The organism is Thermoplasmataceae archaeon (genome assembly GCA_038729425.1).
Taxonomy (GTDB): Archaea; Thermoplasmatota; Thermoplasmata; order Thermoplasmatales; family Thermoplasmataceae; genus B-DKE.
This window is the reverse complement of the sequence record JAVYSB010000005.1, coordinates 57,672-115,342: the sequence shown is the minus strand read 5'-3', so window position 1 is coordinate 115,342 and position 57,671 is coordinate 57,672. Positions and strand designations below refer to the sequence as shown.

50 protein-coding genes, 4 tRNA genes and 1 pseudogene (2 of these 55 cut by a window edge) are annotated in these 57,671 nt (G+C 44.3%); 31 read left to right on the top strand and 24 right to left on the bottom strand.

The window, feature by feature from the left end:
* Both QW597_05960 and QW597_05955 read right to left on the bottom strand, forming a co-directional pair.
* Positions 1-229: the 5' end (the start) of a pyridoxal-phosphate dependent enzyme gene (locus tag QW597_05960; GenBank protein ID MEM0156124.1), read on the bottom strand. 791 nt of this gene lie to the left of the window's left edge; the window shows 229 of its 1,020 coding nt (coding positions 1-229); it begins with the start codon at positions 227-229; the stop codon falls past the left edge of the window.
* A 14-nt stretch (positions 230-243) separates the two neighbouring features.
* Complete coding sequence (locus QW597_05955; protein ID MEM0156123.1) at positions 244-489, bottom strand: hypothetical protein; 246 nt, start codon at positions 487-489, stop codon at positions 244-246.
* Positions 490-589: 100 nt separating this feature from the next.
* Between QW597_05955 and QW597_05950 the strand changes: the two genes are divergently transcribed.
* Genes QW597_05950 through QW597_05940 form a run of 3 tightly spaced genes read left to right on the top strand, consistent with a single transcriptional unit; the run spans position 590 to position 3,423 of the window.
* Positions 590-772 carry a DUF1059 domain-containing protein gene (locus QW597_05950; protein MEM0156122.1) on the top strand — a complete coding sequence of 61 codons (183 nt, stop codon included), beginning with the start codon at positions 590-592 and terminating at the stop codon, positions 770-772.
* 37 nt (positions 773-809) lie between these two features.
* Positions 810-1,781, top strand: coding sequence for an NOG1 family protein (locus QW597_05945; GenBank protein ID MEM0156121.1), 972 nt, complete (start codon positions 810-812; stop codon positions 1,779-1,781).
* Complete coding sequence (locus QW597_05940) at positions 1,768-3,423, top strand: glutamate--tRNA ligase (protein MEM0156120.1); 1,656 nt, start codon at positions 1,768-1,770, stop codon at positions 3,421-3,423. The genes QW597_05945 and QW597_05940 overlap by 14 nt, the downstream gene beginning before the upstream one ends.
* Here the strand turns inward: QW597_05940 and QW597_05935 are convergent, their stop codons facing one another.
* From QW597_05935 to QW597_05925, 3 genes are read right to left on the bottom strand one after another with little or no spacing between them, the layout of a single operon-like run.
* Positions 3,424-3,681 (bottom strand): PRC-barrel domain-containing protein, encoded by a 258-nt coding sequence (locus QW597_05935; GenBank protein ID MEM0156119.1) that lies wholly within the window; start codon positions 3,679-3,681, stop codon positions 3,424-3,426. It abuts the gene before it with no gap.
* A gap of 46 nt (positions 3,682-3,727) precedes the next feature.
* Complete coding sequence (locus QW597_05930) at positions 3,728-4,300, bottom strand: GMP synthase subunit A (protein ID MEM0156118.1); 573 nt, start codon at positions 4,298-4,300, stop codon at positions 3,728-3,730.
* Positions 4,301-4,308: 8 nt separating this feature from the next.
* Positions 4,309-5,238 (bottom strand): transcription initiation factor IIB, encoded by a 930-nt coding sequence (locus QW597_05925; protein ID MEM0156117.1) that lies wholly within the window; start codon positions 5,236-5,238, stop codon positions 4,309-4,311.
* A 279-nt stretch (positions 5,239-5,517) separates the two neighbouring features.
* On the opposite strand from QW597_05925, the gene QW597_05920 reads away from it, so the two are divergent.
* Both QW597_05920 and QW597_05915 read left to right on the top strand, forming a co-directional pair.
* Positions 5,518-5,775, top strand: coding sequence for a hypothetical protein (locus QW597_05920; protein MEM0156116.1), 258 nt, complete (start codon positions 5,518-5,520; stop codon positions 5,773-5,775).
* Complete coding sequence (locus QW597_05915) at positions 5,741-6,682, top strand: transcription initiation factor IIB (GenBank protein MEM0156115.1); 942 nt, start codon at positions 5,741-5,743, stop codon at positions 6,680-6,682. The genes QW597_05920 and QW597_05915 overlap by 35 nt, the downstream gene beginning before the upstream one ends.
* On the opposite strand, the gene QW597_05910 is transcribed toward QW597_05915, so the two are convergent.
* The gene (locus QW597_05910; protein ID MEM0156114.1) at positions 6,683-6,898 is read right to left on the bottom strand and encodes a KEOPS complex subunit Pcc1; all 216 of its coding nucleotides are present in this window, start codon (positions 6,896-6,898) and stop codon (positions 6,683-6,685) included.
* 81 nt (positions 6,899-6,979) lie between these two features.
* Between QW597_05910 and QW597_05905 the strand changes: the two genes are divergently transcribed.
* The 3 genes from QW597_05905 (at position 6,980) to QW597_05895 (ending at position 11,492) form a co-directional block, all read left to right on the top strand.
* Positions 6,980-7,064: transfer RNA gene (locus QW597_05905), tRNA-Leu, on the top strand.
* Between the two features lie 116 nt (positions 7,065-7,180).
* Complete coding sequence (locus tag QW597_05900) at positions 7,181-9,034, top strand: aldehyde ferredoxin oxidoreductase family protein (protein MEM0156113.1); 1,854 nt, start codon at positions 7,181-7,183, stop codon at positions 9,032-9,034.
* A gap of 643 nt (positions 9,035-9,677) precedes the next feature.
* Positions 9,678-11,492: an aldehyde ferredoxin oxidoreductase family protein gene (locus QW597_05895; GenBank protein ID MEM0156112.1), complete on the top strand. Its 1,815-nt coding sequence runs from the start codon at positions 9,678-9,680 to the stop codon at positions 11,490-11,492.
* Here QW597_05895 and QW597_05890 read toward each other — a convergent pair whose 3' ends face one another.
* The 4 genes from QW597_05890 to QW597_05875 form a co-directional block, all read right to left on the bottom strand.
* A complete protein-coding gene (locus QW597_05890; GenBank protein MEM0156111.1) occupies positions 11,493-11,768 on the bottom strand; it encodes a ubiquitin-like small modifier protein 1 in 276 nt (91 codons plus the stop codon).
* A 238-nt stretch (positions 11,769-12,006) separates the two neighbouring features.
* Positions 12,007-13,902 carry a molybdopterin biosynthesis protein gene (locus QW597_05885; GenBank protein ID MEM0156110.1) on the bottom strand — a complete coding sequence of 632 codons (1,896 nt, stop codon included), beginning with the start codon at positions 13,900-13,902 and terminating at the stop codon, positions 12,007-12,009.
* A complete protein-coding gene (locus QW597_05880) occupies positions 13,902-15,140 on the bottom strand; it encodes a molybdopterin molybdotransferase MoeA (protein ID MEM0156109.1) in 1,239 nt (412 codons plus the stop codon). The genes QW597_05885 and QW597_05880 overlap by 1 nt, the downstream gene beginning before the upstream one ends.
* Entirely contained in the window at positions 15,095-15,460 is a 366-nt protein-coding gene (locus QW597_05875; GenBank protein MEM0156108.1) for a hypothetical protein, read from the bottom strand. Before QW597_05875 ends, QW597_05880 begins: the two co-directional genes overlap by 46 nt.
* A gap of 206 nt (positions 15,461-15,666) precedes the next feature.
* Between QW597_05875 and carA the strand changes: the two genes are divergently transcribed.
* The 5 genes from carA to QW597_05850 all read left to right on the top strand — a co-directional run bounded on the left by carA (position 15,667) and on the right by QW597_05850 (position 22,118).
* The gene (gene carA, locus QW597_05870; protein ID MEM0156107.1) at positions 15,667-16,731 is read left to right on the top strand and encodes a glutamine-hydrolyzing carbamoyl-phosphate synthase small subunit; all 1,065 of its coding nucleotides are present in this window, start codon (positions 15,667-15,669) and stop codon (positions 16,729-16,731) included.
* A complete protein-coding gene (gene carB / locus QW597_05865; GenBank protein MEM0156106.1) occupies positions 16,718-19,894 on the top strand; it encodes a carbamoyl-phosphate synthase (glutamine-hydrolyzing) large subunit in 3,177 nt (1,058 codons plus the stop codon). The genes carA and carB overlap by 14 nt, the downstream gene beginning before the upstream one ends.
* Positions 19,895-19,998: 104 nt before the next feature.
* Positions 19,999-21,249: a Glu/Leu/Phe/Val dehydrogenase gene (locus QW597_05860; protein ID MEM0156105.1), complete on the top strand. Its 1,251-nt coding sequence runs from the start codon at positions 19,999-20,001 to the stop codon at positions 21,247-21,249.
* A gap of 469 nt (positions 21,250-21,718) precedes the next feature.
* Positions 21,719-21,790, top strand: a tRNA-Gly gene (locus QW597_05855).
* 142 nt (positions 21,791-21,932) lie between these two features.
* Positions 21,933-22,118, top strand: coding sequence for a DUF1059 domain-containing protein (locus tag QW597_05850; protein ID MEM0156104.1), 186 nt, complete (start codon positions 21,933-21,935; stop codon positions 22,116-22,118).
* A gap of 20 nt (positions 22,119-22,138) precedes the next feature.
* On the opposite strand, the gene QW597_05845 is transcribed toward QW597_05850, so the two are convergent.
* The 5 genes from QW597_05845 to gyrB form a co-directional block, all read right to left on the bottom strand.
* Positions 22,139-23,092: an MBL fold metallo-hydrolase gene (locus tag QW597_05845; protein MEM0156103.1), complete on the bottom strand. Its 954-nt coding sequence runs from the start codon at positions 23,090-23,092 to the stop codon at positions 22,139-22,141.
* Positions 23,089-23,733, bottom strand: coding sequence for an isochorismatase family cysteine hydrolase (locus QW597_05840; protein ID MEM0156102.1), 645 nt, complete (start codon positions 23,731-23,733; stop codon positions 23,089-23,091). The genes QW597_05845 and QW597_05840 overlap by 4 nt, the downstream gene beginning before the upstream one ends.
* A 63-nt stretch (positions 23,734-23,796) precedes the next feature.
* On the bottom strand, positions 23,797-24,819 hold the full coding sequence (locus tag QW597_05835; GenBank protein MEM0156101.1) for a homoserine dehydrogenase: 1,023 nt from the start codon (positions 24,817-24,819) through the stop codon (positions 23,797-23,799).
* The gene (gene gyrA, locus QW597_05830; GenBank protein ID MEM0156100.1) at positions 24,809-27,208 is read right to left on the bottom strand and encodes a DNA gyrase subunit A; all 2,400 of its coding nucleotides are present in this window, start codon (positions 27,206-27,208) and stop codon (positions 24,809-24,811) included. Before gyrA ends, QW597_05835 begins: the two co-directional genes overlap by 11 nt.
* Before the next feature lie 9 nt (positions 27,209-27,217).
* Positions 27,218-29,158, bottom strand: a complete 1,941-nt coding sequence (gene gyrB, locus QW597_05825) for a DNA topoisomerase (ATP-hydrolyzing) subunit B (protein MEM0156099.1) — start codon at positions 29,156-29,158, stop codon at positions 27,218-27,220.
* A 202-nt stretch (positions 29,159-29,360) separates the two neighbouring features.
* Here gyrB and QW597_05820 point away from each other — a divergent pair.
* From QW597_05820 to QW597_05800, 5 genes and pseudogenes are all read left to right on the top strand, one after another.
* A tRNA-Cys gene (locus QW597_05820) sits at positions 29,361-29,432 on the top strand.
* Positions 29,433-29,912: 480 nt separating this feature from the next.
* Positions 29,913-30,203, top strand: a complete 291-nt coding sequence (locus tag QW597_05815) for a MarR family winged helix-turn-helix transcriptional regulator (GenBank protein MEM0156098.1) — start codon at positions 29,913-29,915, stop codon at positions 30,201-30,203.
* A 3-nt stretch (positions 30,204-30,206) separates the two neighbouring features.
* Positions 30,207-30,440 (top strand): hypothetical protein, encoded by a 234-nt coding sequence (locus tag QW597_05810; protein MEM0156097.1) that lies wholly within the window; start codon positions 30,207-30,209, stop codon positions 30,438-30,440.
* Between the two features lie 12 nt (positions 30,441-30,452).
* Positions 30,453-31,109, top strand: a pseudogene (locus tag QW597_05805) (MFS transporter).
* A gap of 48 nt (positions 31,110-31,157) precedes the next feature.
* A complete protein-coding gene (locus tag QW597_05800) occupies positions 31,158-31,583 on the top strand; it encodes a hypothetical protein (GenBank protein MEM0156096.1) in 426 nt (141 codons plus the stop codon).
* A gap of 311 nt (positions 31,584-31,894) precedes the next feature.
* Here QW597_05800 and QW597_05795 read toward each other — a convergent pair whose 3' ends face one another.
* Positions 31,895-32,119, bottom strand: a complete 225-nt coding sequence (locus QW597_05795; protein MEM0156095.1) for an antitoxin VapB family protein — start codon at positions 32,117-32,119, stop codon at positions 31,895-31,897.
* Positions 32,120-32,983: 864 nt separating this feature from the next.
* Here QW597_05795 and QW597_05790 point away from each other — a divergent pair.
* The 3 genes from QW597_05790 to QW597_05780 all read left to right on the top strand — a co-directional run bounded on the left by QW597_05790 (position 32,984) and on the right by QW597_05780 (position 37,119).
* Positions 32,984-34,246: a hydroxymethylglutaryl-CoA reductase, degradative gene (locus QW597_05790; GenBank protein ID MEM0156094.1), complete on the top strand. Its 1,263-nt coding sequence runs from the start codon at positions 32,984-32,986 to the stop codon at positions 34,244-34,246.
* 178 nt (positions 34,247-34,424) lie between these two features.
* A complete protein-coding gene (locus QW597_05785) occupies positions 34,425-35,579 on the top strand; it encodes an amidohydrolase (GenBank protein MEM0156093.1) in 1,155 nt (384 codons plus the stop codon).
* Positions 35,580-35,811: 232 nt separating this feature from the next.
* Entirely contained in the window at positions 35,812-37,119 is a 1,308-nt protein-coding gene (locus QW597_05780; protein MEM0156092.1) for an ammonium transporter, read from the top strand.
* Between the two features lie 29 nt (positions 37,120-37,148).
* Here QW597_05780 and QW597_05775 read toward each other — a convergent pair whose 3' ends face one another.
* Together QW597_05775 and QW597_05770 are read right to left on the bottom strand one after the other, a co-directional pair.
* Entirely contained in the window at positions 37,149-38,012 is an 864-nt protein-coding gene (locus QW597_05775; GenBank protein MEM0156091.1) for an aminotransferase class IV, read from the bottom strand.
* Positions 38,002-40,089: a chorismate-binding protein gene (locus QW597_05770; protein MEM0156090.1), complete on the bottom strand. Its 2,088-nt coding sequence runs from the start codon at positions 40,087-40,089 to the stop codon at positions 38,002-38,004. The genes QW597_05775 and QW597_05770 overlap by 11 nt, the downstream gene beginning before the upstream one ends.
* A gap of 452 nt (positions 40,090-40,541) precedes the next feature.
* Here QW597_05770 and QW597_05765 point away from each other — a divergent pair, with 452 nt between their 5' ends.
* From QW597_05765 to QW597_05755, 3 genes are all read left to right on the top strand, one after another.
* Complete coding sequence (locus QW597_05765; GenBank protein MEM0156089.1) at positions 40,542-42,296, top strand: S9 family peptidase; 1,755 nt, start codon at positions 40,542-40,544, stop codon at positions 42,294-42,296.
* 142 nt (positions 42,297-42,438) lie between these two features.
* Positions 42,439-45,057 (top strand): MMPL family transporter, encoded by a 2,619-nt coding sequence (locus tag QW597_05760; protein ID MEM0156088.1) that lies wholly within the window; start codon positions 42,439-42,441, stop codon positions 45,055-45,057.
* A gap of 34 nt (positions 45,058-45,091) precedes the next feature.
* A complete protein-coding gene (locus QW597_05755) occupies positions 45,092-45,865 on the top strand; it encodes a winged helix-turn-helix transcriptional regulator (GenBank protein MEM0156087.1) in 774 nt (257 codons plus the stop codon).
* 9 nt (positions 45,866-45,874) lie between these two features.
* On the opposite strand, the gene QW597_05750 is transcribed toward QW597_05755, so the two are convergent.
* Together QW597_05750 and QW597_05745 are read right to left on the bottom strand one after the other, a co-directional pair.
* On the bottom strand, positions 45,875-47,020 hold the full coding sequence (locus QW597_05750) for an acyl-CoA dehydrogenase family protein (protein ID MEM0156086.1): 1,146 nt from the start codon (positions 47,018-47,020) through the stop codon (positions 45,875-45,877).
* 6 nt (positions 47,021-47,026) lie between these two features.
* Positions 47,027-48,994, bottom strand: a complete 1,968-nt coding sequence (locus QW597_05745) for a 3-hydroxyacyl-CoA dehydrogenase/enoyl-CoA hydratase family protein (protein ID MEM0156085.1) — start codon at positions 48,992-48,994, stop codon at positions 47,027-47,029.
* A 232-nt stretch (positions 48,995-49,226) separates the two neighbouring features.
* Between QW597_05745 and QW597_05740 the strand changes: the two genes are divergently transcribed.
* Positions 49,227-51,173 (top strand): 4Fe-4S dicluster domain-containing protein, encoded by a 1,947-nt coding sequence (locus QW597_05740; GenBank protein ID MEM0156084.1) that lies wholly within the window; start codon positions 49,227-49,229, stop codon positions 51,171-51,173.
* Here the strand turns inward: QW597_05740 and QW597_05735 are convergent.
* A complete protein-coding gene (locus tag QW597_05735; protein ID MEM0156083.1) occupies positions 51,148-51,933 on the bottom strand; it encodes a hypothetical protein in 786 nt (261 codons plus the stop codon). The genes QW597_05740 and QW597_05735 overlap by 26 nt on opposite strands.
* Positions 51,934-52,164: 231 nt before the next feature.
* Positions 52,165-52,827: a GNAT family protein gene (locus QW597_05730; protein MEM0156082.1), complete on the bottom strand. Its 663-nt coding sequence runs from the start codon at positions 52,825-52,827 to the stop codon at positions 52,165-52,167.
* A gap of 118 nt (positions 52,828-52,945) precedes the next feature.
* On the opposite strand from QW597_05730, the gene QW597_05725 reads away from it, so the two are divergent.
* On the top strand, positions 52,946-53,506 hold the full coding sequence (locus QW597_05725; GenBank protein ID MEM0156081.1) for a cysteine hydrolase family protein: 561 nt from the start codon (positions 52,946-52,948) through the stop codon (positions 53,504-53,506).
* A gap of 3 nt (positions 53,507-53,509) precedes the next feature.
* Here the strand turns inward: QW597_05725 and QW597_05720 are convergent, their stop codons facing one another.
* Entirely contained in the window at positions 53,510-54,100 is a 591-nt protein-coding gene (locus tag QW597_05720) for a cob(I)yrinic acid a,c-diamide adenosyltransferase (GenBank protein ID MEM0156080.1), read from the bottom strand.
* Between the two features lie 136 nt (positions 54,101-54,236).
* Here QW597_05720 and QW597_05715 point away from each other — a divergent pair, with 136 nt between their 5' ends.
* From QW597_05715 to QW597_05705, 3 genes are all read left to right on the top strand, one after another.
* The gene (locus QW597_05715) at positions 54,237-54,599 is read left to right on the top strand and encodes a rhodanese-like domain-containing protein (protein MEM0156079.1); all 363 of its coding nucleotides are present in this window, start codon (positions 54,237-54,239) and stop codon (positions 54,597-54,599) included.
* A 139-nt stretch (positions 54,600-54,738) separates the two neighbouring features.
* Entirely contained in the window at positions 54,739-56,037 is a 1,299-nt protein-coding gene (locus QW597_05710) for a DUF4147 domain-containing protein (GenBank protein ID MEM0156078.1), read from the top strand.
* Between the two features lie 32 nt (positions 56,038-56,069).
* On the top strand, positions 56,070-56,825 hold the full coding sequence (locus QW597_05705; protein MEM0156077.1) for a hypothetical protein: 756 nt from the start codon (positions 56,070-56,072) through the stop codon (positions 56,823-56,825).
* 28 nt (positions 56,826-56,853) lie between these two features.
* On the opposite strand, the gene QW597_05700 is transcribed toward QW597_05705, so the two are convergent.
* A tRNA-Tyr gene (locus QW597_05700) sits at positions 56,854-56,953 on the bottom strand.
* 185 nt (positions 56,954-57,138) lie between these two features.
* Between QW597_05700 and QW597_05695 the strand changes: the two genes are divergently transcribed.
* Positions 57,139-57,453, top strand: a complete 315-nt coding sequence (locus QW597_05695) for an Lrp/AsnC ligand binding domain-containing protein (GenBank protein ID MEM0156076.1) — start codon at positions 57,139-57,141, stop codon at positions 57,451-57,453.
* Between the two features lie 5 nt (positions 57,454-57,458).
* Positions 57,459-57,671: the 5' portion of a UPF0147 family protein gene (locus tag QW597_05690; protein ID MEM0156075.1), read on the top strand. The gene runs 45 nt beyond the window's last position; the window shows 213 of its 258 coding nt (coding positions 1-213); it begins with the start codon at positions 57,459-57,461; its stop codon lies off the right edge, out of view.

Below are 57,671 nucleotides of genomic sequence, written 5' to 3'. Positions count from 1 at the left end.
TGTAAGAAAACGTGGGAGAGAAATATTCAAGTTTAACGGAAAACTCGTTATAATCAACGATAGGAGTCACAACCTCACCAAGGGTAACGAAGCGTTTGACGTAAGGGTAATTGGATTTCACATCCCGATACTTGAAATCTGGAACCATAGTGAATGGTCCATTACACTCTGAGCAGCGGAGTTCGTATGCTTTCCTCTTAGCTCCACATTTAAGGCAAGTTATTAGCATATTATCAGTTTCACTTAAGAATCCCTGTGGAGCCGAAGTTCTAATTCTCCATTCTCTTCCTTCATTCCAACCAGTTTCAGGCGCAGGTTTCTGGACAAATTCTCAAAAATGTCCCTGTTGTACGGAAATTTCTCCTTCATTACGAGTACGGTGGCATCTTCCCCGGGCGCAAGGTCAAAATATAAGCCCTTTAGAACGCTCTTCAGGTAGTTGAAAGGGTCACCCCCGCAGGAAATGTTTCTGTGATCTTCCGTGTGCATGATTTATAATGCACTTCAGTCTAATAGTTTTTCTTGGACATTCCACCGGATTGAACTCCTGAAAAGGTAGGTGTTTTATATCTCATGGATATACAAACCCATGGCTACCTTTCAGTACAAGTGCAGGGATATAGGATACGACTGCGGCTTTGAATTCACCGCGCATTCTCGCGAGGATCTGATGCCCAGGATCAGGATTCACTCGAGATATGCCCATAATATTTATGAAATGTCAGAAGAAATGAAAAAGAAGATTGAGGATACCATTAAACAGATCGATTGAGTGCACCAGCTAAAGTACATCTAAGTGAAGAAAGAAAATGTTCAATAAAATTCCGACAGTACTGAAAAGCCAGGAAATAATTAACAAGGCCTTTTCGAAGGCGGCGAAGATTGAGGAACCTTACCACCCGGACATCGCTGACAAGATCAGGAAGGAGCTTATCGACAAGATATCGACCATTGAAGGCGTGGCCTGCTCTCATTTTGACCGCCTTGTGAAGAAATTTCCTTCCACTGAGAAACTTCATCCTTTCTATTACGGTCTGCTTGATCTGATGTTCGACGTGGACAAATACAAACTATCGCTGGGGAAAATCCAGTGGACGTCAGAGAGAATCACTATCCTGAGTACCGATTACATCAGACGCCTTAAAAATCAGCGGGACAGGTCTTTAATGAATCCGATAATGAAAGAATACTACGGCCGTTTTTCATCCCTTATAAAGAATATATCCGGTGACCTTGAATTTCTGTCCCAGTGCAGAGATTACATGAGAAAGGTGCCCGAGATAGAAACGGATCTCGACACTTTTATTATTGCAGGTATGCCGAATGTGGGAAAAAGCTCACTTCTCGGTGTTCTTACAACATCCAAACCTACCGTCGCCCCTTACCCCTTCACCACGCAGTCCATTCATATAGGCTACACTGATATTGGATACTACAGGGTGCAGATAATAGATACCCCGGGAATCTTGGACAGGCAGATGTCAGAACGGAACGAGATGGAAAGAAAGGCCATTCTGGCTCTGCAGAAGATAGACAGTTGCATCATATTCCTCATAGATTATTCCGGTAGTTCTGGATATTCTGTCGAACAGCAGGAAAACCTTTACGGGGAGATCGCCAGGATGTTCCGTAAGAAAATAATAAGGGTACAAAGCAAGGTTGATATTTCACAGGAAAGAAGAGAAAATATCTGCATATCCATCGATGATAGATCGGGAATAAAGGATCTGTTATCGGAGATGGAAATCGTACTGAGGGATTCAGTTAATGTCGCTCGATGACGAAATAAGGAAACAGATAATTAGAAATGCCTTTCAGCATGATGGAAAGGCCGATCCGAAATCAATAATCGGAAAAATTATGGGTATGTTTCCGGAAGCAAGATCGGATGTTGCTGGACTCACTGCAAAGATCAAGGATCAGGTTGAAGCTGTAAACTCAATCTCAAAGGACTCCCTTAACGAGATTGTCTCAAGGGAATTCCCAGAATTTCTTGTAAGGGAGAAGAAGGTTCAGGAACACAGGCTTGTTGATCTGGAAAACGTCAATGGAACAGTTGTCATGCGTATGGCGCCATCTGCGTCTGGTCCCCTCCACATTGGACATTCAAGGATGGCCATACTCAACGATGAGTATGTGAAGAGATATGGCGGAAAACTGATACTCAGAATTGAGGATACGAATCCTAACAACATTGATCCATTTGCGTACACTCAAATTCCCAAGGATCTGGAGTGGCTTGGCGTCAATGTTACCGATACCTTAATTCAATCAGATAGGTTTGAAATTTATTATGAAGAGGCGCGTAAACTGATACTGGGTGGTCATGCATATGTATGCCACTGCAAACAGAACGACTTCAAGCAACTGAAACTGAGTGGATCTGCCTGCCAACACAGATCTAATACAGTTGCTAACAACCTTGCAGAATTTGAAGGAATGATCAGGGGTGACTATGAACCCGGAACGGCGACGCTGGTGATAAAGACAGACCTTAAACACCCAAATCCCTCAATCCGGGACTGGATAGCTTTCAGGGTTGTTGATGGCGATCATGCTCGGTTTGGAAAGCAATATCATGCTTATCCGATGATGAATTTTTCAGTGGCCATAGACGATCATCTCCTGGGCCTCACACATGTAATAAGGGGAAAAGACCACCTTAACAACACGGAAAAGCAGAAATACATCTACATTTACAATAATTGGAAAATACCGGTATATTACCACTATGGACTCATAACCATCCCCAACACCATATTGAAGACGTCAACTATAAAGAAGGGAATCAAGAATGGGGAATTCTCCGGCTGGGACGATATCAGACTTGGAACTCTTTTAACAATGAAGAAAAGGGGATATTCTCCGGCCGCGATAAGGCGATACTGGATTGAATCCGGGCTAAGAGAGATAGACGCAGACTTTTCATGGGAAATATTCAATGCAATGAACAAGGACATCATTGATCCTATCGCGAAAAGATTCTGGTTCGTCAAAGACCCCGTTGAGATAAAGGTTCATTCACACAAACCGCTGGAGAGCAGGGCTCCTTATCATCCCGGACACACGGAAATGGGATACAGATCATACAGCCTTGGAACGGAATTCACTATATTCGTACAGCGGATTGACTGGGAAACTGTGAAGGACGGTGACGACGTAAGGCTGAAAGACCTTTGCGCCGTAACAAAGCATGGCAGTAAGTCAGAATCTCACGACAGACCAGTATCCAAGGAGAATCCGTTGAAGATAATACACTGGTGTCCCTCTGATTCAGAACGCTTTAATGTCCTGCTTCCTAATGGGGACGTGGACAAAGGTCTTCTCGAACCACTTGCCCTGGATTATGAAGGAATATCTCAGTTTGAAAGATACGGCTACGTAAATAAGGTAGGAGATGAAGGTTTCTTCTTGTACAAATGATTATTCCTTCTCATCCGGTTGTTTTACAAAGGCAGGGAATCTTTTCAGAAGGATGATCTCGCCAACAGCCTTTATCCATCTGTAGGGAATAGAAATTGGCGCTCCGTTTTCTACCAGCTGTGAGTTAGGGCTCTCGATATACAGGCCATGAATACACTGCCTGTCGAGATCAACGATGACATCATCAACTGGTCCAATGTATTTTCCCTTGTCGGAGTATACCTTCATCCCTGTAAGTTCACTGATCTCGGTTAGCATCCATGACTAAATGGGCAATAGCATTAAATAAGTTTGTCTGGCAGACTCAGTTCTTGATTGCACAGACATTCATGAATGCTTTGAAAATATCTTCCCCGTGTTCTGTATTATCGACTTCCGGATGGAACTGTACCCCAAAAATTGGTCTGGAAGTATGATAAAATGCCTGGATCTTACAACCCTCAGAGGAGGCACATACAACGAAATCACTGCTAAGAGACTTCACTTCATCATTATGGTTTTCCCATACTATCATATGATCGGGGAGATTTGAAAAAATTGAACCTTTGTTGAAGAGATCCAACTCAGTTTTTCCATATTCTGGATGCACCGCAGGTCCAACTTTGCCGCCAGAATATAGTGCAATGAACTGGGCGCCAACACAGATTCCGAGGACAGGGACGTCATATTCAGAGAGGTATTCCTTTACGAAACCAAGCTTGTCAAGCTCCGAAACAATGCTTGGCGCCCCCCCAGAAAGGACTATGCCATCGGCATCAGCCAGCTTATTTGATGGAGTATCATTGGGAACAATAGAAGCGTCAGCTCCAAGGTTCCGCAACACCCTCCACTCCCTATGAGTCCATTGTCCGCCGTTATCTACGACGTATATCTTCATTTAAATTATCAATCCAGTCCAACGATTCCAAGTGATTTGCTGATTTCCTTATATCTGTTTCTTATTGTAACCTCAGTTACGCCAGACACCCTTGCGATCTCCTTCTGAGTTCTGGGCTTCCCGAGCATTACTGAGGCGATGTAAATTGAGGCGGCGGCAACGCCGGTGGGACCCTTTCCAGATGAAATTCCAAGTTCAATAGATTTCCTTACTATCTCCTCACTTTTCACGATGGCCTGCTTATCCAGTTCAAGTTTGCTGCAGAACTGTGCTACATAAGAATATGGAGTTGTCGGCTTAAGATTAAGGCTGAGTTCTTTAGCAAGGTGCCTGTATGCCTTTCCAATTTTCTTCTTGTTAACTTCTGAAGCTTTTGATACCTCGTCCAAGGTTCTGGGCAGGTTTACCATTCTGCATGCAGCATAGATTGAAGCGCAAACAATGCTTTCAATGCTTCTGCCTCTGATCAGGTTTCTCTCCACCGCTTTCCTGTAAATCAATGCAGCGGTTTCCTTTATATCCTTCGGTATTCCGAGTTTGGCGCCATTGTCATTCAGCATCTGAAGAGCAAGAGATAGATTTCTTTCTGCAGCGTTACTTACTCTGATTCTCTGGTGCCATTTTCTGACTCTATATATCTGGGCCCTATTCTTATGTGGTATTCTTTTTCCGTAATAGTCCTTATTGGACCAGGAAATTTCGGTTGCGAGCCCCTTGTCATGGCTAAGGAAAGTCATGGGGGACCCCGTCCTTGCCCTTCTGTCATCCTGCTCGGAATCAAAAGCGCGCCACTCAGGTCCTTGGTCGATCAATGAGTCCTCAATTACCATTCCACAGTCGTTGCACACCAGTTCTCCTCTTTCATAGTCCCTAATCAGATGCTCCGAATGGCACTCGGGACACCGTTTCATAACTTCTTCACTATTTTTTGTAGCCATGTAAACACCAATATAAAGCGATATTTCAACTACATAAGTGGCACTATTAAACCTTTTCGGTTATGAGGTCAGCATCTAGACCGTTAAAATATTAGTTCTGCAAGAAAGAATGTTTTTTTCACTTTTGTCGCTACATAAAATTAATTTTCCGTCAAAAACTTGAATAGATGTACGTTTTCCTATATACAATTCGGTGTAATAATCCTTTAATAACATTCAAAAATCTATTAATAATTTTACGAATAGTTTAAATACTGAGATTTCATATAGTAATTGATAATGGATTTAAGATGTGAAATCCTCAATGTGAGAGGGAAAGAGGTAACTATCCGCCTCAATGATTGCGTTAAAATGAATTCAAAAGTATACGATAGCGAGGGCAAGGCGGTGGGAAAGATAATACGGGTATTTGGCCCCGTTTTATCGGCATACGGTCTCGTCAGCGTTTCTCCCTCCTCTAATGAGGTAAAAGAGCTGTTCGTAAAGTGCGTGGGTGATTTAAATGGTAGAAGAAAAGCAAGAGAAGAGAAAAATTGACGAAATAACGAAGTGCCCGGAATGCGGATCAACTCAGCTTGTGAGGGATTACGAGCGTGGTGAGCTGGTATGCAATAATTGTGGTATCGTCATTGATGACAGCTATATTGACCAGGGTCCGGAATGGAGGGCATTTGACTCAGAACAGAATGATTCCAGGTCTAGATCTGGATCGCCGATGACATTCACCATACACGATAAGGGACTTTCAACTGATATCTCATGGAAAAACAAAGATTCCTATGGAAAATCTATCCCGACGAGAAACAGGGCGCAGCTTTATAGGCTGAGAAAGTGGCAGAAGAGGATTAAAGTTTCAAACGCTGCCGAGAGGAATTTGTCTCAGGCGCTCCAGGAGCTCGAGAGGATGGCATCCAACCTCAGCATACCGAACGATGTTAGAGAGACAGCAGCTGTTATCTACAGGAAGGCTGTGAAGCAGAACATGATCAGGGGAAGGAGCATAGAGGGAGTTGTTGCCGGATCCATTTATGCGGCCTGCAGGATAACAAATGTACCAAGGACACTCGAGGAGATAGCAGCGGTTACGAGAGTCAAGAAGAAGGAGATAGGCAGAACATACAGGATAATGAGCAGGTACCTGAAGCTCAACATTATGCCTTCTAAGCCGGACGACTATATCAACAGGTTCTGCAGTAGGCTTAAACTTTCTATGGATGCCAGAAAAAAAGCAACAGAGATACTAAAGATGGCAAGAGACAATGATCTAACCTCAGGCAAGGGACCGACTGGTGTGGCAGCTGCTGCGATATACATTGCTTCTCTAATGACAGCTGAAAGAAGAACTCAGCGGGCTGTGGCTGAAGTTGCAGGCGTTACTGAAGTTACCATCAGGAACAGGTACAAAGAGCTAACAGAAAAGCTCTCTATTGCCGTCGAACAGTGATTAAATATCACTTTCAACTTTTTTTACAACTTCTAAATCTCTAATAAGGTCGTCAATCACATTATAAAGTGAGGAGACCTTGATCCTCGATATATTTATTGTAGCATGACTGCCACTTACTGATATTTTGAACGCATTGTCATTATCTGGTGAAATGGCAGGCAAGATTCTTTGCATGTCCGGATCATCGAATTCGATTTCAACAGAAACTTCCACAATAGCACAAATCGAGCAGGGTAATAATTCCTTCCCTGAAAGGAAAATATGATAAAGTGACGGAGTATTGTGGTGAGAAAAGCGGAGGTTGCCGAGCCAGGTCAAAGGCGACAGACTCAAGATCTGTTTCCGCAGGGGTTCGCCGGTTCGAATCCGGCCCTCCGCACATCCCCAATGTGTAAGCTTCCCGTTTTGTACCCAAAAGGGAATTAACCATTTGTTTTTACGTTATATATTACCAAAGCAGGAAACAGCCTTATACTTTGGACATATTGTTGAACCATGTTAGGAGTAAATGGAAAAATTCTGCGCGTTGATCTTACAAAATCGCGTATTTACGAAGAGAAAATACCTGAAAGCATCTTCAGGAAGTATCTCACAGGATATGGCCTCGGCTCTTACATTCTTAACAGGGACATGAAACCACACGCTGACCCTCTTGGGCCAGAAAATATTCTCGGGGTAACCACAGGAGTGTTCAATGGCCACGCAGTGCCTCTTGGGGGGAGATTTCAAGTCGTCGCAAAATCACCAATTACTGGGGGATGGGGAGATGCAAATTGCGGTGGGAAATTTGGTCCGGAACTTAAGAACGCGAGGTATGATGCTGTCTTTATCCAAGGAATCTCGGAAAAACCCGTTTTTCTAAAAATAATTGATGGTAAAGCCAGTATAGAGGATGCCAGACATATTTGGGGAAAAGACGCATATCAGGCTGAGGAAGAATTGAAGAGGATCGACCCAAAGGGGCAGGCACTTGTGATTGGCGTCCCCGGAGAAAAGATGCTGAACGTTGCATCACTTATGAACGATTTTGGCAGGGCAGCTGGAAGATCAGGACTCGGTGCTGTAATGGGATCAAAAAAGCTCAAAGGCATATTCGTCAGGGGTACAACAAAGGTTCCGGCTGCTGATCCGCAGCTTCTGACCCAAACAATAAAAGACATTCAGATTTTATTCAGGAAGAACATCGATCTCGCCAGACCATGGCAACTTTTCGGCACGACCGGATCAACGGAATCGTCGCATCTCAATGGAGACACACCAATAAAAAACTGGGCCGGTGTGGGGCTGGATGACTTTGGCGCGGAAAATGCAAGGAAAATAAGCGGTGAAGAAATCAGGAAGGACAAAATTCGGTCTTACGGTTGTTCACAATGCACTCTGGCTTGTGGAGGGCACGTCAAGAGAAGCACTAAATACGGTGAAATAGACGGACACAGGCTTGAATACGAAGGAACAGGATCGTTTGGTGGTCTCAATCTGGTCTCTGATCTTGATGCAATGTCTATGGCGTTTGAGGTCTGCAATCGGGCGGGTATGGACATTATATCGGTAGGCGCCGCTATAGCTTTTGCCAATGAATGCTTCGAAAGGGGGGTACTGACTAAAAAGGATATTGGTTTTGAGATAGGATTCAGGAACCCGGATGCAATGGTGCGTCTGACAGAAATGATAGGAAGAGGAGAGGGCATAGGAAAGATACTTGGAATGGGAACTAAGTATGCTGCATCTGTATTCGGAAAAGGCAGCAGTTCATATGCTGTAAACATCGAGGGTCAGGATCTTCCCATGCATGATCCCAAGCTTCTTCCAAGCTTGGCGACTACCTATCTGGCGGACCCCTCTCCTGGCAGGCATACAGCCGGAGGGATCGGTTTCGACGAAGGCGGAGAGTTGACTTTGCCCTTTGAATACGATTTTACCAACAGAAAAATTGAAAGATATAAATATCATGGAAAGGGAAAGATGCAGGCTCTTTCAGTATATGGAGCACAAGTACTGAACGCAACCGGCATGTGTCTGTTTTCCACTTCGGTTTGGCCGAACAGCTATCCTTACTCAAAACTCCTGAAAGCGATCATGGGATGGGATGTTGATTCTGAGGAACTGATGACCATTGGACGGCGGATTCAGGTACTAAGGCACCTCTTCAACTACAGAGAAGGTATTAACCCGTCAAAGATAATCCCTCCTCCCAGAATGATAGGGAATCCTCCCTTGAAGAGCGGACCTACATCCGGTGTCACCTTGGATTACAAAACCATGGTGACCGAATACCTCGAAGAAGTTGGGATAGATCAAAACGGGAAACCATTGCAAAATGCAGTTGATGAACTTGGGATAGAAATCTGATCATTACCGACCGATTTGAACTGTAGAATAGTCTTCTCCTACCTTTTAAATCGAACCATCATTTTTGACAAATTAGATCAATGATTCTCATCAGATTTCTCCCCAGGGGCGGCTGTGATTTAATCGTCTACCCCGTTCAATGTGCATTTTCCTCTCATCGACTTTATGCAGTTGATCTTACAATGCTCTCTGTATCATCCTCATGGTTGATCAGGAATACCGGAGTAGTCACAGGAGCAGTCCATACGGCTGTGGGGAGATTGCTACACTTTTGGTAATGGGTGAAGAGAATATATTTTCATTAAATCACCCCGGTTTCTTATCGGACTCATTGGCGGGGAGAAATAACGCGCAGACAAGAGATTCAGAGTTGAGCTTCCTCATTGTTTGACGGAGAGATTGAGGTCTCTATGAAACGGGAAATGAATTCGAGATTTCTCAGACGGGAGAATATGTTTTTCAATTCTGAATGACTTTCGAGTGCAGTATCCGTGGAGTTGGTGCAAGGAAGAGTATTTTTCTTGATCAGTAATGCCTGCTCCTGGAGTATAACTGAGTTGGATTAAACGAAAGTAAAAGGCATGTGGTGTTTTTCCATGAAAAGCCGTATATAATGATATCGGATATATTTACGGGGTGTGATATGAGCTTTGGTGGTTTTACTGGAAAATTCCTTAGAGTGGACCTCACAAATGGTACAATAAAAATTGAGGATACAAACATGGAATGGGCGAGAGATTACATAGGCGGGCAGGGACTTGCGACAAGGTACTTTGTTGACGAGGTCAACCCCAGTGTGGATCCTTTATCTCCAGAGAATGTCTTGATAATGGCACCGGGTCCGCTAACAGGAACAAGTGCACCCACAGCTGCGAGGTACATGGCTGTTACGAAAAGCCCGCTTACCGGTACAATCACGAGGAGCAATTCCGGAGGGTTTTTTGGCGCTAAGCTGAAACATTCCGGCTTTGACATGATCATATTCAAGGGGCGTTCCAGACACCCGGTCTACATCTATGTTCACGACGGTAGGGCTGAGATAAGGGATGCTACTCACATCTGGGGTAAAGATGTGTTCGAAACTGACGATGCGTTAAAGAGAGAGACAGGCGTCAATGTTTCGGTTGCGTGCATAGGACCCGCGGGTGAAAATCTTGTAAAATATGCCTCAATATTGAACGATAAGCATCGGGCAGCAGGCAGGAACGGTGTGGGAGCTGTAATGGGTTCCAAGAACCTGAAGGCAGTCGTCTCATCAACTGGAAAAATGCCTCTAATAGGGCATGCCGGCAGGTATAAGTCCACGCTTACAGCAATGCTAAAGAAAATAAAGGAAAATCCTGTCACGAGCCAGGGACTCCCATCCTCTGGAACGGAAGTGTTGGTCAATATAATAAACCAGTCTGGCATCTTTGGAAACAAAAATTATCTTGATTCAGGAGAAGACCCCCTTGCAGACATGGTCGGCGGAGAAACTCTTGCAGCAACTTATCTTATCAGGAACACTCCATGCTTCGCCTGCCCAATTGCCTGTGGAAGGGTATCAAGATACAATGAAAGAGAAACAGAAGGGCCAGAATATGAGTCTACATGGGCCCTTGGTCCAAACGTAGGTATTCATGATTTGTATCCTATAATAGCTGCGAATGATAACGCCGACAGGTTGGGGTATGACACAATTACGGCTGGAAGCACTTTTTCTGCAGCAATGGAGCTCTATGAAAAGGGGAAGATTCCTGAAAAAGACGTTGGCCCTACAAAACCCAAGTTCGGTAGCCAGTCATTCGTAATTGAGGCCTCAAACAAATTAGCTTATAGGAAGGATTTTGGCAATGAACTTGCAGAAGGATCTCTGAGGCTTGCAAGGAAATACGGCGACGAGAGCGTCTCAATGAGCGTAAAGGGGCAGGAAATTGCTGCCTATGATCCAAGGGGCGTATACGGTATGGGACTAGAGTATGCCACGAGTAACATTGGAGGGTCGCATATGAGGGCGTATACTATTTCAAACGAGATTTTGGGAGTCCAACCAGTCTCAAAGCCGAATGAGAAGGAGGGCAAGGCTGCACTGGTGAAATACGTACAAGATTTCACCGAAGTCATGGACTCCTCAGGCCTTTGCCAGTTTCCTTCGTTTGCGCTTGACCTCGACGATTATCTCTCCCTCATCAATGATGTAACCGGCTTTGACTATGCAAAAGAAGAGATAATGGATGCTGCAGAGAGAACGTGGAACCTTGAGAGACTATTCAACCTGAAGGCCGGAATCAAGCCTGAGGATGATAAACTTCCTGACAGGTTTGTTAAAGTTCCGCTTGAGAAAGGACCATATAGGGGCGGAAAAATTCCCTTAGACTATCTCATTAAGGATTACTATAAGGTGAGGGGATGGGATGAACATGGATACCCAAAGAATGAAACCATCGAGAAGTTGCACCTTAGTTACTACAAATTATAATTAGCCACCTGCAACCGGTGGAAAGATATCAAGGAGGTCATCTGACCTCAGCCTTTCTTTTATGCCATTCCTGAAAATTATATTCTGCCCGTTAACCAGGATTATGACGTTTCCTCTCATATTGCCATCGCTGAACATCAATCTTTTGAAGTTGTCACCATATTTGGAGGAAAGTACTTGCAATATCTCCTCCACAGTTTTTCCTCCTGCATCCATCTCATCATCATTTTTACCGGTTATCTGTCTGAGATTTGCGTAATACTTTACCTTTGTCATTTCTATTTAAAGAGTTGCACTAATTATATAACCCTTGTTAGCTGTATACCTTTTGAAATGGATACACAATGAAAATAGCACTTGATCATCATGGGGCGCGAATCCTGATTTGCTTCTATTAAGCAAATGCCGGCACACGGTATTGGAAAGAGCTACTATGCTTAATTTACCTGTGTCAGGCAACCCGTCGGCACAGTGAGATCTGTTCGTAAAAACCACAAACACGAGGAACACAAATTTAACTTAGGCTATATCCGAAAAATTTACGTGCCAGGAGATCACGGAACCACTCGCTTTTAAGGGCATCCAAAAAGGGGGAAAGCCTTTGAACACTCTCCTTAAGAACCAGAAAATCATAATCTTCATAACCAATGGGAATAAAATCCAACCCGTACATTTCCGCCATGTGCTTAATCGCGATACCAGCATCTGCTCGACCCGCTTTCACTGCACTGGCAACTGCATTATGAGTTTTTACCTCGTACCTGAAATTCCTTATACTTTTTGCTTCAATACCAGAGTCCTTCAGCATCTTTTCAATGAGTATTCTGGTGCCTGACCCACCGTTTCTGTTAACAAATCTCGCATTTTTTTCGGCAACGTCAGCAAAGTTTCTTATTTTCATTGGATTTCCCTTCCGCACAACTATGCCCTGTTCCCTCTTATAGCCCTTCACAAGTATGGCCTTCTCTGCCAGCAAGTTGTCTTCACGAAAATTGTTGTATTCCAAGGTGGTAGGATCCAGGATGTGAACGCCTGCTAGATCGGCCTCACCCCGCTTGATCGCTTCAACTCCTCCAAGAGAACCGACGTTTACAACCTTCACGTTCAGATCAAGCTTGTGAAATATTGCATCAAGAACCACATCATGACTACCAATGAAATTTAGATCCGGAACCAGTAGGTATTCTGAATACAGGATAACATCCAGGTTTTCATTCTCGTCAATGTAAGACCTGTCACCGTAGACAGAAATGTACCCATCAGATCTGGTAAGCCTAGACACGCTCCCGGAGTCTCCAAGAAGTGGGTACGCAACGCTTCCTCTGCGCTGCACAAGGCTCACAGGTATCAGGTTGAGTTTGCCAAGAGAGAGCCCAACCCTTACCGGTATCGTTGCCTTCAGCTTCTTTACAGGTTTCTTTATATGGGCCGCTCTCAGAAGCACTGGTAGAAAAATGGTCTCAAATACCATAAGAGCAGAAACTGGAAAACCTGGCAGTCCATAAACAGGTTTATGATTGCCAACGGCAAGGAGTGTAGGTTTCCCGGGCTTAATTTCCACTCCGTGAAAAAGAATTCCCTGATCCAGTTCCCCGAGCACTCTGTAAACCATGTCTCCCTCACCAGCTGAGGTGCTTCCGCTGGTAATTATAATGTCATATGTTTCTGTGATCGTGTTAATTTTTTTTCTGATTAGCTCCAGGTCATCGCGGACTATTCCCAGATAATCGGATTCGAAAACACTGTATTGGTCTAGTATACCCTTTATGGTTATTCCGTTGGATTCGTAAATCGTTCCTCTTGTTATTTTCCCCCCCGGTTCCACAAGTTCATTGCCCGTCGATATTATAGCTATCTTGAGTTTACGATATACAGTAACATGGTCAACGCCTATGGAACTCAGAATTGCTATCTCTCTTGGTCCTATAGCAGTATCCTTCCTCAACACGAGTTCTCCCATTGAAATGTCTGCGCCGGCAAGAGTTACATTCTCTCCGGACATGACCGACTTCAATATTTCTACGGATTTAGTGGATTCCTTTGTGTATTCAGACATTACAACTGCATCGCAATTGAAAGGGACAATAGCTCCGGTGGCTATCCTGAAGCATCCGTCAGACTCCCTGAGTTCTCTCGCTGATTCACCAATGAGTGAGATCCCCTCAATTTTGAGTTTTATAGGGTGATCCTGATCAGCGTTTTCAACGGAAGGAGATGAAACTGCAAAACCATCAACTTCGGATCTGTCGAATGGCGGGGAGTCTATTGGGGAATATACATCCTCGGACAGTACTCTGCCAAGGGCTTCTTCCAGCTTCACGATTTCAGTCTCAGTAACAGATTTTGTACTCTCCTCCGTAAGCTTGACAGCTCTCTCAACGGTAACCAGTTTGTGAAATATGATTGCCATCAGAATACGTCTCCTATGACAGATACACTGACAGTCTCCCCCTCTTCTATTCCTTCCACGTTTTCCGGTATTACCGTGATCCCATTTGCTTTAAGGAGGGAAGAAAGTATGCCGGATCCAGTGATTCTGAGGGGCTCCGCTATTAATCCAGATTCAGTATTACGTAACCTGACTCTAAGGTATGAACGCATGGAATCTCTGTTTGCTACCCTCTCAGAAATTCTTGCGTTTATGGAGATTCTTGTGTTCTTAAGAGATATTACCTGATTCAGAAAATATGGCAGAAAAGCTTCGAGTGAAATAAGGGCTGCAACGGGAAGTCCTGAGACAGAAAAGACAGGTTTACCGCTGACTTCATAAAGCGAAATGGTCCTTCCCGGCTTAATTCTGACACCACCAAAAATTAGATGACCTATATTGTCAAGTACATCGGGAACAACATCCTTTCTACCAAGGCTTGTTCCGCCGGTTATCACGATCAGGTTGAATTGATCCAGATGGGTCAATATTTTCTCCTTAATGCAAGCTATATCATCACGTACCACGCCAAGATTCACTGTTTCCATATATCCCGTTCTGAAATAATTCAGCAGAAGAGGCTGTGTAGTATTCGCTACATTGCTCCCTGAGTCCAAAAGTTCGTTGCCAGTGGAAAGGATACCCATAACCAGTTTACTGTAAACATCCACTTCTTTGATTCCTGCTGCAATCATGGAAGCGACATGTTGTGCCCTTATCTGTTGACCCTTTTCCAGCAGGATCTGGCCAGCCTCTATATCCTCGCCGGTCCTGGACACATTTTCGAATTTTCTTACACCTTCCAGGATTTCAACGCTGTCTCCATTTCTTGATGAGTCCTCAGCCATTACCACCGCATCAGCGCCTTTAGGCAATCTTCCGCCGGTGTATATTTCATAGCAGCTCCCGCGATTAATTTCATTTTCAGCAGTGTATCCAGCCTCTATGTTACCCCTGACGCTGAGAGTAACGGGGCTGAACTTTGAGGAACCTGATAAATCTGTGCTCATCACTGCATATCCGTCAACAGCGCTTCTATCGAATGTGGGGACGTTTATGTTTGATTGAACAGTTGAAGCAGAAACTCTCTCGAAGGATACGCCAGCGGGAATTAATTCAGTTACATTGCCTTGCCACTTCACAGAGAGCATCTTCTTGATGGCATCATCGAATGTTACGAGTCTCTCGAAACGTTCCATTTTTCTCCGGTGTTCCGCCACTGTTCAAAATATTCACAGTCGGTATTAAGTATTATGGTTGCACTTATTTTGCTATCACTGGCGATATACTTAGAATAAGGTAAATGAGATTTCGCATTAACATTATCCGCAAGTCTACGCACTAAAAAAAATGAGCCTATGGTCAGTTTTAGAAAGCCAGATTTACTTTTCCAGTTTCTCCGGAGCTTACCTAACTGCGATCCATGATTCTTTGGGATCAGTACTGTATATTCCCCTGTAGGTTTCCCAGAAGGAAGGGGAGCAATCTCTCCAATGGCAGGCCCTTTGGTCGGCTTTACCGGCCTTATGGTTATTTTCATTCCAATTTTTTGTAAATAATTTAATCAATCAAAGAATTATTGAATACGCCATTGGCTGTAATGAATGGGAGATCTGAATATTTTATAAAAGGGAAAAGATCGCAGTCCGATAAACACTATTTTTTTATGCTAATGTGAGATAAGGCTGAACAAGTTGAAACGGATCCCCTTTAACTGGAGTTTTGTACGAGCTGGGGGGAACCTATTTGCTTGACAGATTTCTTGCTCTTGAAGATGGCACTGTCCTTAAGGGGAGATCTTTTGGCTCATCTTCAGAACGATATGGGGAAATTGTTTTCACAACCTCCATGACAGGCTACCTTGAATCCATAACAGATCCATCGTACAGGGGGCAGATGCTTGTTTTTGCTTCTCCGACAATCGGTAATTATCCTTTGAAAAATGGCGTAATGGAATCTGACAGGGCGCAGGTGAGCGCCATAATAACCAGGGATGCTCATACCCAGCTCTACTCAGGAAGCAGCGGGGAAGAACTGAATAGATTTCTGGTGGATAATGACGTACCGGCCATTGACGGTATAGACACAAGGCTCCTCGTGCGAAAGATAAGAGAACACGGTGTGATGAAGGCACACATACTCAATACAGATGAGGTTCCTGATAATTGGCCTGACCCAATGGCGTCCAACCTTGTTGGTGAGGTATCCACAAAGAAGAGTTACGCTATTGGCAAAGCTGGAAAGCCCAAGGTGCTGTACATAGATGCAGGTACCAAGAATAGCCTGTTGCAAAACATCTCGGATTTCTTTTCCCTGCTTGTAGTTCCTTACAATTCCAATTTTTTTGATATAAATGAAGATTACGATGCCATATTCGTATCAAACGGTCCGGGAGATCCTGCTCACGAGTCCTTGAGAGGGATCACGGATTTCCTTAAGAAGAATACTGGATCCATGCCCATTCTCGGCGTTTGCCTCGGGCACCAACTCATTGCACTTTCACAGGGCTGCAGAACTGAGAAGATGAAATTCGGTCACCGTGGAACCAACCACGCGGTGACAGATGGTAAAAGAGTCTTCATAACGTCGCACAACCACGGTTATGCTGTCAATGCGGCGTCAATTTCGGCTGGTGATATGCACATAGGGCAGTGGGACGTGAACGACCACACAGTGGAGATGATATACAACACCGAGAAGAGCATATATTCTGTCCAGTATCATCCGGAAGGGTCACCAGGACCAAAGGATTACTCGGAATTCTATTTCACAATCTCAAAGGTAGTGGAGGGATTTCATGCCAAGAAATAACAACGTAGGGAAGGTGCTTATCATTGGATCCGGACCTGTTGTGATCGGACAGGCTGCAGAATTTGACTATTCCGGTTCTCAGGCGTGCCTTTCCATGAGGGAGGAGGGGATCAGTACAGTTCTGCTGAACTCCAACCCGGCGACAATTCAGACCGATTTTGACATAGCAGACAGGATATATATCGAGCCCATAACAAAAGAAGCGGTAATGCAGATTGTCAGAAAAGAGAAAGTAGATTCCATACTTTTCTCGGTCGGTGGTCAGACAGCACTAAATCTTGCTATGGAACTTGACAGGAGTGGAGATCTTGCTTCACTAGGCATCAAAATCCTCGGCACAGGCGTGCGCGCGATCCGCCTGGCAGAGGACAGGATGATGTTTCACAAGAAAATGCTCGAAATCGGGGAGCCTGTCGCAGAATCATACACACTGACGAAAGAAGATTATAAAGAATCGATCAACGCAGTTTCAAAATTCCCAGTTATTGTACGAACTTCCTTCTCGCTCGGTGGGTCTGGAGGTTCCATCATCAAGACAAGAGAGGATCTTCAGGCGTTCTGCCGTGGCTACTTCAGCAAATACGATGCATCGTCACTAGATGTGGAGACATCACTCGCAGGGCTGAAGGAGATTGAGTATGAGGTTATAAGGGACAATGCGGGAAACTGCATTACAGTGTGCAACATGGAAAACCTGGATCCCATGGGTGTTCACACGGGTGAGAGCATTGTGGTGACACCCTCACAAACTTTGAGTGATATGGATTATCATAGACTGCGTAGATCGGCAATAAGGGTTATTTCCGCTCTGGAGGTTGTAGGAGCTTGCAATATACAGTTTGCACTGGATCAAGAAAATGGGAAATATTACATAGTTGAAGTTAACCCGCGCACATCGAGGTCGTCAGCCCTGGCGTCAAAGGCCAGTGGTTATCCAATAGCTAGGATAGCTTCGAAGATTGCAGTGGGGTATAACCTGAATGAGATTCTTAACCCAATTACTGGAAATACTTATGCCGCGTTTGAGCCTTCCCTTGACTATGTCACTGTAAAGATCCCAAGGTGGCCGTTTGACAAATTCCATGTCAGCCGCACCATCGGCGTTCAGATGAAGTCCATCGGGGAAGTCATGGGAATTGGAAGGACATTTGAGGAAGCTCTCATGAAGGCGATTGCTTCCCTGGATAACGAAATGTCCGAAAAGATACGCATTTATGAATCCGACGAAAGGATCTGGGGGTATGTATCGAACCCGAGCGACTTGAGAATTTATGCCATTTTTGAGGCTCTGTTCAGGGGGTTCAATATAAATGAAATCTCAATGAGGAGTGGCTATGATAGCTACTTCATTTGGAAAATCAAGAACATTGTTGACCAGATTTCCGCCATTGGGATGGGAGAGTTTCCAGAAAATATTGTCGCTCTAAAGTCACTTGGAGTTTCCGACTTGATTATCTCTGCATTCTCAAAGGTCAACCCCATCACAGTCACTAGATCCAGGCTGGACGCCGGTATACTACCTGTCTTCAAGTCCATAGATACATGCTCTGGCGAATTTGCTGCCACTACGCCATACCTGTATTCAACATTTGAAATGGAGGGAGAACGAGAGACCGATGGAGAACGTAATAAAGTACTGATCCTCGGATCAGGACCAAACCGAATTGCCCAGGGACTGGAATTTGATTATGGTTCAGTAAAGGCCATTAAAAAGCTTCGGCGTGATGGATACAAAACCATCATGGTGAATTCTAATCCAGAGACCGTGTCAACAGATTTCGACGTATCCAATGTCCTTTATTTCGAGCCACTCACGCTTGAACACGTTTCAAATATCATTAGGTGGGAGAGACCTTTTGGCGTAATTGTACAGTTCTCCGGCCAGACAGGGCAGAACATGGTCAAGGGATTATCGGAAATTTTTGGTGAGGACATTATACTGGGAACAAAACCTAAGGATATATTGAAAGCCGAAGACCGCAGCTACTTTGCAAATATCCTGAAATCCCTTGGTATCAAGCAGCCAACATTCACCACAGTTTCAAACCTGCAGGAAGTGTCAGGCAAGATTGATGAAATTCATCTGCCGGTAATATTGAGGTCTAGCTTCATAATAGGTGGGAGATCAATGGACATAATCAATGATCGGGAGACCCTCATGAAAAGGTCAGAGGAACTCTTTCGTGAACGTCCTGGATATCCTATCCTCGTAAGCAAATATATCGAGCGGGCGGATGAAATTGATGTCGATTTTGTCTCTGATGGGAAATCATACAACATAAGCGGGATATGTATGCACATTGAGGAAGCAGGGACCCACTCTGGAGATGCAACTATGATCATGGGGCCGTCAATGGTCAGGGCAAACGTCATAAAGGAAATCAACAGAATTATAAATCTCCTTGTCAAATCATTCGGGCTGGTTGGGCTCTCTAATCTTCAGATCGCTTCCAGCGAAGCAGGTGTATTTGTTATTGAGCTGAATGCCAGATCCAGCAGGTCGGTTCCGTTTGTGTCCAAAGCAACTGGAGTTGACTGGGTGGCAGTCGCAGTTGGTGCAATGCTTGGGAACGGTCTGAAATCTGAGAAACCTGGGAAACTGCGTTCTTTCTTCATCAAGACTCCAGTCTTTCCGTTCAGGAGGTTTGAGGACCTTGATCCAGTGCTTTCACCGGAAATGAAGTCTACTGGAGAAGGGATGGGAGCTGGCAAATCTCCAGAGGAAGCACTGGTAAAAGCTCTTTCGATCTCAGGATCAAATATATCCAATTCCGGTGACATGGTCATAAGCGTCAATGATTCGGACAAGGTAAGGCTCTCGGAACTGGTACCATTCCTTTCCGAGTTGAACGGCAAAATATACGCAACCTCAGGAACCGGGAAAGAGCTGAAAAGGCACGGAATAGAGAGCATACTTGTGCACAGGATAGGAGATCTGAGAGAACCGAGAATCGACCAGATCATTTCCACAGGTAAGCTGTCAGTTATAGTGAACACTCCTAGCGAAGCGGTTGATCAGATAAGAGATTCATTCGAGATCAGGAGGATCGCCATATCTAGGGGGATACCTCTTATCACAAACATAAGGCTTGCTGGCTTTGTGTTCAGTTCTCTCCACGGCAAGGTAGTTTCTGAATACAGGGAACTTAGAAGCTATTACTGATCCATAGTACTGTTATTGCACTTGCGGCTTAGATGTTACAGCAAAGGTTAAACTAATAATACGTGATCATCCCGTGCCTTGTTTAAGAGGCAAATGGTGAAAACATGACAGAAGATCTGGACCCATTTGACATAGCAGTCAAGCAGCTTAAGAAGGCTGCTGATGTTGTGAAAATGGATAAGCGAACGTTCGAAATGCTTAGCCAGCCGATGGCTATCATGCAGGTTGCTATACCTGTAAAGATGGATAATGGAGAGACCAAGGTGTTTACTGGTTTCAGAGTACACTACAACAACGCAAGGGGACCAACGAAAGGAGGGATAAGATTCCACCCACAAGAGACTCTATCCACTGTCAAGGCCCTCTCAGCTTGGATGACCTGGAAAGTAGCAATAACCAACCTGCCACTCGGCGGAGCAAAGGGAGGCGTCATCTGCGATCCTAAGACAATGAGCGTCGGGGAACTCGAGAGACTCAGCAGAGCTTACGTGAGAGCCCTTGGGACATTTATTGGCCCACTCGTTGATGTACCAGCACCTGACGTATACACAACCCCACAGATAATGGCGTGGATGATGGATGAGTATGAGAACATTGTCAGGCATTCTGCTCCTGGCGTTATCACGGGAAAACCGCTGGAGAACTGGGGATCACTCGGAAGAGGAGATGCAACAGCCAGAGGTGGAATGTACGTACTCAGAGAAAAGGCTAAAGAACTCGGAATGAACCTCAAGGGAGCCACAGTAGCGATACAGGGATTCGGTAATGCTGGACAGTTCGCCCACAAGCTTGTAAATGAGATGTTTGGATCAAAAGTAGTAGCTATTTCCGATACGAAGGGCGGAATTTACTCAGAAAATGGCATTGACTACAACAAGTTAATGGATCACAAACAGAAGACAGGAAGCGTAAAAGGATTCCCTGGCACAAAGGCCATAACGAATGAGGAACTTCTTGAGCTCAAGGTAGATGTGCTTATACCTGCGGCAATAGAGAATCAGCTCAGAAGCGACAATGCAGACAAGGTCAAGGCAAAGATAATCCTTGAGCTTGCGAACGGGCCCACCACACCAGATGCAGACGAGATATTCCACAAGAAAAACATCGCACTGTTGCCAGATTTCCTCTCTAACGCCGGAGGAGTGACCGTTTCATACTTCGAGTGGGTACAGAACCAGGAAGGCTACTACTGGACCGACAAGGAAGTCGACGAGAGGCTAGACAGGAAGATGACAGAAGCAGCCCATTCTGTATTTGACACCTCCAAAAAGTATAATGTTGATCCGAGGACTGCGGCCTATATTGTATCTATAAAGAGAGTCGCTGATGCGATGAAACTCAGAGGATGGGTGTAAACCCTCCATCTTTTATTTTTGTCTCAACCATTCTGAAATCTAATGCACACGGAGCAATAACAACTTTCATTCATGGATTGTTGAATCTCACTTTCACCAATAATGCTGCTGAAATTGTTTTTTTTGAGGGCGCGCACAGATAAAACGAGAAATTCGCTAAGCTGCGCTAGTATACATATGAAACGAAAAGGGAAGTCTCCTATCCAGAATGATTGCTGAAACGCTAATGGCTGTGTAAATGAAGTGACAGATAATAGATATTCTTGGCGGACCTATATAATCGGGACACAAAGAGTCATATTGCCAGGGACCGACTATACTGATACTCAGTGAATTTCACCTTGAAAAACATGCCTAATAGGTGTGGTCAGTGAATCAGCGTATTTGTGCTTCCATGTGCCTTACAGATCCCGCTTCATTTATCTACAACCTTTCAATATTCCTTACCAGAATAGACATGCCAAGTTTCGCGGAAGTAGTGTAGCGGTTATCACAGGGGCTTCCCAAGCCCTTAACCCGGGTTCAAATCCCGGCTTCCGCATATTAATGATAGAATGAGAAGCCACGATCGGCGCTTTCAACCTCGCTTATGTTGACGTGCAATGGTTTTATGGCAAGTATTTGCATCGCCTTGATGTACCACAAATTTTAATATATCTAAACTGGCTACGCTCTTGATAACAATGGCACCGTATAGTTTTAAGTGCAAGGATATCGGAATGGAATGTGGTTTTGAGACCAAGGCCAAGACAAAGGAAGAACTAATGCCAAAGATTGTGGAGCATGCAAAATCAGCCCACAATATTACTGAAATAAATCCAGAGCTAAAAGGCAAAGTGGATTCTGCAATTAAGAAGACATTTTTCTAATCACAGGAATTCATTATTATCTATTTTTTATATACAATTCTTCCGGATCGCTCGCTCTTTGAAATCAGGCCGATTTTCTCGAGATGCCTGAGGTGTGCAAGGGTTTCACCAATGGCAAAAATCCTCTCCATGCCGTTCATATCGTTAATAGTCCTCCCCCTGTTCCATCTGATTCTTCCTGAAATTTCGAATGGGGTTCTCCAATCATCACACTGAGCATTTATCTCGGCCAGTCTGAGTTTATGGTGGGCAAGTAGGTCTTCTATCCTGTAAGAAAGGTTGTCAATCTCAGGACCATGACCGGAATAGCCGGTCTGAATACCAGTCGACTGGAGTTTCAGGAGGCTTTTGAGGTACATGCCAAGCATGTCGGAGTCATCATCATAATATGAAATATTTGGAGTTATGCGCTCAATAATGTGATCCCCTGTAAACACAAAATTTTGATCCTTCACTATAAATGCTGTAGACCCTGGAGTGTGGCCCGGCACATCCAGAATTGATATTTCCGGAAAGCCTAAAAATGTCGAATTTTCGTCTAGCGGTGTAATCTCATCGATTGCAGCGGCTTCTTTGTATGTCTCCTTTACAGGATTGACCTTAGCCGCAATATCAACTTCGTTGTCTGGTAACCCAAGATATTTCAGATACGAAATTTCATTTTTCAGATACCCTTCAGGGTCACTCATCATTCTCGAGATGATCTCGGCATCCAACTTACCCATATAGACGCGCACCGACAAGCTTTTCTGAAGATTTGCCGCTCCGCCTATATGATCGAAATGAAGGTGAGTTAGCATTATCTCGCCTATCTCGTCCACTTCTACACCATTTTTCCTCAGGAATTCCAATGTATCAGGTGACATGCCGGTGTCAATGAGCGCCCCCCTTTTGCCGTTAGTTATAAAATACAGATTTGCAGTCCGCAGACTCCTTATGCCTATGGGGACTTTAAGTTCCCTAAATTCTATCATCCCTGCATTCTCCCCTTCCATTGATTCAGAATTTCTCTAAGAGGATATACCAGAGCAATATCTTCCATATTCTTTAAAGAGATCTCCTGGGCACTCTTGTCTTGCGTGGTTACGCATTCTTTGCATACTACGGTATAGTATCCCATGACAGATGCCTCTCTGACGCTGTTCTCTATTCCTAATTCAGTGCCAACACCGGAAAATACAACCGTGGTTATTCCAGCAGCTCTCATCATTGAGTCGAACTGTGAACCATAAAACAGGCTGTGTAACCGGACATTCAGTATTATGTCATTCACAGCCGGCTCCACGGATTCGTGTATTTCTGAATCTCCAGTACCAGGCTGAAATTGCAGTTGCAGTCGGGTGGGATCAGTAAGTCTCCTCTTTGTCATCTCCAGAAAAACTGTCCATGGGTACTGAAAATCTGCATCGACTTCGGTATACCTGCTGTAAATTACCCTTACTCGTGACATTCTGGCGGACCACAGAAGACTCTTGATGTTCCTCTGAAATTCCTGAGGATTATATGTATGCCGCACAAAGCTGTTCTGGACATTCCAGACGATGAGTACTGTGTGCTCAGGATCCAGGATTTCCTGGGGGGTATCAAAAATAATCTTCCGCCCTAGTTCCTTCACGTCCGTTTATTGATAAACTCTATTTATAGGATTGTAAGAAAAACGAATGACGCCTGATTGGATTCATATTTCTTCCCTTGCCAAAATCATCACATCGTTCAATACAGCGGACGCCGTTTCAAGGGGGCCATCACGAATATTTCCTATAAAATACTTAGAACCTTCAGTTGTCTCGAGCAAATAGGAAAGCGATGATGTACCAAGTGATACTAGCGGGTCAAGCGGCTCAATGCTATTGATAAGAGACGAAGCAAATACCTCATTATCTTTTCTGTAAACGTCCGAAACGATCCTGTACCTGTCACCGCTTCTCCTCATCTCGCCAATCCTGTCTGAAAGTGTTTCAACACCATCATACTTTATGTCTCTTAGTGATAGATTCGAGCCGAATACTGCATTGGCAATGATGACTGTTTTTCTTGCGGAGTCAATGCCCATGGTATCATCGTGAAAATCGGTTTCTGCAATGCCCTCTTTCTGTGCCATCTTTACGGACTGGCTAAAGTCCAGATTATGCAGAAGCCTGTCCAGGACAAAGTTTACAGTCATGCTGACAATTCCCCTAATCCTGATGACCTCAACAGGCATCATAGAATAGTCGAGAAGATTGAAAAGAGGGGTTCCTCCAGCTACAGTCGCCTCGTACCTGATTCTTCTGCCGTTTATCCTTGCAGCGTTCATCACATCTGACCACTGCATGGCAAGCGGAGACTTGTTCGCTGTAACTACGTCTGCACCTGATCCAAAGGAACGTTTATACAGATCAAGGCCAAAAATTCCGTCCGGTGTTGCAGGTGTCAGGTCCACAACTACGTCCGGTGCCCCGGAAAACAGGTCTTCAGTTGATATCTTCTTTCCCACCAGATCCATACGACCTTTCTGTTTGGCCTCAAGTAGATCTATTGGCTTAAACCCATCAGGCTTATTGTATACCCCCTTTGAATCCGAGGCATAGACAATTTTTAGGTTCTTACCAGTTTTTCTCGATATGGTTTTAAAATTTTTGTCAAGTACATAGAGGAAACTTCTTGCCACGTTCCCTAGTCCCATAAGGGCGATCCTGTATTCCGGGAAATTATTCTTCATTTTCGTCCGCCCCAATCCTCGTTGCTGATATGACATAATCCTCATCGTCGAGGTCAATCAACTTCACTCCAGCAGTTACCCTGGAAAGTTCCCTGATGTCTGCCACCCTGATTCGTATGGTCTTCTCATTCTTTGAGACGAGCAGCACATCGTCAGCTTCCCTTACTGGCAGAGCAGAAACAAGTGGGCCAGTTCTGTCATTCCACTTAGAGAGGAAAACCCCGGATGAACCGCGATGGTGCACTGGATATTCGGAAATTAGTGTGCGTTTGCCAATACCATTTCTAGATACGTTGAACAGGTACTCATCATCCTCAACTGCAAACGCGGAGACAATATACTCATTCTTCCTGAGCTTCATGGACTTTACTCCCCTTGAGGTTCTGCCTGTCATCCTGACTTCCTTAGAATGAAATACAGCCGCCTTCCCAGTGCTGGAAACAACTACAAATTTTCCTGGCTTATCCCTGTGTTCAACTGCGACAACTTCATCATCTTCCTCCAACGTTATGATCCTTATACCGCTGGTTCTCATCTCGAAAAGGTCTTCAGCAGGGGTCCTCTTCACGAAGCCTTTCCTTGTTACAAGTATGAGAAACGACTTCTTGTTCTTCGGGGCATTTAGTATCTGTTCCACAGTCTCACCCTCCATCAACGGCAGAATGGCTTGTCCGGATGTCCCAACAGACTTCCTGTTCTTCTTCTCAAGCTCGTAAACCTTCCCCTTGATGACCCTGCCCGTATTTGTGAAATAATAAATCGTATCATGGCTATCGCACTTGAGAACACTTTTTACGGAGTCTTCCTTTCTCGTTGAGGTTATGATCCCTTTTCCCCCTCTCTTCTGTGCCTTGTATTCGTCAATTGATACCCTCTTGAGCAGGCCACCGTCACTCAGTATAACCATATTCTGCTCGTTGGGTATTAGATCTTCCACGGATCTCTCTTTCAAAAGCTTGTAAACAATCTTAGTTCTCCTCTTGTCCGCGAATTTCTCTTTTAATTCTGAAACTTCGAACTTGAGGATCGATCTGCGCTCCATTTCCTCACCAATGATCTTCGTTAACCTCTTGATATTCTTCACAACTTCGTCGAGATCATGTTTCACCTTAGTTGTCTCCAGAGCAGTGAGCCGTTGGAGCCTCATTTCAAGAATGGCGTCCGCCTGACTCTCCGACATTTCAAATGAGGAAATAAGGGAAGCTCTTGCTGCAGACACATCCTTTGATGCCCGGATTGTAGCGACGACCCTGTCAATATTGTCAAGTGCCTTCACAATACCTAGGAGTACTTCCTGCCGCTCCTGGTTTTTGGCCAGGTCAAATTTTGACCTCTTAAGGATCATTTCCAGCCTGTGTTCTATGAATAGTTCGATGAGCTGGTTAAGTCCCAGTATCTTTGGTTCATTGTTCACAAGAACCAGGTTTGTAACACCTATTGACGTTTCAAGTGCGGAATTCTCATAAAGCTGATTGAGTACAAGGGGTTTCATATCATCGTCCCTGACCTTAATGACAATCCTCATTCCGGTTCTGTCTGATTCATCTCTTAAATCTGTAACACCTTTAAGGACCTCATTCTTCGTCAGGGAGGCTATGCTTTCGATGAAAGTTGCCTTATTTACTCCAAAGGGAAGGCTCTTGATAACAAGATGTTTTGGCTCGTCCATATCCACCTCTCCGTGGCACAACACCTTGCCCCTTCCGGTCTTATATGAGTCTACTAGTTCCTTAGTATAAAAGACAATTCCTCCTCCGGGAAAATCGGGCCCCTTTACGAATTTAAGCAACTCATCCGTTTCAGACCCTGGATTATCGACCTTGTAAGTAATGGCATCGCATATTTCCCCTAGATTATTCGGGAGCATGTTGGTCGCCATACCAACTGCTATCCCAGAGGTTCCGTTTATTAGGAGCTGTGGGACCTTTGTCGGGAAGTATTCTGGTTCTTCAAGGGAGCCATCGAAATTCTGTCTGAATCTGACCGTATTCTTCTCAATGTCCTGTACCATCTCAGAGGACAATCTTGCCAGCCTGGCCTCTGTGTACCTCATTGCGGCAGGTTCGTCTCCGTCTATTGATCCAAAGTTTCCTTGGCCATCAATCAGCGTGTACCTCATGGAGAATGTCTGCGCCATTCTGGCCAAGGCATCATAAATTGAGAGGTCTCCGTGAGGGTGGTACTTACCCATGGTTTCTCCCACAATTCTTGCACATTTCTTGTAGGGTTTGTCATAAGTGACTCCCAGTTCACTCATAGAGTAAAGTATCCGCCTCTGAACAGGCTTGAGCCCGTCGCGTACGTCCGGGATGGCCCTACTCACAATAACACTCATTGCATATTCCAAGTATGAATTTTTTATTTCCTCTTCTATCGGCCTTGTCTGCATTCCAATTCCTCACAAATCAATGTTCTTTACATATTTTGCGTTCTCTTCTATAAACTTACGGCGGGGCTCAACTTTTTCTCCCATCAATATTGAAAAAAGCCTGTCAGCCGCTGCAGCGTCCTCAATCGAAACCTGCACCAGCTTTCTTGTCTCAGGCTGCATTGTGGTTTCCCATAACTGGGAAGGGTTCATCTCACCAAGACCCTTGAATCTCTGTATTATAGACCCATTTCCAAGCTTTTTTGCTATGCTTTCCTGCTCCTTCTCGGAGTACACATAATGCACCTTATCACCTTTCTGTATTCTGAAAAGTGGAGGCTGTGCGAAATAGATCTTGCCTTCCGTGATAAGCTCACGAGAATATCTGTAGAAAAAGGTAAGCAGGAGTGTCCTTATGTGAGCGCCGTCCACGTCGGCATCAGTCATAATTATGATCTTGTGATACCTTAATTTTGCTATGTCCAGAGAATCCTTTATGTTCGTTCCCATGGCTGTGATGAGATTTCTAATCTCCTGGTTCTCCAGAGCCTTTATATCACTTGTTTTTTCCACATTCAGAATCTTCCCCCTTAACGGGAGCACAGCCTGGAATTCCCTGTTCCTGGCCTGCTTTGCAGAACCACCAGCGGAATCTCCTTCTACGATATACAATTCTGATTTCTCCGGGTCGGATGTGGAGCAGTCCGCCAGCTTGCCCGGCAATCCTCCGTTTTCGAGGGCTGATTTTCTCCTGACCAGTTCCCTGGCTTTCCTTGACGCTTCCCTTGCGGCAGCGGCAGCAATGGCTCTCTTGATGATCTGGTCAGCTATGTGCGGATATGATTCGAAGTAATCCCTGAGGAATTTGTCGGTGAGTGACTGAACAATGCCCTTTACCTCGCTGTTACCGAGCTTGGATTTTGTCTGCCCCTCAAACTGCGGTTGAAATACCTTAACGTGTAGTACCGCCACAAGGCCCTCTCTTACGTCATCTCCGCTTATCCCTTCTATTCCCTTTATGAGGTTATGGTTCTTTGCATATTCCTGAACAGCGCGTGACAGACCTGCTCTGAACCCTGTCAAATGTGTCCCGCCTTCCATGGTGCTAATGTTATTCACATATGACTGCATGATTTCGGTAACACTGGTATTGTACTGGAGCGCAAACTCTACCACAACGTCTTCCGAAGTCTCATTGAAGTATATTGGCGTCTTGTGGATAGGGATATGCCCTTCACCGAGGTATGTAACGAACTCGGAAAGACCGCCGGCGAAGTGGAAGATCTCCTTTCTTGATTCCCTGTTGTCCTCTATTGTTATGGTTACCTGGGGATTAAGATACGCAAGGTCCCTCATCCTCTCTATTATAGTGTTGTAGGAGAAATCCAGTGTTTCAAATATTTCACTATCCGGGTAGAACTTTATGAGGAGGCCATGGGTTTTCGCCAGTTTAAATGAAAGTGAAGCGACGTCCTGGTCCTTAGAGTCTGTGAATTTTTCCATAGATACTTTCTGCATATGGTCTCTCGGGACACCGCGATTAAAAATTTCATAGTAAAGATCAGCCTCTTTTTTAACTGCTGCGATGAGCTTAGATGACAGTGCGTTAACCACATGAACCCCAACGCCGTGGAGCCCTCCCGTGATCTTGTACACCTTCTTGTCAAATTTTGCTCCGCTGTGCAATTCGGTGAGCACTATCTCAAGACCCGGTCTCTTATATTTTGGGTGAAGGTCAACAGGAATCCCCCTTCCGTCATCTTCGACGGAAAGGGATCCGTCCTCGTTTATGCTAATAAATATGTTCTTACAGTATCCAGCAACTGACTCGTCAATAGCATTGTCCACCACTTCGTAAACAAGGTGGTGTAGCCCTCGTTCATCGGTTGATCCTATATACATCCCGGGGACTTTCCTGACCGCCTTCAGTCCTTCAAGAACTGTTATCTGAGAAGCATCATAATTTTCCATGTTAATAACCACTCGTTCTATTTGTATTAATTAAATACTCTACTTTGGTTTCTGTTAGTGATACCTCTATACCTCATAAACCTTGCATCTTTGCTCCAGACCAAAATTTTCAAGGAAATATTAACGCATAGCACCGTCATGTTACTTGTCTTGTTTCTCAACAAAACAATTTAAATTATTTGTGTATCTACCCTGTTGCCGTGGATAGGTGGCAGAGCGGTCATGCGTGGGACTGCAGATCCCATCTAATAGGGTTCAACTCCCTACCTATCCTTAGAATCAACATTTTCCGATATTTCCTGAACACGAAAGTAAGGAAATGAGTACAATTGTGTCATCCTTGTCATTTAGCACTTCGATGTTGCTTAAAAAGAGAAGAGCGTAACAGTGGATACCGATAACTCAAAGGTGTAAATGCCGGTTGATAAGTACTAAGATTGCCGTGTTGAGAACGTTATATTATGGCTATACCGCTCTATCTAGAGTACACACTATCCGATATTCTATTCACTTTACCGCTATGCAAGAATTGTGATATAGCCTTACACGAGTTGTTGAGGGAAAAAATTGTTAGGATTCCTAACTATTAGGATCCCTAAATATGATAAATGATAACAGTTTTTCTGCGGACAGATCAGTATAAATTGAGCTTTGGTCAAACATTGGAACGTTTGTTCAGAGATTTGTCAGCGTGTCTAGGACAAATGCAAGGAAAAGTGGTTTGACATTAACTCGAGCGTGGATACTTTAGGTTATTTCTCAGCGTAAAGAGATGACTACCACTGAAATATCTGCGTATACTGGAATTACGCTTCCAACGATAACGGGTATTCTGGAAAGCTTGGTGAAAACACGCTGTATTATCAAAAACAGGAATGCAGAAGATGGGCGTAAACTAGTGGTTTCTATCTCGGAAACTGGTAGTGAAAAACTGAGAAAATTCTTGAATTTGCAACAAATGTTTGTTGAGAGGATAGAACCGGCAACAGACAAAGATTTTCTGGACAAACTTTCGGAAGTTTTCCGAACCCTTGTAAGACGATGAGTTATGAATGATTCTGGGATAGAGAAAGAGGAAATAATCGGGAAACGAGCTTCATTAATCATTTTGGGCATAGTACTTGGACTTCTAATGGGGGCACTGGACAACCTGATAGTATCCACTGCAATACCGGTTATTGTTAAAATTTTTAGACAGCCGGGTGCAATGCCTTTCCTCATAGATGCTTATGTAACATCATCTGCCATTGGAATGGTCATATTCGGAAAATTGTCAGACTAATACGGTAAGCGGTCCATATTGCTCATCACGCTCAAGATCTTCATAGCGGGGTCAATACTGGCAGGAATGAGTAATTCACTGTTAGAATTGATTGTCTTCAGGATAATTCAGGGCTTTGGAAGCGGCGGTTTCCTACCTGTTGGCCTAGCTGTAATAGCGTCGACGGTGTCTCCAACAGTGATGGCAAAAATAACGGGGGTTGTCACTAGTTTCGTTGGAATGGCTATTGTTGGCGGACCTGCATTGGGAGCATTGATCGTTGATTCTGTGGGTTGGAGATGGAATTTTTGCGTGAATATCCCGCTTGGAATTGAATCTATCATAGTCATTGCGAAGACACTTGAACCTTTGATACCGAGACGCATGGGTAAATTTGATCTTTTGGACTCAATCCTGCTGGTCGTCTGGGTAACATTACTGCTCCCTCCTCTCGTGGAAGTATCTGATGGAGGCTGGTCTTTGCGTCAGCCTGTTGTTGTTGGTTTATTGTTAGACACGATTCTCATGGTAGAAGATGCTCTGAGAAAAGCGGAAGAATATCCGTCAAAGAGGCGGCTTTGGCTTTCCTTAGAAAAGAAGGTTATGTACCAAACGTTTAACCTCATTATTTCGTATCTAGAAGATTCGGGAAAGACTGTACAAAATAAAGGCAAGATGATCTGGGTATAACTCCGAGCTTGTGAGTAAATATAGCAATAGCAAACTGCTATTGAAGTAGTGATTGACGAGAAGGTCACTGTGGTATTCGCAGATGAAGATACTCAGTATGCATACTTCCACACGAAGACAGATAATCCGACTCTCTATAAGTTTCTGGAAAGAGCGACTGATGACCTAAAATCAAATCTATTCTGTGGAATTCAAATACCAAAACGTCAGATACCAAAATCCTACGCACAGAAATATAGGATCGACAATTTATGGAAATACAACCTTCCTGACGCATGGAGGTTAGTGTATTCTGTCGCAGGCAGTGAAATAGAGATAGTTACAATATTGATGGAACGGTTTCTCACTAAGAATGTTAAAGGAGATTCAACTATTGGAGAATTTGAATATCACGCCAATTATTTACCAGAGATATCTACTCGATCACCGAGACCTGACTACTCTCAAGGACCAGAAATGCTTTGTCTTGCGTGATCAATTGCTCATTATTGGCAGCACATACTCCAAATATCAACAGGTCGTTATCGCTCATCATCTTGCCGTTTGTTCTCAGTTTGTGGTATACTACGGCAGAAGCTTCGGTGGAAATGTCGTTTGAGTAATAGATTTTCAGGGTTTCAATGACTTCATCTAAAATCCTTCCGTTTTTGTACTTAAGTAACTCATACTCATTTACAAATGTCGTTGCTAATTCATTATCAGCAAATCGATTGATCAGACTGACGATCTTCTCCTTTCCTATAAGATAATCTATGATGACGTTGGTATCCAGAACGACCAGATGATCACAAACCTTCAGTGTTTCTTAACCTGTCTTCTTCAATCTGCTTTCTAAATTTTTCTAGATTGGTTGCATCGGATTTGAAAGCCCCTGCAAAGCTAGAAAAGTTATTCTTTCGTTTTGACTCCTCAACAAGTTTGAGCACCACATCTGAGAATGACATGTTCTTTCCCTTCGCTTTTAGCAGTGCATCGTAGGCAGCATCTGACAAAGTAACCGGTTTTGTCATTATACATATGCATAGCGTATACGTATATAGTATTTTGGCAAAATCATATGACTTTGAGAACGTGGTCCGGAGTACTTCTCATGCAAAAGACCGATATTCTCCCTTGTCAAAATATGGTCAGATTAAGTTGCAATAACGTCATGCTTCTACTTATAGGGTGGCGCTGTAACCCTAAGAATACATAACCGGAGTTTCGCAGGACGTGGAATCAGTTGATCTTTTTAGGAAGCTAGGGGCACTTCCATCAATATAAATTCGAAAATCTCTTAAATACCCGTACTTCACCGAAGAATTTGTGCTGAAAAGCCGGGTGAAAACCAATCTTAAGACTTGTGTTTCATATTATCAGTTCTTGCGGCTGCTCTAGAGGCGAATCCAAGATATAGTATGAAAGATATAAAAACAATCAAAGGAAGGCTGTCCACTTTCTCATTTATAATCAAAAATATTACTTAGTTTTACAGTTTACGCGAATAAAATTCCAATTGGGCACGACTCTTACAGCACTCACAGAACTCCATTTATAATGACTGACGTTGAACGCATAATGATAATTAGGGCACTCAGAGTGTAAAGTCTCATAATTTGTGATCTGCTGGCGTAATTAGGCAATTTGAATGTTATTGAATTTCCTCTGTTTTACGCGGATAGTTCAAATTAATCGTTACATTTCAGCTGCGTAAGAGAAGGAGGTTATCTTCTAATGAAGGCGAAAGACAACCTTTCCTTGGTTATAAGGACAAAAATAGTAAACGAATTCGCTATTTTCTCAGCTATATCACGCTTTGGAGCAGGGCACTCCATTTGTGAACGTTATAAGAATGGGTTAGGTAAAATCTTTAATACGGTGGATTATAGCGTAGAATGCCAGAATCAAACATTTCCGGATTTTACAAATTATCCGTGGAGGAGAGAAGAGAGTTAATCAGGAAGGCAACTGATTTGACAGAAGAAGAGATGAGATTGCTTAGAAATATGGGCGGTCTGGGGGATTCTGCTGCGGATCATATGATAGAAAATGTTATCTCAGCCATTGAGGTCCCAATAGGCATCGCAACAAACTTCCGGATCAATGACAGGGATTACTTTATTCCCATGGCGATAGAGGAACCAAGCGTGGTCGCAGCAGCCTCAAACGCTGCAAGGATGGCCAGGGTTAAAGGGGGATTCAGGTCAGTCTCGTCAGAACCGATCATGATTGGCCAGATAGAGCTATCCGGTGTTTCTGATCCTTTTGGAGCAAAGTTCAGAATTCTCGAAAGGAAGCAGGAATTACTTGACATGGCTAATTCACAGGATCCAGTTCTCCTGAAAGTTGGTGGCGGAGCTAAGGACCTCGAAGTCAGGGTGATTGATGAATCGAATCCGATGCTGGTTGTTCATCTACTTGTCGATGTGAGAGATGCAATGGGAGCTAATGCAGTGAACACCATGGCCGAATACCTTGCCCCGAAAATCTCTGAGATATCGAGGGGTAACGTCAGGTTAAGGATTCTAAGTAATCTTGCAACGTACAGAATGACAAGATCGTATGCTGTTTTTGATCGGAAAGCCATAGGCGGAGATGACACGGTGGGTGGTATTGTCGAAGCGTATAAATTCGCCAGCATAGATCCATACAGAGCAGCAACCCACAACAAAGGAATAATGAATGGCATTGACGCAGTGCTGATAGCCACTGCAAATGACTGGAGGGCTATAGAGGCTGGGGCGCACTCCTATGCTGCCATGAACCGTTATACCTCACTCTCGAGGTGGGAAATCAATGATAATGGAGACCTTGCTGGTTATATAGAGCTTCCCCTTGCCGTAGGAATCGTGGGCGGGGCTACCGCAACGCATCCGAAGGCTAAACTTATGCGTAAAATCCTCGGAATTTCATCGGCCCGAGAATTCGCAAACGTACTTGCAGCCGTAGGTCTGGCGCAAAACTTTGGGGCAATAAGAGCTCTAGCTGCAGAAGGAATCCAGAAGGGACACATGGGACTCCACGCCAGGAATGTTGCTGTTTCGGTTGGAGCGAAGGGCGAAGAGATTGACAGGCTGGCTGAAATGATGGTCAAGGAAAGGAAGATACGCTCTGATGTGGCAGCCGAAATGCTAAAGAGGATCAGGGGCCCCAATTAAAAATGGAAAACACTTCATCAAAGATCCCACTAATTCCAGGCTGCACGTGATGTCAATCAATTTTCCTTTTTTGTAAAATATCATTACCAAAAGAGTCCAACTTCCCTCTTTTCGTCTACAAATGTTTTATACATGAGTTCATAAAGCACAAACATCTTTGTATCATATGGTGAACGGCATGGAAAGTGAAAAGGTAAATGAGTATGTGGTTAATTTGAGAAGGTATTTTCACGAAAATCCAGAATTAAGTTTCAATGAGTTTGGGACGGCGGATCGTATTGAGAAGGAACTGAATTACATGGGACTTACGTGCCGGAGGATCGGGAAAACAGGCATAGCTTGCGACATAAACGGATTTGAAAAGGGCAAGACAGTCGCCCTCAGGGCTGATATGGATGCACTTCCGGTGCTGGAAGAGGTAGAAGTTCCTTTCATGTCCAGGAATAAGGGGATTATGCATGCCTGTGGTCACGACGCCCACACAGCAATGCTGCTCGGGGCCGCAAAGCTTCTTGTTGAAAATAGGGCATCATTCAAAGGCACTGTGAGGCTCATCTTCCAGGCTGCAGAAGAGACGACCCCGGGAGGCGCGATAGATTTTATCAAGGCGGACGAGCTAAGGGGAGTTTCCGCGATAGTTGGCCAGCATGTAACTTCCCTAATGCCTTCGGGTACAGTGGCAGCATACCCGGGACGTGCAATGGCTGGTTCCGATGAGTTCCGCATAAGGATTATAGGAAAAGGGGGTCATGGTTCTGACCCTTCGAACTCCATCGATGCTCTTGTTATCGCCTCTTATTTCGTAGATGCCGCTCAGGCCATAGTATCGAGAATGATTCCAACCTTCAATCCAGCTGTCGTGACATTCGGTACTTTCAATTCAGGTTACAGGTTCAATATCATCGCCCAGTACGCCGATCTTACCGGCACCGTCAGATCTTTCGACGATGAAATCAGGGCAAAGGTGAGGAGCAGTCTGGAAAGGCTCCTGTCTGGAATCTGCAATTCTTACGGCGCAACCTATGAATTCAACTATTTGGAAGGATACCCTGTAGTGGTCAATGACCCTGTGATTGATTCGACCGTGGAGGAGGTTGCGAAGACAGTGGTCGGTGCCAAGAATGTATTTCATCCCGATCCCATTATGGGTTCGGAGGACTTCTCCTACTATCTGAAGGAGGTTCCTGGAGCTTTCTTTTTTCTCGGTGTAGGTAACCAAAAAAAAGGGATTGTGTCTCCAAATCACAGCCCAACCTTCAAAATAGATGAAGATGCGATGAAGTACGGTGTGGAAATTCTCTACAGATCTGCATTAAAGCTACTTGGGGTTTAGACTTATTCGAGTCACAACTTACATTTTTCTCATAAAAATGTAACGTATTTGTGGACTTCTTGCACTGCGCTATTGTAGCTGTTCATTACCTTTTCCTCTGTAACGGGTTGGTGTTCTTTCAGGTATAAAATATAATAAATATCACGTGGAATAGCTTATTCCAAGCATTAGCCGAATATTTAGCCCATCAGAGTTTTAAACTCCTGTACCATTGTCTAGAAGGTGCATCGTATTGACGCTTGACCTTATTAACAATCTGTGGATACTCTTTTGCGGACTTCTTGTCTTCATAATGGCAATTTCAGTGGGTTTTCTTGAGATTGGAGAACTCAGTGAAAGGTTTGATAATGCTCTCCTTAAGACCACCCTAATCACCGGTTCTTCTCTCATATTCATGGCCTTCGTGGGGTTTAACATTGCATTTGCCCCATCAATCGGAGGGGTCATTGGCAACCCTCTGAACAATGGTCTTTTCCTGGGAATGTTTTCTTCAAACTCAGGTATGCTCTCTGGAATATACTGGCTTACTGGATCGGCTTATTCCAATACGTTTCTTGCAACTGGAACATTCTTCTTCTTTGAGGCGGCATGCGCATCGGTCACTCTTGCCCTAGTAAGTGTGGTGGTATTGAGGAAGGTCAAGCTAATGGCATTCATTATCTATTCTGCTGTTTATTTCATGATAATCTGGACTATACCGGTTTCATGGATATGGAATCCTTCAGGCTGGCTATACTCACTTGGGGTAAGAGATTTTGCAGGTGGTCTACTCGTACACGGAGCAGCCGCAATTGCTGCCCTGGGCATAATGACACAAGTGTGGCGGGAAGAAAAGAAGAAAGGGCTTACAGAATCAATACAGGTGCCAATTAACTTGAACCGTGGTTGGCTGACCCTTTCAATACTCCTATTGTGGATAGGCTGGTTTGGCTTCAACCCCGGGACTGAGCTTGGGTTGAACTATTCTGCCATAACTATAGTCCTAACCACATTTATCTCGGGGTCAGCTGGGTTACTCTCTACAATGTTCTTCAAGTACCTCGAGACCAGGGAAAACCCTGGAATGCTTTACGCGGTGAATGGCACTCTTATGGGACTTGTTGTCATCACACCACTTGCCGGTTTTGTCAGCGTTGGGAGTGCGCTGATCCTCGGAGTCATAGCTGGACCACTTTTCATTGTTGGTGAAAAAATCCTCTCGAAAGCTAGGTGGTTCACAGATCCTGTGGGTGTGCTATCTGTTCATGGTGTTGGGGGCCTGTTTGGTATCCTCATGATTGGGTTCTTCTCACAGAATGCCTTTGCTTCCGCTGCTGGCTACCCATCTGTACCTAATGGTTTATTCTTCGGGGGTGGGTTTGCAGCACTTCATCAGCTTGGTCTTGAGGTCTTTGGCATAATCGTGGTCGGTATATTCGTGTTTGTGGTGTCTTTCATTGTATCTGCTCTATTAAGTAAAGGAATGCACGGAATACTTGCAGAAGAAAGCATTACTGAGAAAGAAGAACTGGCCACAACAACAGCCCAAACGCCGCAGTGAAATTAATGCCGGTCGCTCTGGCATTAATTCTAAAATCTTTTCTGCTTCTGCGTTTCAGCCTTGAAATCTGAAATAAGAATCTTTGAGAGTTCACCACTTTTAAGGCGCTGTATCCTGTTCCCATATATGGCATGCAAAATTGGCATTACACCAAGCAGTGTGGAAGTCAGAAGAGCCTCCTGAGCCTCAAGCAATTCAACAAGTTCCAGCGGCCGATCGATGACTTCTACCCCCCTCGTCTTTGCGCTTTCCACCACTATGCTTCTAGTTATCCCCGGGAAGGCAAACGATTTGGTTCCAGGAGCAATGATGCGGTTATCACTTATTACCAGAATATTTGATCTGGTGCCCTCAACGATTCTTCCCTTTGAATTTGTCAAGAGCGCCTCATCCCAGCCCATGGATGTAGCGTCTCTTAAGGCTTGAGACAAAGGACCCCGAGAGATCCATTTTACCTGGTTATCTCCAGATGGTGGTATTAGATACCTTTCAGGATGGGAATGTGACGAAATACCCACGGTCAGACCCTCCTCGGATGAGCCTTTCTCTTGAGCTTCGATTGGATCGACAAGAACCACAAATCCCCAGAGAGGATGATCTGAGAACAACAGTGGCCGGATAATTCGCTCCGTCTGTGGCGTTTCTGAGATGCTGGACTTCAATGTATCCATGATCAGTTCCTTAACAGATTCTATGGTTGGCAGTTCCTTCATACCAATTGATCTTGCCCCAGAAAGAAGGCGGGAAATATGCGAGGTAAGCTTGAATGGGACTCCGTTGTACGTCCTTATGGTCTCAAACACACCGTCTCCAAGCCGGAATCCTGCGGGAATACTGGATGAATCCCAACTGTAAAGCTTTCCTCCAAGCCATTCATGACTATCAGATATCATTTCTCTTCACCTTACCCTGAATCCTGAGAAAATTCTCAAGAATCGCGAGGCCATTCTTCGTAAGCACAGACTCTGGATGAAATTGTACTCCATAGATAGGCAGATCTCTGTGCTGAACAGACATTATCTCTCCATTATCGGTTTCAGATGTAACAAACAAAGGGTCCCTGACCTCGTCAGCAACAAGCGAATGATACCGGCCGGCTATAAATGAGCGAGGGAGGCCGCTCAGTATGTCAGCAGGATGCGTATGTGTTGTCCTGACTATCTCCGAGGCTTTACCGTGCACGGGTAGACGCCCTCGAACAACTGTACCTCCGTAACTTTCGACTATTGCCTGGTGACCGAGGCAGACGCCTAGTGTCGGTAATCCTTCGAAAGCCCTGATAGCTTCCATTGAAATCCCAGAATCGTCCGGTTTCCCAGGTCCGGGTGAGATTACGAGATGAGTTGGATTCAGTTTCAGGAGGTTCCTCACGTCAGATTCGTCATTCCGAACCACTGTGACCTTAGCACCTAGCATGGAGACATACTGGACAAGGTTATATGTAAATGAGTCGTAGTTATCTATCATCAGAACATGTCTTGATCTAAAATCAGGTGCGGCCTTTGGTGGATCCCAGGATGATCTGATTCTGGGGGGTTCCCATGAATAGCCTGAACTGCTATACCCTTGGAGTGACTCCAGCAGCGCTTTCGCTTTCTCATTGGTTTCCTTCCACTCTCTCTGTGGGTCTGAATCCTGCACAATGCCGGATCCTGCATAAACATGCACCTCACGATCGTTTTCTGGGTAGAACGCACTCCTGATCAGGATATTGAAATCCATGTTCCCGTTCAGTGAAATATAGCCCATTGACCCTGTATAAGCTCCTCTGGAAACAGGCTCAATCTCTGAAATGACCCGTGTTGCACTTATCTTAGGCGTACCAGTAACAGAACCGCCAGGCATGAGAGCATTGAAAAGATCAGTCAGTCTTGCGGCAGGAGAAAGTATACCTTTGACATCGGATACCAGATGCATTACATGCGAATAACGTTCTACAGTTAAGAATTCATCTACCATTACGCTTCCGCTCAGGGAAACCCTACCAAGGTCGTTTCTTGAAAGATCAACAAGCATTGTGTGCTCAGCGAGTTCTTTTCTGGAGGTCGTCAGTGCCCTCTCATTCATAAGATCCTGCTTCCCATCACCTCTCGGACGGGTTCCTGCAATCGGTCTTGTCGAAACCCAGGTTTTTCCAGAACGTTCCTTAACAACACTGATCAGCCGCTCCGGCGAGCTTGATACGATTGTGAAACCCCCTGCAGAGAGGATGCCAGAGTATGGGCTCGGATTATATTCTCGTAACCTGGAATAGAGCTGCCAGGGTACCAGCCCCCTGGATCTTATCCGCTGAGCTATGTTGGCCTGATAAACGTCTCCAGAACGGATAGAACTCTTTACTTCTCTGACCCCCTCCTCAAACTGCTCCCTTGGAAAGTCATACTCAAAGCGCAGGTCTACTGGCTTAACCGAGTTGAATTTCAGAGAATCTGTGCCAATTAACGCTGTGTATATCTGTGATCTTATGTATTCAAACTTTGCATTCCTGATAGATGGTACCGCTATTATGTAGACGCTCCCGTTTTTGTCAACCACAAGAGCTCTATCGTACAGACTGAACCAGGCATCTGGAATGCCCTGAATCCTACTCTTCGCAAAACCCTGCTGCTTTGCGGCCCATTCATATCCAACGTAACCTATAAAGCCACCAATAAAGGGTATTAATCCAGAGTTTTCTGGCTCGGGTTCAGTCCGACATTCCCTGATTGTATTTTCGAGGATCTCAGGAAAATAATTTTTATCCTTCCCCAGAGAAGATATTTGAATGTCCTTATCAGCTTTCACATCAGCAAGCCCATTTTTAACTGTAATCGTGGCAGCAGGATCCCAGGTGAGTATGGTGTTGCCTCCAGGCGTTGTTGTTTCAAGCAGCACAGTGCCTGGAAATTTGCTGTTGAAGGCATTGAACAGAACCGGTACTTTATCTGCAGGAATTCTATTCTCTCTTTCAATAATTACCTGGCATGTCACTTGTAGATCATCTCCTCATAGCTCAATTATGGTATTCAAACGTATTCTGGACGTCCATTCAATAGCGTTTTCCGAGCAATGAAACCAATGCAGTTCTATAGAAGAAAAAGGAATTAGAGCGCAGCAGGTTATGGAAGATTGCAATTTTACGGCCCCTTCATCATACCTGGTATTCGCAATTCTGAGCTATGCACTTATCCTCGCTTCCCAAAACAGCATGAACAAAATTGGATTTTCTCTCAGGCATGAAGGTGAGATAGAACCCATGTATTTCAAACAGACTCCTAAGTACTTACATGAAAGACAGGAGGTTCAATTTTTAAGGTTCCAGCGGCAGTGGGAAAGGAACTGGTAAGGCATCCGTCGTCAGCTATTCCGATGGGCGCGGCACGGAAAAATTGCAATTCAGTATCCTGAAAGATTTATTACACTTATTATCCATGCGATTATTTATGAATCCGGACGAAGCATACGGTATAAAACTGGCAACTGAACCATTTTTACATGGCGACCACATCTATTTTACGCTCAACTGGATTGAGAAAAACAAGTACGCCTCATCGATAAACCGGTTTGACGGCTCCAAAATGGAGAAGGTAACCTCTGGAAACCACGAGAGGAGTGCACAATGGCTGGGGAATACCCTTTATTATGTCTCATATGGAAAAAAAGTTGAAAAAATCATGAAAACCAATCCAATAAGCGAGCCGGTCGAGATATACAGTAGCGAGTCTATTCAAAAATTCATTTTTCACAAAGAATGTATCATCGCAATCGTAACCGATAAGGCTGACCGCAAGGCCCCGTTCGCGACGAGCAGAGTAAAATACAGGTTTGACTCAAAGGGACTCCTGCGGAAGAACAGCAAACTTGTTATCATTTGCGAAAAGGCAGAGACGCTGGTTGAAGGTGATTTTAACGTAACTGATGTTGCTTCCAATGGAAACAGATTGGTATTTGTGGCTACCGCGGAAGACGATGACAGGGAAATCCAAAACGTTTATGAATTGGACCTGAAGAGTAGGGAGTACCAAAAACTGACTGAAAGAGGGGGAGCAATGAGTTCAATCTGTGTTGCGCCTGATGGTACCGTGGCATTCACAGGACACCAGGAAGGCACAAAGCCATGGGCAGTAGAAAAACTCATAATGCCTGAGAAGAAATTTTCTGTAGAAATCGGAAAAAACGCCAGTAATTCCATAGTTTCTGACGGTTTTGCCTCCGGTAGCCAATCTCTATTATACGATGAGGGGAAGTATTATATGATCGGGCAGGACGGCGGGTGTGCATCCCTTTATTCCTGGGACGGGAAGGTTCATAAAGTCTCGGAAGGGGAAAAAGTTGTTCACTCCATTACGGTTTCCTCTGGAAACGTTGGATTCATATACTCATCACCGGAAAAACCATCGATAATCTCGTTTAATGGGGAACTTGATCTGAACCCGGAGATACACGGCAGGAAACCCCTGAAAGTTTCATCTGGACGAATTGAAGGTTGGTTGCTGCTAACCGACAAGAAGAACCCCACGGTGCTATTTGTTCACGGAGGCCCTCACAGCGCGTACGGATATGCATATTACATTGAATTCAACTACCTTGCCAGCAACGGGCTAAACATTCTTTACGCAAATCCAAGGGGAAGTGCCGGATATGGTCAAGACTATGCAAGTGGTTGTGTTGGTGACTGGGGAGGCAGCGATATGCGGGACCTCTTCGATATCCTTGACAAATCCGTGGAGGAGTTTTCTCTTGCTGAAAAGTTAGCCGTATCAGGCGGGTCCTATGGCGGGTATATGGTCAATGCAATCATTACAAAGACTGACCGTTTTAAATGTGCCGTCTCTGAGAGATCCATATCAAATCTTTTAAGCATGTGCGGGACCAGCGACATTGGTTTCTGGTTTAATCCCGAGGAAATTTCTGTTACAGATCCATGGTCAAAGGTTGGGATTGAGAGGTTGATGGAATTCTCCCCAATATCAAAGGCCAAGAGCGCCAGGACTCCAACAATGTTCATTCATGGAGAAGAGGATTACAGATGCCCTATAGAGCAGGCTGAACAGATGTACACCGCTCTCAGAATGAACGGAATTGACTCAGTGCTGGTAAGATATATAGGAGACGGTCACGAACATGCAAGACGAGGCATCCCGAAGAACATGAAAGACAGGCTCCAGAGAAAGTTGGAGTGGTTTAACTTGCATTAATGGGAACATTCCTGAACCCATAAAGCGGTGAGACAGCCGATAATTTTATCATGAGTGATCTACTCTTCAAAACAATATTTAAATTGAATTTAATAAAAATATTTTTTATCTAAACTTAACTACCACTCGGCATTCAACGGATATGAAACTCTCTCAAACGCTTATAAGGAGAAGGAAACTGGTACTGATAGTGTGGACTTTAATTATGGTTGCAGCAGTTCCAGCACTAATGGGTTACTCATCCATGATAACTTACTCAAACACAACACCGGCAAACAGCACTTCCGAATCCTCGGTTGCAGCAAGTATCCTGGCAAATGTTTCCTCGTCAAACCAGAGCTTGATAATTCTGGTTCATGAGGACCCCTACAGTACTGCAGTTGCTAACACATCACTCCAGCTACAAACCAGGCTTCTTTCAAGTGGGGCACCAAATCTTACTTCAAGTGATTCCCCTTACACTGCGTATTCGGATTATATCAATAGTTTTTCTGGGATTGTGAGATTAGTTTACCAAAATATAACGGTAGCTTCTTCGACCGTTTTCGATTTTCCACATGCCTTTCTGCTGAACTGGAGTAAAAACGGATTTACCAGATCTTCTATATTGAGTTCTGCAATCATGGCAGGTTACAACAGCTCCTCATACGAAAGATCATTTCTGAATAATGTCAATAACACTATAACAACCACAAGCGTTTCAAGTTCTACAGCATTTACAGTTGTTAGCAACGCTGTCAAGTCATCTGCCACCAGCGTATACCCTCAGAATGAATACGTTCAGGCTGCTTCACAGGGACTCAACGTTCAAAACTACACTGATGGCCTGTCAACACTCACTGCGGAAATAATTAACAGCAATTCTGCAACACACATATCCGTGGAAATAGTCAATTCAACCTTGATTTCTACAAACCCTGGGCTTTACTTCGTGAAGAATTATGGGCTTTTGGATATGCCAAAATTCCTGGCAGACAGTTTTATCAGCCCAGACGGGCAGTATTTCATAATTAACATCAATTTTAATTCTCCCTCATCCTATTTGGAGAAAAACGGGAGTTCACCATCACAGTCGGCCACTCCCTTGGTAACGTCAATATCCAAGCAGTACTTTGGTGGAAGCGCATCAGTGACCGGAGTGGGAGCCATAGCGTATGAGACCCAACAGGTAACAGGTTCATCCGGTTTTGCCTTTGCATTCATATTTGTATTACTTGCCATAGCAGTCTTTGCTACTCTGGTCTCATATAAGGCATCCTTACTTAGCCTAGTAATGGTTTCAATTGCCACAGCTCTGGGATACATTTCCATATACATTACAGGCATTCTCTTTCAGCCCGTAAACTATGTGGTCAACTACACGCTCACGGCAGTCATACTTGGGGTTGCCACAGATTACCTTGTATTTATACTGGCTAGATTCAGGCAGGAACTCAGGGAGGGAAAGAGCCCTGATACAGCACTTGAAACTGCAGTTTCTAAAGCTGGAAAGGCTGTCCTTATAAGTGGAATCACTGTATCTGCCAGCCTGTCAATGTTTGCTGTATTCCCAGGTTTCAGGACTTGGGGAATAGTTCTGTCACTGGCAATACTTATGACTGTGATAATGGAAGTAACTCTGCTTCCGGCCATTATGAAATTCCTGGGGCCTAAGATCTTCATGAAGTCAGGCATGAAGCCGCTTGAATCTGGATATCATGAAAAATCCGTGTTCTACAGAACTTCTAAAGCAGCTACTAAACACAAGATTGCCGTTGTCTCTGTTATTGTCGTTTTGGCTCTACCAGCAGTTTATACGATTCTGACTGCTCCAACCTCGTACGACTTCAATACTGGGCTCCCCCAAGGTCTAGCCAGTGTGCAAGCGCTGAAACAGATCGAGAGCAGCTTTGGGTCTAACAGACTTTACCCTATTGAGGTCATAGTCCCTCTGAATGGAACTTTGCATAAGGATCTGACATCAAGTGACATAATAACTTTGCAGAAGACAGCCTCTCTTCTCAACACGACCGGTGGAATTCAAAGTACGGTTGGCCCGTACCTGAACAACCTAACTTCGGAATCACTATTTTCGTCATTCATAGTTGATAACGGCAAGTACGCATATTTCATCGCATATTCTTCGTATGACCCTTACAGCCAGCAGAGCATAAATACTGTCAGTGCTCTGAGATCTCACACATCCATAATTGTTGGTGGGCTGACATCGCAGGTCATAGACGAAAAAAACCAGAATTCCATAACTTATCCAGAACTTGAAATACTCATCGTGGTAGTGATATCTGCGGTTTTGTTCATTTCATTCAGGTCGATAAAATACTCAATTATCTCCGTAAGTGGTACGCTCATAAGCATTAGCTGGACTGCGACACTCGTTTATTTTATTTCAACGTATCTCCTGCACCAAGCCTTCCTGTATCTCATTCCAATCATCCTTTTCGTAATACTTATGTCGCTCGGAAACGACTACACGGTTTTCATAATTTCAAGGGTTCGAGAAGAATTGAATTCCGGGGGTCTGAACGAGAGTATCTCAAGGGCTATGGTGGGGTCAGGAAAGGTTGTTACTTCACTAGGCCTGATACTTGCAGCATCTCTTGGGGTGCTCGCCTTGATTCCCTCCGGATTTCTAGAGCAGCTTGGGATTGCGTTCATAATTTCATTGATACTTGACACTTTTGTGATACGGGTTTTCTACTTCCCTGCAATGGTGAGCCTCTTGTTCAACAAAAATCGAAGTAAACTCAGTTCAAATAAATAAAATATATTTAATTCCTTCCGAATATTTTCTGTTTATGGACGAAATCGACAAGAGGATCATTTTTCAATTGATGAAGAATGCTCGTACACCTCTTAAGGAAATTTCAGAGAAAATCGGCATCTCAGCGCAAGCTCTCAATTACCGTGTTTCAAGGTTGCAGGAGTCAGGTGTCATAAGGAAATTTTCTCTCCATGTTAATCCGCAGATCAAAGGCATGATCAGTGGATTTGCTGCGTTCAGGAATTCAGGCTATGAATCTGATCGCATTGTTTCGAGGTTCAAATGCCTTGAGGAAATCACTATTTATGAATTCAACGGGAAGGACCAAAACGAGGTATATGAATGCATAAATGATGCAACACGGAAACTTGGGGAACCCTTCATGAAATACATCCCGCAACCAAGACAATTAAATATGTCATTCGGAAAACTGGATTTTGAAATTATTGAAATCTTGAAGGAGAGCCCAAGGTTACCAGTATTGAGTATAGCGGAGAAACTCAACGTGAAACCGTCGGTAGCTAGAAAGAGGCTTGCGATGATGGAAAAGAACCGCGTGATAAATGCCGTAGCGGAGATAGATCTCGCAAAAACAGATTCCACGATTCTCTCTATAATATCGAGCAGCGTGGAAAGCCTTTTTCCGTATTTCGGTGACAATATCATTTTTTATATATCTGACAGGGGAAATGGAATTATAGTTGGATATGCAGACAATCTCAAAAAGGCGAGGGGGACCATCGAAAAGATCAGGGAAACCGACCCATTGACGCAGGTTATGGTTGTGTATGAGTATGAGTTCAATTGATCAGAATTATCATGGCGCAAATTCTCGCCCAAAAAGTTTCCGTGAGATGATTAGTTTCTGAATGTCTGGAGTGCCGTCTCCGATAAGGAAGCCTCTAGCTGTGCGGAATCTCCTCTCAATAGGCGAGAGAGTAACATAACCGGAAGCCCCAAATGTTTGAAGCGCATGACTGACCGCATCAAAAGACGTTTCACATCCGAACCATTTAACTCCTGCACATTCAGCGGAGTTCTCTAGCCCCCTGTCAGTCATTGCCAGTGCCTTGTATGCAAGGAGTTTCGCGGCCTCTATTCGAGTCCAGTCTTCTGCAAGCCTGAACGATACAGCTTCCTGCTTAGAGATCGGATGACCAAACGCTTTTCTGTCCTTCGCATGCTCTACGGCATCTTGCAAGCTTCTTTCCGCAAGCCCAAGCGAATAAAGAGCGACATGGCCCCTCTGTGAATTCAGGGCATGCATGAGCAGGTTGAATCCACGATTCTCAGACCCTATCAGGTTTCCTTCAGGTACAGTAACTTCATTGAATCTTATGCCTCCGAAGTCACCGTCAAACATTGAGGCCATGCTGGTCAGTTCATATCTTTCAATGCCTTCTGATCCCGCATTGACCAGAAAAAGGCTGATTCCATGCCCACGCACGTTTTCCCCGGTTTGAGCGGATACTATCATAGCATCTGAGATTCCTGACCCACTTATAAATGACTTCTCCCCGTTGATAGCATAGTGGGTGCCTTTTCTCTTCGCCGTGGTTATTATAGAACCAGAGTCGGATCCACACCCAGGTTCACTGAAGGCACCAGAAATCAAAAGATCACCGGATACAAATTTCATTAGAAACTCGGTCCTAGCTTCAGGATTGGTGACGAGTGGGAGGATCTTTGAAAAATGCACTGAAAGAAACGCTGGTACCGGGAATTCCCATCTTCCCATTTCTTCTGAGATCAGCCCAAGCGTAACTTCGTCCATTCTTTCGCTGCCATCCAAACCAACAATCGAAGGGAGGAACATACTCGCCAAGTCTTTCATCAACCATTTCGGGAATACGCGGGACTTTAGCCACTTGCCATAGTTGGTGTCAATTTTTCTTCTGCAGTATTCCCTGAAGGTATCCAGTATTATTTTTTGCTCGTCTGTTAGTTCTCCATTAAGTTCCATGTGTACTCACTTTCCTTTCCAGGCTGGCTTTCTACCCTGTCCAAATGTCTCTTGGCCCGTTTTAAAGTCATCAGTATCCGCGATTTTAACAAGTTCACTCAAACCAAACTTCAGTTGTTCAGAATACGTGGCCCTTGCTTTATTGATCGATGCCTTTACAGAACCTGTCGAAATCGGACCGTTATCATTAATCTTATCTGCGAGTTCATGCACCACGGCTGTCAACTGATCATCCGGGACAACCATGTCAACAATTCCCATATCTTTCGCTTCAGTGGCGGAAAACCATTCACCCGTGAGAGCATACCTGCCAATTTTACGATTCAATGCTAGCATTCCATAAGTACTGCCAATTGGGGGCATTGCCCCGATAAGGCCTTCAGGCAGGGCGAATATAGAACCCTCAGAGGCTATGACAATGTCAAAGAGCATGTTCAACTCACATCCTGCCCCAAACGCAATTCCATTTATAGCGGAGATCAGGGGTTTTGGATAATCCAATAGGGTATCAACTAATGGCCCTGCATACCTTTTCATCCATGATCCTGAACCTGTTTTTCCCCTCCATTTGCGCATCATGGATATATCATCTCCAGCTGAGAACGCTATGCCTTTTCCGGTCACGATTACGGATCTTACTCCCGTATCCACTTCTGCCATTTTTAGAGCCTCTCTCAGGCCATCCCACATCTGTTTGTCAAGGGCGTTCAGTTTTTCTGGTCTGTTCAAGGTAACTGTTGAAAAACTTCCAGTTCTCTTGTAAACTACAGGGCCGAATTCGACCGATTCATAGTCCCATCTGTAAAAACCTTCACCTGATTCCCTGCCAGTTTCATCTTTTTCGATCTTTTTCTGAAGCATCTTCTGCGGTGAATAAAATGGCATACCTGTTTCGTTTAACCTCAATCTAAGGTAGCGCATAATTTCCCTTAGACTGTATCTATCAGCAATTTCCATGGGACCGATATCCCAGCCGTTTATGGCTTTCATAGCCTTTTCAACATCCTCCGCTGAACAAATTCCGTTTGAAACCAGCCAAGCTGCTTCATTGACCATCTGTGCCACAAATCTGACCGGGCTGATTCGGTACATTGATTCGCGCGGAATTATGGAAGGTTTCTTGTATTCACCTGCTGATGGATATTTATAAAATCCTTCTCCAGAACTTACTCCGAGAAGTCCAGCAGATACACCCTCCAGCAGAGGTTTGGAAAATGATATATCCATTCCCGCCTTCTTCAGGGCCAGGCTCCTATTCAGGACGCGGTCCATACCGATCCTGTCAATGATCTCACAAACACCAAAAGGAAAACCGAGCCTGAACTTTGCAGTAGAATCAACAATTTCCGCAGGGATACCATCTTCAATCATAGACACACCTTCAAGCAGGAATCTGATATTAAGCCGTTCAACTACATAACCGGGTATGTCTTTTCTCACTGCAATAAATTGTCTTCCGAGGCGTATCATAAGGGAGGAGACCCTTGTAAGGGTGATTTCAGAGGTATCTTGACCCATGACAACTTCTACTAGTTTCATGGAGTACAACTGGCTTGGAAAATTGAGTGCAATGAATTTGTCTGGGCGTTTCAGGGATCTGGAATACAATATCAGCCTCGACGAAGGGTTACAAATGCAGACTATGCAATCCTCCTGGAGATTAGGCTCAATATCAGAGACCAATATCTGACTCTCCCTCGATGAAATAGATAATGCATCCATCACGAAGTCACTATCAGATAGATTGTTACTGTTCTGTACGATAAGTAACCTCTTCATTAAATCTTCAGAGGGAGTTCTAGTTCCCGCCCCATGAAATGTTCGAAGAAGTTTTGCCTCAACCTTTCTGCAAAACTCTTCGTCAGGTTCCCCCCATTGTAAAACCTTTAATCTCATTTTTCCAGACGCAAGGCATATTGCTGCAATGTCAACCGCAAGTTCTCCTTGCCCGATCAAGCCGATCTTGGTCATCATGCGATTACGAGAGATTACCGGGCAGAAACTAATAAATTGTTTGTTATGAAATTTTGATGACAGTGCCAGCTCAATATTTTATAAATTAGGTTTTTTTAGAAAATGCCAGATTTAGGCTTATCTGTAAATCTTAAAATATCAATCTCCACTACAAGATAGTAGTGAAGCAAAAGTGGATTTTGCCGTTTCTGTGGTGATTTTGCCGGCCCTTATGCTACTCATGGGGGTATCAATGGCAGTGATAATATATCTGACCGGTAGAGCGAATAATCTCCTGCGTAGACTGGTCATTTACCTTCTTTTGGCCATGATGAACGGCATGCTTGTTGGGCCATTCATTTACCTGTGGTTCTCGGGGACTATTTCGCTGGAAAGGGTAGCTGAGTTCTCTGTGGCAACAATGACAGTTGAAATGATTCCTTTTCTATCCTTGTTTCTTGCCAAGACCCTGAATGGAACTCCTTCCGGCAGTTCCAGGTTTCTCAGGGTCTTTGTAATATTTTTTGTAATTGTTGATGAGATAATTATGAGTATTGAGTTCGGCGCTTTCAGTCAGCATTCGTTGAGCCTGATCAACACGCGATATCCATTGTTCATTGTGGCATCTTCGGTTACCAGCTACTGGTTCGTGATTCCAATGAGCATAGAGATGGCCATAAGCTCAATTTTGCTTAGAAAATCATTCTCAAAATTCCTCTTTTTTGTGCTGGTTAGCCAATCGGCAATCATGTTACTGACCCCAGCGGCATTTCAGTCCCAGTTTTGGTCCACTATTTCAATTTATCTTTCCGCTTCTGTCATGACGGCTATTTTCATTGTTGTCTTCGAATACCTTTACCGTGTCCAGCACATTAAGAAACGTGTTGGCAATTTCCTAATACTTTTGCTGCTGGCATATTCGATAATGATGGCAGGGGTATTTGTCTGGTTGATAGGTCAATCTCCATACCTTCTGTCTGCGGGAAGTATTTTTGAGATGATCGTATTTCTTACCCTTGTGCTGAACCCGGAGCGTTCAACAGCCGGGAAAAGCGTTTTCTGGCTAGCGAGCAGGCGATGGTCTTTCTCCCTCCTCCTGATTATTTTCGTGCCTGAGTTCTTCATGGGAGCAGCAATTGATCTGCGATATTTTGGAGTAGCATCTTATATCTCAAGCATTGGTCTTGTTCCAATCGCGGGAAGTGTGTTTTCATCTGTTTCTTCCGCTGTGTTTGATTTTGTAGTATCTGTTTCGTCAATATCTCTCTCACCTTGGTTCCTGATCATGATGGGGATTGAAATGGGATCGCTAGTGGTCTTTAAGATAAAAATAACGCACGATCGCGAAACCAAGTTGCGACTTTTTCTCATGCTTCTTGCGTATGGAGTATATACCGTATATTTGCCCTCTTTCTTCCTCAACGACCCTGCGAAGGTGCCGTTTCTCGGATGGTCAATGGGAATAGGGACAGCGGGGCCAGTCTCCCCAATTTATCTTCTTCCTATATTCCTCTCATACGTAATTACGGCCGTCCTCTCCCTGTTCTTCGGATCCAGACAGCTCTGCTCTGCGTTCTGTCCTGCATCTACCATGTATCAGGGAACATTTTATGACTCCATGAAGAAATTCAATAACGGAGGGAACCTCTCCAGATCTGTCACTAGATCGAACAGGAGGGGAAAAATCCTGTTTCGTAGCGTTTCGCTGGTAGTATATTTTTCAATGGGCGCTGCTGCGTTGATATCTTACCTTAATTCAACCGGTGTCCTTGACCTCACGATATATGGTTATGATCCGGAATTTATGATCTATCTCATAATATTCGGCTTTGTCTGGTATGCTGCATTCATTGCAATGCCTTTTATAGGGTCTTATGGGTGCATCAATACCGGATTCTGTTCATGGGGAAACTTTAACAGATTTTTCTCCAAACTCGGGTTTTTTAGGCTCCGTGTTACTGATCCCCAGCAGTGCATATCGTGCAAGACAAAGGACTGTGCGACGGTCTGCCCGGTTGGAAACTACGGTCAACCGGGGTCATTTATACTAAAGGGTGAATTCAAGGATTCTCGCTGTGTAGGAATAGGTGACTGCGTGGAAGCATGCCCGTACGACAATATATTTTATTACGACGTAAGGCACTGGATCAGAGGGAAAATCGGTAAAGATCGTGTCAGGGAAGAGATGCCAGAGGAGTGAATCGTCCCAGGATAACTTCAAAATACAGAGTCATTGCTGCTATCATAGATATTCCAAATGTTGACCACGCAATACCAAACGTTGAAGAAATGATCGCGGGCTGGAACAGGCCAACTGTTGAGATTCCGATGACAAGGATGTACCAGGTCACCGCATTTCTTTCGGGAGATCTGATATCACCAATATTTCTGTAAACATAGCTGAACACGTAATAAACAGCAAGAATCATAATAACCGAATATGCGACTAGGAGTGGAAATACTAAGGATGAATCTCCGACGACCGCAGGGTCTGCGACCTGCATTAGAAGGAGAGCAAAAGCAGTGCGTTTCAATATGCCCGGCTTCATTGAACTGATTATAAAAAAAGCCATTTCGACGATCATTGGAATCAGGAAAAGGTAATTCGTGACTGCAAGGCCAAAGAGGTTAAGATAACCGGCTAATGTACCGAGGTTTCCCGTATGATAACCCAGCACTCTCAGGAGCAAAGCCATTGAAACTTCATTCCATACGAGCAGGATAGAGAAAGAAACGGACATTGTCTTCGTCGTGGAGACAGAACGCCTGGCGGAGGCAACCCAAAGGAGATATATTATTACCAACGACATTGAAAACATGTTTATGTTTACGGCAACGACACCATTCAAGAAGTTCTTCTGTGTAACCACATAATAAACGAGCGAGTCTAGCATGCTACCCATCATTGATATAAAGAAAACAGAAAACGCAAATGACTTCAGGGTAATCCTGGAGCTCATTTTTCTGATAAACCATATTACCCAGATTATCAATGGAGTCATCGTCAGTTCAACCAGAACAATCCAGGGTAAGTTTAGCAACCTGCGTACATTAGAACACTATATTTTATTGTTATTACTGTGACAGAAATGCTTCAAGAGCGGCCTTAAATTCAGCATGAGTTTTGCCTGTCTCTCCGCTGTTTTTCAATGATAGAAAGATCAATAGTTAACGTGGAAATGCAGGATACATCACTTCAGTATTCTGTAATCTACCGTGCCATTTGTGAAATTATTAGAGTCAATTTTCTCATGCGCGTCCCTGAACGACGAGATCCTTTTTTCGAGATTTTCAGAGACACTTGGCCATTCGTCCCTAAGGATAGAATACATCATCGTGTCCCTCAGCGTCCCGTCCCTTCTGACCATGTGGTTTCTAAGCCGTCCTTCGAAGGTTGCTCCAAGTTTGAGTATCGCCCGTTGGGAGTGGACATTGTTTCCATCTGTCTTTATCTGGACCCTGTTCGCATTCCAATCCTCAAAAGCATGCTTCATAAGGAGATACTTTGATTCAGGGTTCACGACCGTCCCCCAATGTTCCTTTGTATACCACGTTCCGCCGATTTCTACCCTTTTGTGTCTTTCTGAAATGTCCATATATCTCGTTGTTCCTATGATCTGGTTGTTGGATTTGACCTGCACAGCGAACGGAAAGGTAACGCCTTCGATTTCGTTAACCGTTACTTCCATCAGCCATGATTCCATTGATTCCCTGTTGCTCACGTCAGACAACATCCAGCTAAAATCAGAATCCTTGGCAGCAAGAAGCAGATCTTCCTCATGATTCATTTTCAATGGTACCAAGCGTATAAAGTGCCCCTCAAGGGTGCAAGGTCCAAGGTTATCTTCGGACATCTGATGGGTAGCTCCCGGAAAGAGATATTTTTTTCTTTTTGGGTTGTTGGCGAGACAGACTCACCCTGATCAAGAGTCATTGACAATGTTTAATAACAAGGGGCTCGCTCCGGCTTACATGGATTCATTGAGCAGCGACGCGGTGCTTGTTGTTGTAGATGTTCAGAATGGTTGGGATAGGGACATCTGGGGGCGGAGAAATAATCCTGAAGCCGAAGACAATATTGCGAGCCTGCTGGCGATCTGGAGAAAATCAAAGCGTCCGGTGGTATTCTTCCAGCACATGTCTAAAAACGCAAAATCGCCGTTGTATCCAGGGCAATCAGGAAACGAGATAAAGGATATTGTTAAGCCACTGGTCAGTGAAAAGGTATTTCATAAGTCTGTAAATAGCGGTTTCATTGGAACCGGTTTCGAGGAATGGTTAAGGGGGAGAGGATATACAACACTAGTAATCACCGGTATAACAACCCAGCATTGCGTTTCGACAACTGCCAGAATGGCCGGTAATCTGGGTTTCATTACATATGTAGTTTCAGATGCTACCGTTGCCTTTGAGATCAAGGGAAAAGATCGCGTGATCTACGATCCTGAAGTTGTTCATTCAGTCTCGCTGGCTACTATTGACGGAGAATTCGCAACAGTGTTGACAACCGATGAAATTATTAAGATTACCTAGAATTCAGAAGTCTACCCCTCTTCTCGCATTATACCCGGCTGAGTATGGGTGCTTGATTTCCCGCATCTCCGTGACGAGGTCAGCGCGATCTATAATCTCATCAGGTACCTTTCTTCCAGTGAATACAAGTTCCACATCCTCAGGTTTCGTGGAAATAAACTCCAGAATCTGGTCAAGATCAAGTAAATTGTAATACAGTGCGACATTTATTTCATCCATAATAATGATGTTCCACAAACCGGAATTCATTTCATTCTTCAGTTTTTCGAAGCTCTTCTGAACCATATCCACGTAGTCCTGGGGAGGTTTCCCCTTTGGAAATATTCTGATATTTCCTATACGCTTCCTGTCCTCAGGTTTAATATCCTCCTCCCAAGCGATAAAATATGGCTTTCCGACATACTCAACCTTCAGGTTATCTGAGAACATCCGGGATGACCGGTTCTCCCCATAGGTCCCCGTTTTCATGAACTGCATTATATACACCCTGTATCCCCAACCCAATGCTCGAAAAGCAAGGCCGAAAGCAGCAGTTGTCTTGCCTTTCCCCGACCCGGTATAAACTTCAATGAATCCCTTTCCCAATTTCAGCATGCTCACCAATATGGGATCACAGGCATAAAAGTATGACGTTCTGATCTCATGATTGTTAGCAGACGTAATGTAGCGTAAACACTACAATATTGTTTTAATATCAAATGATATTTGCCATCAGACAGGAGAAACAAACATGTCTTCAGCTGCATTTCCATCAAGAAAGGTAGAAGAACTTTCCCCATATGAGATCAGCGAAATAATGGAAAGCGAACCGGAGTCCACGCTGATAATCGACGTTAGGGAACCCTGGGAATTCTACGGCGACATGGGTCACGTCAGAGGCTCGCTTCTTATGCCTATGTCAGAAATACCGGACAATCTGGAAAAGCTGAAATCCAGCAAAGACAAGAAAATTATCTTGATGTGCAACAGTGGGGAACGAAGCTACTATACTGCAAGATACTTAATGGACAACTCTGTCAGCAACGTTTTCAATGCCGATGGCGGAATAATAAAGTGGCACATGGCAGGTCTTGATGTGGAATTTGGCGAGTGATTTTACCCCTTAAGTTTTCACTATAAGGTATTCTGCTCCGTCTTCCATTGCTTGAAGACTTCACGATACATTTTGAAAATGTTCATAATCTCCCTTAACTATGGAATTATAGCTGTGAAAGCTGTGAAGGAGAGAAGTCTTGGTTCAGATCATCAACCGGTATGAAATAAGGATCGGCAATATTGGAAATTTCCTCTTGGATATGTTACCTGAGGTCTTCGAGGAACTGGACCTGAGAAACGCATTCGGCAAAAAGGTAGATTTTCTATCGCGCCTATCCCATTCTTGTGACCGCTTGTTTATAATCGGATTCGGCAAGGCTTCGTACTCCATGTATGCCGGGATTCGTCCGTATCTCGCCGTACAACCTGTTGTTTCGGATATAATTGTTCCGGAATTAATGGAATTGCCAGCGGAATTTCCAGAATTAAAGATTCTCAGGGGGACGCATCCAGATACTGGTCATGAGAGCGAGGAGTCCACAAGGGTCTTGATCGAGGATCTTGGAACCCTTAGAATCGGTGATCTCGTACTGGTCCTCATATCTGGAGGAGGATCTGCTCTGTTTGAACTCCCGGAGGATAATTTCACCATCGAAGAAATATCTGAAATCGCAAAGTGCATGATGGCTGCCGGTGCAGACATTTTCGAAATGAATGCTGTAAGGGCAGTTGTTTCCAAGGTCAAGGGAGGAAAATTCGCTAGAATTCTGTTCCCGGCAACTGTTCATTCATTCATCGTCTCAGACGTTATTGGGGATGATATTGGTGTAATAGCCTCCGGCCCTCTGAGTCCTGTCTCCTGGGAATCAACGTTCGTAAAAAAAACAGTGCGTAAATTTTCAGATATATGCGGCTTTGACCCAACCAGACTGCTTCCGGGCTCTGTAACCGCAATCGATAAGAAATTCTTTTCGGCAGTAAACAATGAAATTATACTGCGCAATTCAGACTTTGTGGACGCATTCTACAAAAAATTAAAGGGCGCTGGAGCCGAGGTCGTTGTGATGGGAAACGGTGTCAGCGGCAAGGTTGAAGAGATTGCATCTTCACTTTCCGAGATCTGTCGGTCACTATATTCAATGAAACATCGGGGGTTCTGGTTCGTATTTGGTGGAGAAACTACCGTCGTCGTACGTGGGCAAGGTAGTGGAGGCCGTAACCAGGAACTTGCCCTCAGGTTCGCTCTGAAAATGGGCAAGGAAGAAAAATTCACCATAATGACAATTGGGACAGACGGTATAGACGGTAAGAGCCCAGCAATGGGCGCTATTCTCGATAACAACTCGATTTCACTAGAAAAAATAGATAACGCAATTAATGCGCTGGACAGCAGCGACAGCTATACATTCCTGAACTCTAACGGTTCAGCAATAATAACCGGATTCACCGGCACAAACGTCTCTGACATTATTGTGGGGTATTATGAAAGGAGTTGACGTTTTTTTATATAAATTCCTAATACCAAGACATGAAGATTGTTCGTTGCCCTGGTAAGTCTGGAACTCTAGATGAACACAATTTCACTCTCAATATAAGAGGAAAAACTCTCAGTATTCCTCGCAACCTTATCCTGGAAGGCGGTGACAAGATCAAGATTGAAGGGGATGTTTGCGAGATACTCGATTTCAACCCTTCATTATTTCCTCTAATTGCAGATCGAAAAGCCCAGTTGATACAGCCACATGACGCTTCATATATCATTTCACGGTGTGGTATTGGTCCAGGTTCCTCGGTGATAGAATCAGGTGTGGGAAGCGGAGCTCTCAGTGCTTACATATTATGGGCAGTTGGATCATCAGGTAAACTTGTCTCCATAGATCATGACGAGGAAAGGATGGAGTCCGCAAGATCAAGCCTTTCGCGATTCTTCAGTCTCAAAAACTGGGTTTCATTGCTTGGGAAGGTGGAGGAAAACAGGTATCTGAGAGATTTTGACGCATGCATACTCGATGTACCCGAACCATGGAATGCCCTTGAAACGGTTGGAAAGTACATCAGGAAAGGCGGTATGATCGCTGCTTATTCCCCCAACTTCAACCAGTCGGAAAAGACAGTAATTGAAGCCACAAAATCGGGGTTCCCAGTCCTTGAAACCGTTGAAATTCAGCTCAGAAGGATCATAGTTCGAGAGGGATCGACTCGACCCGATAGTAACGGTTTGCTTCACACGGGATTCATGACATTCATATTGAAAAGCGGGAACGCAATCATTCCCTTGGGGTAATATCAAGTCCACAACGCAGGGATATATATCCCGGCTTCCGGATTCGAACCAGAGACCTGCGGATAACGGCGGTTTTTGCCAGTCTTTCCCTCTACAGTCCGCCGCTCTACCAACTGAGCTAAGCCGGGCAGTATGAGGAAATTATCATGAGCGTATAAAGATTTCCTCGAAATAAGGCTTTTACGCAAAAGCTTGAGAGTCGTCGAAATCCTTATCTTCATTCCTGTTATCAGTTAAAACCTAAAAGGCTAGTGTACGATCGGCACGCTCAGGGGCCTTATGCAGTTCACTGCCAAAAGTTAGTGGTGATGAAATGACACCAACAGGAATATCTGGAGAATTGGGAGAATATTACAAGCAAAAGATTGTTACCGCGATTATTGGGATCGAGGCAGACATAAATTCAGTTGACAGAATTATGAAGGAGGTCTCAAATTTCAACAATGTTGAGGATGAATATGTTGTTACAGGAGAGTACGACATAATCTTGAAAGTAAGATATCCCGATTATTCAGGTCTCCAGAAGTTTTTGGTAGATAACCTTGGGAAGATACCTGGAGTGAAGAAGACAAAGACAATGATGGCCCTGTCCGTGGTGAAAGAGGCCGGCAAAAAAATGATGGAATGATCCCTATGGACAAAAATCTGTATGATGAAATAATGTACCTGCTCGACGAGCTCTCGCAGGATACCTCTGTCCCAAAAAATGTGAGGAAAAGTGCGGCTGACGCAAAAGATAAAATGGGGGTCCAAAAGAATAGTCTCGACCTTCGATGTGCTACTGCCGTTTCCATGCTGGATGAAATTTCAAACGACCCGAACGTTCCATCCCATGCCAGGGCTTCT

Bases quoted from the DNA above. Each gene is read 5' to 3' on its own strand.
- QW597_05955 (MEM0156123.1), bottom strand. From the start codon at position 489: ATGCACACGGAAGATCACAGAAACATTTCCTGCGGGGGTGACCCTTTC.
- QW597_05950 (MEM0156122.1), top strand. From the start codon at position 590: ATGGCTACCTTTCAGTACAAGTGCAGGGATATAGGATACGACTGCGGC.
- QW597_05945 (MEM0156121.1), top strand. From the start codon at position 810: ATGTTCAATAAAATTCCGACAGTACTGAAAAGCCAGGAAATAATTAAC.
- QW597_05940 (MEM0156120.1), top strand. From the start codon at position 1,768: ATGTCGCTCGATGACGAAATAAGGAAACAGATAATTAGAAATGCCTTT.
- QW597_05935 (MEM0156119.1), bottom strand. From the start codon at position 3,681: ATGCTAACCGAGATCAGTGAACTTACAGGGATGAAGGTATACTCCGAC.
- QW597_05930 (MEM0156118.1), bottom strand. From the start codon at position 4,300: ATGAAGATATACGTCGTAGATAACGGCGGACAATGGACTCATAGGGAG.
- QW597_05925 (MEM0156117.1), bottom strand. From the start codon at position 5,238: ATGGCTACAAAAAATAGTGAAGAAGTTATGAAACGGTGTCCCGAGTGC.
- QW597_05920 (MEM0156116.1), top strand. From the start codon at position 5,518: ATGGATTTAAGATGTGAAATCCTCAATGTGAGAGGGAAAGAGGTAACT.
- QW597_05915 (MEM0156115.1), top strand. From the start codon at position 5,741: ATGGTAGAAGAAAAGCAAGAGAAGAGAAAAATTGACGAAATAACGAAG.
- QW597_05900 (MEM0156113.1), top strand. From the start codon at position 7,181: ATGTTAGGAGTAAATGGAAAAATTCTGCGCGTTGATCTTACAAAATCG.
- QW597_05895 (MEM0156112.1), top strand. From the start codon at position 9,678: ATGAGCTTTGGTGGTTTTACTGGAAAATTCCTTAGAGTGGACCTCACA.
- QW597_05890 (MEM0156111.1), bottom strand. From the start codon at position 11,768: ATGACAAAGGTAAAGTATTACGCAAATCTCAGACAGATAACCGGTAAA.
- QW597_05885 (MEM0156110.1), bottom strand. From the start codon at position 13,902: ATGGCAATCATATTTCACAAACTGGTTACCGTTGAGAGAGCTGTCAAG.
- QW597_05875 (MEM0156108.1), bottom strand. From the start codon at position 15,460: ATGAAAATAACCATAAGGCCGGTAAAGCCGACCAAAGGGCCTGCCATT.
- carB (MEM0156106.1), top strand. From the start codon at position 16,718: ATGCCAAGAAATAACAACGTAGGGAAGGTGCTTATCATTGGATCCGGA.
- QW597_05860 (MEM0156105.1), top strand. From the start codon at position 19,999: ATGACAGAAGATCTGGACCCATTTGACATAGCAGTCAAGCAGCTTAAG.
- QW597_05850 (MEM0156104.1), top strand. From the start codon at position 21,933: ATGGCACCGTATAGTTTTAAGTGCAAGGATATCGGAATGGAATGTGGT.
- QW597_05845 (MEM0156103.1), bottom strand. From the start codon at position 23,092: ATGATAGAATTTAGGGAACTTAAAGTCCCCATAGGCATAAGGAGTCTG.
- QW597_05835 (MEM0156101.1), bottom strand. From the start codon at position 24,819: ATGAAGAATAATTTCCCGGAATACAGGATCGCCCTTATGGGACTAGGG.
- gyrA (MEM0156100.1), bottom strand. From the start codon at position 27,208: ATGCAGACAAGGCCGATAGAAGAGGAAATAAAAAATTCATACTTGGAA.
- gyrB (MEM0156099.1), bottom strand. From the start codon at position 29,158: ATGGAAAATTATGATGCTTCTCAGATAACAGTTCTTGAAGGACTGAAG.
- QW597_05810 (MEM0156097.1), top strand. From the start codon at position 30,207: ATGAATGATTCTGGGATAGAGAAAGAGGAAATAATCGGGAAACGAGCT.
- QW597_05795 (MEM0156095.1), bottom strand. From the start codon at position 32,119: ATGACAAAACCGGTTACTTTGTCAGATGCTGCCTACGATGCACTGCTA.
- QW597_05790 (MEM0156094.1), top strand. From the start codon at position 32,984: ATGCCAGAATCAAACATTTCCGGATTTTACAAATTATCCGTGGAGGAG.
- QW597_05785 (MEM0156093.1), top strand. From the start codon at position 34,425: ATGGAAAGTGAAAAGGTAAATGAGTATGTGGTTAATTTGAGAAGGTAT.
- QW597_05775 (MEM0156091.1), bottom strand. From the start codon at position 38,012: ATGATATCTGATAGTCATGAATGGCTTGGAGGAAAGCTTTACAGTTGG.
- QW597_05765 (MEM0156089.1), top strand. From the start codon at position 40,542: ATGAATCCGGACGAAGCATACGGTATAAAACTGGCAACTGAACCATTT.
- QW597_05760 (MEM0156088.1), top strand. From the start codon at position 42,439: ATGAAACTCTCTCAAACGCTTATAAGGAGAAGGAAACTGGTACTGATA.
- QW597_05755 (MEM0156087.1), top strand. From the start codon at position 45,092: ATGGACGAAATCGACAAGAGGATCATTTTTCAATTGATGAAGAATGCT.
- QW597_05750 (MEM0156086.1), bottom strand. From the start codon at position 47,020: ATGGAACTTAATGGAGAACTAACAGACGAGCAAAAAATAATACTGGAT.
- QW597_05745 (MEM0156085.1), bottom strand. From the start codon at position 48,994: ATGATGACCAAGATCGGCTTGATCGGGCAAGGAGAACTTGCGGTTGAC.
- QW597_05740 (MEM0156084.1), top strand. From the start codon at position 49,227: ATGGCAGTGATAATATATCTGACCGGTAGAGCGAATAATCTCCTGCGT.
- QW597_05735 (MEM0156083.1), bottom strand. From the start codon at position 51,933: ATGAGCTCCAGGATTACCCTGAAGTCATTTGCGTTTTCTGTTTTCTTT.
- QW597_05730 (MEM0156082.1), bottom strand. From the start codon at position 52,827: ATGTCCGAAGATAACCTTGGACCTTGCACCCTTGAGGGGCACTTTATA.
- QW597_05725 (MEM0156081.1), top strand. From the start codon at position 52,946: ATGGATTCATTGAGCAGCGACGCGGTGCTTGTTGTTGTAGATGTTCAG.
- QW597_05720 (MEM0156080.1), bottom strand. From the start codon at position 54,100: ATGCTGAAATTGGGAAAGGGATTCATTGAAGTTTATACCGGGTCGGGG.
- QW597_05715 (MEM0156079.1), top strand. From the start codon at position 54,237: ATGTCTTCAGCTGCATTTCCATCAAGAAAGGTAGAAGAACTTTCCCCA.
- QW597_05705 (MEM0156077.1), top strand. From the start codon at position 56,070: ATGAAGATTGTTCGTTGCCCTGGTAAGTCTGGAACTCTAGATGAACAC.
- QW597_05695 (MEM0156076.1), top strand. From the start codon at position 57,139: ATGACACCAACAGGAATATCTGGAGAATTGGGAGAATATTACAAGCAA.